Source organism: Methylobacterium sp. SD274, from assembly GCF_017355285.1.
GTDB lineage: Bacteria > Pseudomonadota > Alphaproteobacteria > Rhizobiales > Beijerinckiaceae > Methylobacterium.
This window is the reverse complement of record NZ_JADIJP010000014.1, coordinates 1-56,284: the sequence shown is the minus strand read 5'-3', so window position 1 is coordinate 56,284 and position 56,284 is coordinate 1. Positions and strand designations below refer to the sequence as shown.

Below are 56,284 nucleotides of genomic sequence, written 5' to 3'. Positions count from 1 at the left end.
CATTTGGCTTCGTGCTGTGCATGATCACTCCGACCCTGGCGGCGCCGTCATGCCTCCAGGGTGAACGGAAGGTCCAGGAAGCCGCGGCCCTTCGCTATCAGGCCCGTGAAGAAGCGCGGCTCGGTAATCGCGACCGGGTCTGCGAAACACTCGATGAAGTGGGCGATCGCTACGAGGAGGCCAAGGACGCGTTCGAGGATTGCGGTGCCGGCATCGTCGCCATCGACCTACGCAGCGAAACGCGGGCTTTGCGCGCAGCAAAATCTGTCAATCGCTGCGACTGAACTCTGCGGCCGGGATGCCGATACTTCTTTCCGGCCACGCGCTACCGAATATCAGTATCTGACAACACTTTCCCATATGCGGATATTTTCCGCACGTGCCGACCCGGTGCGGCCACGCACAGCCACGCTTTTCCGTTCACATCACAGATCAAGGAACGACGGAGGACGTGTCCGTCGGGAGGCCAAACCCATGAACGCATCCGCCCAGCATAGCGATCTCTCCCTGCTTTCGTCCCAGGCTACGCATTCCGCCGCGACCGGCCCCTCCTTCGCCGCAGCCCTGTGCGGCTTCCTCTCGACGACGGTCGCTACGACGATGGTGATGTTCCTGCTCAGCAGCCTCTGATCGAGCGCCGCGGCTACGGGGCGACGAACCAGAACCGTCGCCTGGAGAACAGCATGTCCGCGTTGCCGACGCTCTGGTCCCCCTGGGGACGAGCCGGGACCAGACTACAGGGAGGCTCGATCCGCGGCGGTGCAGCGGGGAGCAGAAGCGCCGACGAGACCGGATGAAGACCGAGCTTGGTCTGTACCTCCGGATGACGCACGGCGACGATGGTCACGATTCCGGCGATGAGACCTCCGGCGAGCGTACCGAGCAGAAAATTCATCATGTCAGTGAAGGGGCGTACCCATCGGGGCCCGACTCGGCCCGTCTCCATGATGCTCGCAAAACCTGACGGATGCGTTGCAAAAAGCCGGATCTCGGTGACTATGTGTTGCAATGCACGCCATCGGTATAGGTCGCCCCCACCGGATTGATCAGGGTCGCGGCCCCATCGATCCGTCCTCCCCCAGCTTCCCGGCATGATTGGGGCGATCCCGCCACCTTACCGTCTTTTAACCTTACCTCGACTACGGTCTGATTCGAGCGGCACGAATCGGCATGGCCGCGTCGGGAGAAGGAGCGATCATGTCCTATGGAGCCAATGCCTATGCGCGGGTCGCGCAGACCGCGTTGACGCCTCGCGGCGCCGAGGCAGCTGTCCTTATCAAGGCGGCAGGTAGGCTCCAGGCAATTCAGGCCGATTGGGACAATCAGCGCCCGGCTTTGAATGACGCCTTGAACTTCAACCAGAAAGTCTGGACCATCATCGCTGGCTCCGCGACCGAACCGGAGAATCCGTTGCCGGATTCGATCAAGACGAGCATCGCCGAACTCTCGACCTTCGTGTTCAAGCGCATGATCGACACGATGATCGAACCCACGGCTGAAAAACTGACGGCACTCATCAACATCAACCACCAGATCGCGGCCGGCCTACGGACCTGACACCTGGCTGGGCCTTTACGACCCGAAGTGAACGCCCATCACTGCCGTCGCAGCGGAACGTGCCTCGCTACGAGGTCGGCGGAGCCCGGATAAGTGCGGGCTCGAGCGGCGAGCCCGCCGCGCCTTGTGACGCACACACCGCCCGAATGCATCCATTTGGGAGACAGGGTTCGTCTCGGCCGCAGCAGATCGGCTTCGATCGTTCGCAGGCTCAGCGAGCCTGAGTTGGACGTGCTGCGCAAGTACCAAAAGACCGGAGCCTTCGCTCCAGCCTTACGTGTTTCCTATCGATGAATGGGGCGATGCGTCGGCCCTGATCAGGCGGTCCGATCCACGGGCTGCTCGTCTTCCGTCGCCCGGAAGGCGGTGGCCCGATTCGCCGTCGCCTCCGCATAGGCGCGCGCTCTCAGGAGAGTGGCCTCGGGCAGTTGCACGACCACGTCGCCGGAATCGGGGTCCACCACCTGATACACGATGCTCTTGGTATCCTGATCCACGGTGACCCGACGCTCATCCGCGGTGGGCAGTCCAATATCCGACTTGGACGCCGGTTCATCGGCGGCGGGTGTTTCGTCCCGGCGAACATCGAACTTCACAGGCGGGTCCAGAGGCGTGGCGACGCGCGTCACGGGCGCAGCCTTGCGCACCGGCGTCGGTGAATTCACGGATGGATTATTTGGAGCGACGGGAGCCGTCGACACCGAAGAAATACTCAGGATCGTCATTGCACGCCCTTTCGAAGGTGGTCGTGTCATGCAACCAAAAACGATGGCGAGGATGAATCGCTTCTTAAGATGGTCCGGTTACTCACGGCTGTTCACCAGAACGGTAAAGAAGTCGTTCAGAGAAAGCATGAAATTTTAACGATCCTACCAGCCCGCCATCAGATCTCCACCGGCGCGGGCCCGGCCGTCCCCACCCCATGGGGATCGAAAGCGATGCTTTTCACCACGGCATAGACGGCGCGGCCGGGCGCAAGGGCGAGATCGCGCACCGAGGCGCGGGTCAGGCGGGCGGCGAGCAGCACGCCGTGGCAATCGATCTGAACCATGGCGGCCGCTTCCCCGAAGGCATGGATCGAGACGACATGCCCTTCCAGAATATTGCGCGCGCTCAATCCGACAGGGGCTTGCGTCGCGAGGAGAACGTCCCGCGCCGGCACGCGGATGCGGACGGCTGTACCGATGCTTCGTAGCAAGCGGGGAACCCACAGGCGACCGACGCGTCCGCTCAGACGGGTCAGGCCGGTCTCGGAATCCGTCTCCTCCACGATCATGTCGAGGATCGCACCGGCTTCGGCCTCCTGCGTAGCGAGAAGATCGGCCCGCCGAAGGACGGTATCGGCCGCTCCCACGGCAGCGACGCGACCCGCTTCGAGCACGACGACGGTGCGCGCCAGTCGCGCCACCTCCGAGACCGCGTGGCTGACATAGACGATGGGCAAGCCGGCCTCGTCGCGCAGGCGCTCGATATAGGGAAGGATCTCCGCCTTGCGGCCCTCATCGAGGGCAGCGAGGGGCTCGTCCATGAGCAGGAGCCGGGGCCGGCTGAGCAGGGCCCGGCCGATCGCTACTCTTTGCGCTTCACCACCCGAGAGACCCGCCGGTCGCCGTTCGAGCAGATGGCCAAGCCCCAGCAGGTCGACGACGCCCTCGAAGGCGATGCCGTCGCTGCGGCTGCGGGCGAAGGCTCGGCCATAGCCGAGGTTCCGGCGTACCGAGAGATGCGGCATCAGTCGCGCCTGCTGGAACACCACGCCGATACGCCGGCGATGAACCGGCACGGCGATCCCGCGCTCCGTGTCGAGCAACGTCTCACCGGTCACCGCGATGCGACCCCGATCCGGTCGCGCCAGGCCGGCGATAAGATCGATCACCGTGGTTTTGCCCGAGCCCGAGCGACCGAACAGGGCGGTCAGGCCAGGGCCGGCGGCAAAGGCGACTTCGAGGCTGAAGGCGCCCCGGTTCAGCGAGACGTCGATATCGAGCGTCGCGGACATAGGGGGCCTCACCCGGTTCCAAGGCGGCGGGCGAGGCGGCGGGCCAGCAGCTCGGACACGAGAAGAGCCGTCATCGACAGCGCCACCGAGATCAGGGTGAGGCGCAGAGCACCCGCCTCCCCGCCCGGCACCTGTGTCAGACTGTAGATCGCGGATGGCAGTGTCTGGGTCTCGCCGGGGATGTTCGAGACGAAGGTGATGGTGGCACCGAACTCGCCCATCGCCTTGGCGAAAGCCAGCACCGCCCCGGCGAGAATCCCCGGCATGGCCAGCGGAAGGGTGACGGTGAGGAAAACCGCGCTCGGCCGTGCTCCGAGCGTGGCGGCCGCCTGTTCGAGGCGTCGGTCCACCGCCTCGATGGACAAGCGCATGGCCCGGACCATGAGGGGGAACCCCATGATCGCGCAGGCCAGGGCTGCTCCGGTCCAGCGGAACGAGAACACGATCCCGACCTCGGCGAGCGCCGCACCGAAGGTGCCGCGCCGCCCGAACGACAGGAGCAAAAGATATCCCGTCACCACAGGCGGCAGGATCAGGGGAAGGTGGACGAGGCCATCGAGCAGGGCGCGGCCGGGAAAACGCCCACGCGCCAGAAGCATGGCGACGAAGAGACCGGGGATCAAACTCGCCAGCGTGGCCACGGCAGCGACCCGTAGGCTGAGGCCGATGGCTGTCCATTCGTCGGGTGTCAGAGCGATCACCGGCGACGGATCAGCGCTGGCTCTCGGGGGACCGGGTGCCTCTGCACTGGATCATGACGACGCGCGCTCCCTCATCCGCCGGAGGCGTCGATAGCATGGAATCCTGTCTAGGATCAGGGCTTCGAGACGTCGTCCTCACTCGCTGCCTGACGCTCGGCGCGATGCAGCCGGCTGAGAAGCACCAGCATCGAGCCCGGGACAGGCTCGAAATTCGGCTCGGAATCCAGGAGGCCCGACGTTCCGTTGCGACGGAGACGCCTGGCGGTCCTCTTGCCGACGATGGCCACGGGGGCCCGGGTCATGTTTTTCTTCTGGTTCGTACTCAACACCGCACCCTCGAACGCCACGGGGACGACAGGAGAAGCGCAGGAAAACGCCGATCGCGGCGCACGGTTCCGTGACGGTGGCGGGGAATCCTCACGGATGCTAGAGCCCCTTTCATGCTCGAAGGCCTTCACCCCAACCGTCCGACCCACGTGCTGCGCCTCCTCACCGACGAGAGGTCGGCGCGGGCCATGACCGATATCCTGGGCGAGATGTTCGACCCGACGGAGACGGCCGTCGCCGCTTTCGAGGCGGAGGATGGCAAGACCTGGCGGCTGGAGGCCTATTTCGCCGATGCACCGGACGAGGAGATGGTCCGCGACCTGATTCGCCCCCTCGTGGGCGAACAGGCGGACGCCGCCATCTTCGAGACGATCGACCAGCAGGATTGGGTTCGAGCTTCCCTGGAGGGGCTGAATCCGGTCCGCGCCGGGCGGTTTCTCGTCCATGGCTCGCATGACCGCCACACGATACGTCCGAACGACCTCGCCATAGAGATCGAGGCGGCTCTCGCGTTCGGCACCGGGCATCACGGCACGACGCTGGGCTGCCTCAAGGCCCTGGTCGATGTCATGAAGAAAGGCCGACCGGCGCATGTGCTCGATGTGGGCACGGGCACCGGCATCCTCGCCTTCGCGGCGGCCAAGGCCCTGCACCAGCCGGTCCATGCCGGCGACCTCGACCCCGAGGCGGTCTCCACCGCCAAGGGCAATGCCCGTTTGAACGGACTCGGTGGCCTCGTCCGGCTCTATGTCGGACCCGGCGTGCGCCATGCGAGCGCGAACCGGAGCCGGCGCTTCGACGTGGTCTTCGCCAACATCCTCGCCCGGCCCCTGAAGCGCCTCGCACCGACCCTCACCGCGACGGTGGCGGATCACGGCGTGCTCATCCTTTCCGGACTGATCGAGCGCGACGTCCCCGGCGTTCTCTCGACCTATCGCCATCGCGGCTTCCATCTCGCCCGGCATGGCCTGATCGAAGGCTGGGCGACGCTCGTGCTCAAGCGCGGCGGAGCGGCACCGCGCCCGCTCTGAGGGCGGTTGCCGCCTCGTCCGGCGGCGCGTAACTCTCGGTGCCATGAGCCGCGCCCGCTTCCAGACCTTCGACGATCCGAGCCACCGAGAAGGCGCGACGCGCATCGCCGCCCTGAGAGAGGCGATGCGGCGGGCGGGGATCGACGGGTTCGTGGTGCCCCGCGCCGACGAGCATCAGTCGGAATACGTGCCCGCGAATGCCGAACGCCTCGCCTGGCTCACGGGCTTCACCGGCTCGGCCGGCACTGCCGTGATCCTTGCCGACGAAGCGGCCCTGGTGGTGGACGGGCGCTACACGCTGCAGGCCCCCGCCCAGGTGGACACCACGATCCTCACCCCGGTTCAGCTCGCCGAAACCAGTGTCGAAGCCTGGATCGGCCGGCATCTGAGGCAGGGTTCCGTACTCGGCTACGATCCATGGCTTCACACCGCCGAGGGCGTCGCCAAATTGGAGAAGGCGGCGACCAAGGCTGGGGCCCGCATCACGCCGGTCCCTGAGAACCTCGTCGATGCGGTGTGGACCGGCAGGCCGGCCTCTCCCGCAGGCGCGGTGGTGGCGCATCCCCTCGAACTCGCCGGGGAATCCGTCGAGGCCAAGCTGAGCCGCATCCGCGAGGCATTGGGACGCGGCGGCTGCGACGCCCTGGTGATCTCCGATCCGCACAATCTCGCCTGGGCCTTCAACCTGCGCGGCGGCGACGTGGCGCATACGCCCCTGGCGCTGGGCTATGCCGTCGTCCCCCGGACGGGACGCGCCGCCCTCTACCTGACCTCGTCCGCCATCGATCCCGCCTTGCGGGACGCGCTCTCGTCCGCCGCGGACATCGCCGGGCGGGCGGATTTCGACGCCGCCTTCGCCGCTCTCGCTGCCGGAGGGTCCAGGATCAGGCTCGATTCCGCCACCGGCGCGTCGGCGCTGGCGACACTGGTGGAACAGGCCGGGGGCCGGGTCGATCCCGGCCCGGATCCGATCACGCTGATGAAGGCGGTGAAGAATGCGGGCGAGATCGCCGGATCGCGCGCGGCCCATCATCGCGACGGGATCGCGGTGACCCGCTTTCTCGCCTGGCTCTCGCGGCAGGTGCCGGGCGGCCGCCTGACCGAGGTCGCCGCCGTGGAGGCTCTGGAGGATTTTCGCGGCGAGACCGGCCTGTTGCGGGACATCTCCTTCCCGACCATCTCGGGCAGCGGCCCGAACGGCGCCATCGTGCATTACCGCGTGACCCGCGACACAGACCGTACGGTCGGCGAGGGCGAACTGTTCCTCGTCGATTCGGGCGCGCAATACGCCGACGGCACCACCGACATCACCCGCACCGTTGCGATCGGCACGCCGACGGACGAGATGCGTGACCGCTTCACGCGCGTGCTCAAGGGCCATGTCGCCATCGCGCGGGCAATGTTTCCGAAGGGCACCACGGGTGCGCAGATCGATTCCTTCGCCCGCGCGCCGCTCTGGGAGGCGGGGCTCGATTTCGATCACGGCACCGGCCACGGCGTCGGTGCATTCCTCTCCGTCCATGAAGGCCCGCAGCGCATCGCCAAGACAGGCACCACCGCCCTCTCGCCCGGCATGATCCTTTCCAACGAGCCGGGTTATTACCGGGCCGGCGCCTACGGCATCCGCATCGAGAACCTCGTTCTCGTGGAGGAGCGCGCGATCCCCGGCGGGGACCGGCCGATGCTCGGCTTCGAGACTCTGACGCTCGCCCCTTACGATGCCAGCCTCATCGACCTCTCGCTGCTGGACGAGGCCGAGATCGCCTGGATCGATGCGTATCACGCGCGGGTGCGGGACGCCCTGAGCGCCGATCTCGACGACGAGACGCGGGTGTGGCTCGAAGCGGCGACGCGGCCTTTGCCGGTGGCGTGAGAACGCACCCCAACAGCGTCCCGCTTCAAATTTTTCAAGTAAGCGCTGACTTACTAATAGCAAGAAAACGAAGGCCATAAATCATGGACAGTGAGATAGAATTAGATGCCAGCATTGTGCCGGACGCTCAAACAACAGGCGAATCAGGCCCGTCTTTCGGAGCATGGCTTCAGCAGGAAATAACCAAGAAAGATATCTCGATTGCAAACCTCTCAGAGAAAACAGGCATAACCTGGGCTGGCATTTATAATATTGTTAAAGAAAACACGAAATCTCCTCGTCCTGAAACTAGAAAAAAACTGGCCGACGCCCTTCATGAGACCGTACCCGCTGACGTAGAGGCTACGATCGAAAACGATGCGGCATCTCTACAAGGGCTCACTTGGACAGACTTTACACCAAGCGACCTGGAGACTGTACCAACACAAAGCGGCGTATACGTCTTCTATGATATTACAGATCGTCCTGTTTATGTTGGACAATCAAGCAAAAATGTCCGCGTAAGAGTCAAGGATCACCAGACAAGATTTTGGTTCAAACACCCACTGGTAGTTCGCGGAGCATTCCTTGCAGTCCCAGACCCCATATTATGCTTACAGATAGAGGCAATATTGATCAAATTTCTCGGCAAACACGCACTGTTAAATGTTAGAGGCACAACCAAGGACTTGAACGATTAGGTATGCATTACTACCTCGCACCGCATACTGCAGCCGTTCATTCCAAGAATTTTCGTTAATCCAAATCAGTGAATACAAGAACTGACCATGCCGAAGAACGGGGTGATGCCTAACCAGGAACACGCGACATGACCGCCCAGACTGACCTCCACGTGGTCGTCATCGGCTCCGGCGCGGTCGGGACGGTGAGCGCCATCGAATGCCTGCGGGCGGGCCACCGGGTCACCGTAGTCGATCCCTGCTCGCCTGGCGGCGAGCAGGCGACGAGCTATGGCAATGCCGGCTGGCTCTCGTCGCATTCGGTCATCCCACCGGCCGAGCCCGGCATGTGGAAGCGGGTGCCGTCCTTCCTCCTCGATCCGCTCGGGCCACTCTCGATCCGGTGGGCCTACCTGCCGAAGGTGATGCCCTGGCTCACGCGGTTTCTGCTCGCCGCCTCCACCACGCCCCGGATCGAGCGGACCGCACGCGCCCTGCGGACACTCCTCGTCGATGCGCCGAAGCTCCACGCGACGCTCGCCGAGGAGGCGGGGGTCCCGCAGCTCGTCGAGCGGCGCGGCGTGCTGCATGTCTATCCCGACCGGGCGGCCTTCGAGCGCGAGGCGCGGTCCTGGGAGATCAGGCGCAGGGTCGGCATCGCGTGGCTCGAGCTCTCGGCCGATGAGTTGCGACAGAGGGAGCCGAGCTTGCATCGGCGCTACACGTTCGGCCTCGCGGTCGAGGAGGCCGGCCATTGCCGCGATCCCGGCGGATACGTCGCCGCCCTGTCCGATCTGGCACAGGCGCGCGGCGCCACCCGGATCGCCACCCGCGCGACGGGATTCCGGCTTGAACGCGGGCGCCTCGCCGCCGTCACGACGGAAAAGGGCGAGATACCCTGCGACCGCGCCGTCGTCGCGGCGGGCGCCCGGTCGAAGCCTCTCGCCGCCTCCCTCGGCGACACGCTCCCCCTGGAGAGCGAGCGCGGCTACCACGTCATGGTGACCGGTGCCGAGGCGGGGCCGCGCACGCCCGTCATGGCATCGGATGCCAAGATGATCGTGAACTTCATGAATGGCGGCCTGCGCGCGGCTGGTCAGGTGGAGTTCGCCGGGCTGGCGGCGGCCCCCAACTGGAAGCGCGCGGAGATCCTGCGCGACCACCTGATCTCGATGTTTCCCGAATTGCCGAACCCGATACCGGCCGACCGCCTGAAGGTCTGGCTCGGCCACCGCCCGAGCATGCCGGATGGGCGGCCCTGTATCGGCACGGCGCGCAAGACCACGGATGTCGTCTACGCCTTCGGCCATGGCCATGTGGGTCTCGTCGGTTCGGCGCGGACCGGACGCCTCGTCGCCCAGCTCGTCGGCGGCGCGACACCGGAAATCCCCCTCGCGCCCTTCGACCCCCGACGCTTCCTGTGAACCTCGCCGACTCACGTGAAGCGCCCCATTGCGGCGATTCCGTCGCGGGCAATCGCGTGCCGCTGGTTTTACCCCGGCACCAAACGGCCATATCTAGGCGTCAGAGTGCCATGTTCGGTGCCCCCTCCGCCTCAAGGTTTCGATGATCCGGCCCCTCGCCCTCCTGCTCCTCGCGCTGATCGGTGCCACGGGCGCCTCGGCGCAGGGGCTCAAGCCGCCGGCCGACCTCGTCAAGGCGAATCTCGTGGCCGAGCCGGGGGCGATCCGGGCCGGTGAGCCCTTCACCATCGGCATCCGCATGGTGATGCGCCCGCACTGGCACGTCTACTGGCGCAATCCGGGCGATTCCGGTCTTTCGCCGGAAGTCGCCTGGTCGCTGCCGCAGGGCTTCACGGCGGGCGCGATCCAGTGGCCGACGCCGAGCCGCATCCCGGTGGCTCACCTGGTGAATTTCGGTTTCGAGGGTGAGACGGTGCTGCTGGCCGAGGTGACCCCGCCGGCGGTGCTGCCGCCCGGCAAGGCCGTGACACTGACGGCCAAGCTCACCTACCTCGTCTGCGAGCGCGAATGCATTCCGGGATCTGCCGACCTCAAGCTGAGCGTACCGGTGGCCGCTCCAGGAACCAGCACCGGCAGTTCGGCCACCAACATCCTGCTGTTCGAGGATGCCCGCGCGGCCCTCCCCATTCCGGCCCCCTGGCCGGTGAAACTGACGAGCGAGGGCGAAAGGCTGCTTCTCACCGCCGCCGCGCCCGACCTGAAACCCGACGCGATCCGCGACCCCGCCTTCTTCCCCTATTCCGAGACGGCGATCGAGAACGCCGCTCCCCAGACCCTGACTATCGACGACAAGGGGTTCAGCCTCAGTCTCGCGCGAGCGACACCCGGCGAGCCCGCCCCGGCGGAGCTTCCCGGCGTCCTCACCTTCGACGAGCAAACCGCCGATGGCACGGTCCAGCGCTCCTATGCCATCGGCGACGCGCCGGCGGCGTCTCCCAGTGGGGCAATTCCGGGGGAGACAGCGCCCACGGCGCGACAGGCGTCGCCGGAGGAGAGCCTGACCCTGTGGAGTGCGGCCGGCCTCGCCTTCCTCGGCGGGCTCCTCCTCAACCTGATGCCCTGCGTCTTTCCCGTGCTGTCGATCAAGGTGCTGAGCCTCGTCAAGCATTCGGGCGAGCCGGCCTCCCGCGTGCGCCTGCACGGTCTCGCCTATACCGCCGGCGTCCTCGCCGCCTTTCTCTCCCTGGCGGGGCTGCTCATCGCCCTCAAGGGCGCGGGCGCCGGGATCGGCTGGGGCTTCCAGCTGCAATCACCCCTCGTGGTGGCGGGCCTCGCCTACCTGCTCTTCGCGATGGGCCTCAGCCTCTCCGGTGTGGTCCATCTGGGCGGCGGAATCGCCGGGCTCGGCGATGGGCTGACCCGGCGGGCGGGGCTCGAAGGTTCGTTCTTCACCGGCATCCTGGCAACGGTGGTGGCCACCCCCTGCACCGCCCCCTTCATGGGCTCTGCGGTGGGATTCGCTTTGACGCAGGCACCGCTGGTGAGCCTCACGGTGTTTGCGAGCCTCGGCCTCGGCCTCGCTTTGCCCTTCCTCGTCCTCACCACATGGCCGGCGACTGTACGGCGCCTTCCACGTCCGGGCGCCTGGATGGAGACGCTGAAAGGGGCGCTCGCCTTCCCGATCTACGCCACCGTGGCCTGGCTCGTCTGGGTGCTGTCGCAGCAGGTCGGCTCGGCCGGGCTCCTCGCTGCGCTAATAGGCCTCGTCCTCGTGGGCCTCGCCGCCTGGGCCTGGGAGCGGGCCCGCCACGCGGGCGGGATCGGCGCCGGGCTCGCCCGCCTGACCTCCGTCGCGGCCCTGGCAGCGACGCTCGCGCTGACCTTCGGCCTCGACCAGGATCGGGCCTCGACGGATATGAGGAAGACGACGGCCGAGGGCATCACCCCGTTCACCCAGGCCCGCCTCGATTCCCTCGTGGCCGAGGGCAAGCCGGTCTTCGTCAACATGACGGCGGCCTGGTGCATCACCTGTCAGGTCAACGAACGCACGGCGCTCCGCACGCAGAGCGTGGAGGCCGCGTTCAAGGCGCGTGACGTGACCTATCTCAAGGGCGACTGGACCAACCAGAACCCAGAGATCACCGCCCTCTTGGAGAAGCATGGCCGCAGCGGCGTGCCGCTCTACCTGCTTTACACCGGCACGGGCGAGCCCATCGTGCTGCCGCAGATCCTGACATCGGGAATCGTCCTCGACGAACTCTCCAAGATCCCTGAGAATACCGTCAACCAGCGCGCCGCCCTGGAAACCACGAAAAGGTGAGAGCCATGGCCCTGCCCCGCCGGATGTTTCTCGGAGCCGCCATCGCCGCCGCGCTGGCCGGTCCACTGTGCATGCACGCAGCGATGGCGGCAGGCCCACAGGTGGGTAAACCCGCTCCCCTCTTCACCGGCACGGATGCCGATGGCCGGACCGTCCGGCTCGAGGATTACAAGGGCAAGACCGTCGTCCTCGAATGGACCAACCACGATTGCCCCTTCGTGATGAAGCATTACGGTGGCCAGGCGATGCAGGCCCTGCAGAAGAAGTGGACCGAGGCCGGGATCGTCTGGCTGTCGGTCATCTCGTCTGCTCCCGGCGAGCAGGGCGCGGTGGACGGGCAGGCAGCGAACCGTCTGACACAGACCCGGGGCGCCTCCCCCACCGCTGTCATCCTCGACCCATCCGGCACGATCGGTCGGGCTTACGCTGCCCGGACGACGCCGCACATGTTCATCGTCTCGGGAGACGGCACCCTGCTCTTCCAAGGCGGCATCGACGACAAGCCCTCCGCCAATCTCGACGATCTCAAGACCGCGAAGAACTACGTGGACCTTGCCCTCACCGAGATCGCCGCCGGCAAGCCGGTGAGCGTTAGGACTGCAAAGCCCTATGGCTGCACGGTGAAATACGCCTCGTAGGGACGCCGCCCCGTCACGAGAAATCTTCGGTGACGATCCGCGCCCAGGTCTCGCCGGCGATACCGCCGAGAAACACGTTACCTCCGCGAAGTGTCGCCGCCACCTCCGGATCGCGCGTCCAGGCGATCGTTCCCATGACGTGGTGATAAAGAAGGCCCTTCTGGCGGAAGAGCCCCTTCATCAGGTCGGGTGAGGTCGCCCCGCGTACGGCCACGGCCCCGAATTCAGCCGCATCGACGAACATCTGGCCGACGACGAGTTCCTCGCGGTTGGGCAGTGCCAAGATCTGGAGCGCATAGGCGACGCCGTCGCGGCGGGCGTAGAGGAGATACAACCCGATCCGGCGGCCGATCCGATCCACCACCTCGCGGATTTGGAGGGGGCCATACTTGGTCTGGAGACCGGCCTGTTCGACGAACCAGCCGAGTTCGGCCGGGTCCGGCTTGAGATCGTAGTGAGCCAGGAAGGGACGGGCAGCCTCTGCGAAATCGGCGGCGGTGATGGGGCGCGAGACGATACCGTCGGGGCGCGGGGAGCCGAAGGGCAGGAATCGCCGGAGCACGCTATCCGCCACGCGGGCGATCGGGATGATCCAGAGCGCGAGCCGGGGCAGGCGCTTACCCAGGAAATACGCCGCCGTCCCCACGGGCCGATGGATCTTCACCCATTCGAGGCTCTGCGCCGGCAGGATCACGAAGCGGGTGGCACGGGCGATATCGAGGGACGTGCGGTTGGCCGTGTCGGTGAAGAGGAGGTCGAAATCGCGGGCGGTGACGCCCCGGATGAGGCTGACGCCGATGCCGGGGTTGTTGTCGGGATCGGCGGCCATGTAGGCGCTGAGGATGCCGGCGCGCAGGGTCCGCTCCCCGACGACCATGGTCATGGAGATGACGCCCATGAAGCCGTTCACGGCCCCGTTTCCGTCCAGATGGACGATGGAGCCGGTGCCCTCGGTATAGCCGGGCGAATCGAAATAGGTCGCTTCCAGGCAGGCCGCGAGCTTGGCCGCCTGATAAGTCTTGCCGAGGCGGAACGTCTGCGAAAACAGGTGACAGACCTGCGGAATATCGCTCCTCTGGAACGCACGGATCGAGCCGCGTGAAGACGAAGCCACGATATTTTGAACGTCAGCCGGAAGCTGAGCTTGGCCTTCCGGGTTCAGCCCAAGGCTAGTTTGGTTCATGCTGGCACAACCCGATGACGCTCCGTCCCGACCAGCAATTATTCGGCCGATAGATTAGCAATTCGACAAGGCCGCACTTCGCATGCGGCATAGCTGCGGCATCACTGTCGCACCCTCGGCGTTGTAGAGACGATGCGGTGCGGCTCTCCCTTCACGCCCTTGGCCCATCGCTCATGACAGCATCCGCCGCGCCCCGCTGGTCAGTCTTCCGCAACGGCGATTTCCGACTGTACGGAGCCGCACGGTTCCTCACCGGCCTCGCCTACCAGATGCAGGCCGTGGCGGTCGGATGGTTCGTCTACGACCTGACCCGCTCGGCTCTCGCCCTCGGCCTCGTGGGGCTCGCGAGCTTCCTTCCGGCGATGCTCTCCGCCCTGATCACCGGGCACGTGGCCGATACCTACGACCGGCGTCTGGTGACGGCGGTCGCCTATGCGACCCTGGCCGCGGCCGATCTCGGCCTCGTTGCCATCGCCCTGTCCGGCACCGGTTCGATCTGGCCCATCTATGCCCTCGTCGTCGTCATCGGCACGTCGCGCGCCTTCGCCAACCCGGCGCTCCAGGCACTTCTTCCGACCTTGGTTCCGCGTCCCCTGTTCGGATCGGCCATCGCCTGGAACGCCTCGCTCTGGCAGAGCGCGTCGATCCTCGGCCCGGCCGCCGGTGGGTTCCTCTACATGCTCGGCCCTGCGGCGGTGTTCGGGGCAGCGGCGGCGAGCTTCGCCCTGGCGAGCGCCCTCGTCGTCGCGATCCGCTTTCGCCCCGCTGCCGTGACGGAGCGTCAACCCGTGACCTGGGCGACTCTCTCGGCCGGCCTGTCCTACATCCGCTCGCAGCCGGTGGTGCTCGGCGCGATCAGCCTCGATCTCGTGGCCGTGCTGCTGGGCGGCGCCACCGCTCTGCTGCCGATCTTCGCCGCCGAGATCCTTCATGTCGGCCCCCTTGGGCTCGGGGCGTTGCGAAGCATGCCGGCGGCCGGTGCGGTGGTCACCGCCATCCTCCTCGCCTATCGCCCCCTCGAACGCCATGCCGGTAAGCGGATGCTGCAGGCCGTGGCCGTCTTCGGCGTCGCCATCACGGCGTTCGGCCTGTCCACATCCCTGCCGCTCTCGATGGCCTGCCTGTTCGTCACGGGGGCGGCCGACATGATCAGCGTCTACGTGCGGCAGACCTTCGTTCAGGGCGAGACGCCCGATGCCATGCGCGGACGGGTCTCGGCGGTGAACACGGTGTTCATCGGCGCCTCCAACGAACTCGGCGAGTTCGAATCCGGCATGCTCGCCGCACTGGTCGGCGCGGTACCCGCGGTCGTGGCGGGCGGGCTCGCGACGATCCTCGTGGCGGTGCTGTGGGGCCGCTTGTTCCCGGCGCTCAAGGCGCGGGACCGATTGCTGCCGGCGGAGTGATCGGGACGCCGGAGCCCCGGGGTACGCATCCCCACCACGTCCTGTGGTGGCATTATCCCTTTCCCGTCACGCAAGGGCTCGGCAAGGGATAGTGCCTTTCGACGGAAGCACTTGGCTTGGGGGAATGCCGGCGACAACGCCGCCAGCCGCTCCCCCTATTTCCCCGCGAGCAGCGGCGACCAGGTCGGGTCGGAGGCGTAGGACGGCGTCGGGACGGGCTGCTCCACCTTGCCGGTGATGTCGACCATGTAGAGCTTTCCGCCACCCTGGCCGCCCGGATCGCGGAAAAACAGCACGTACTGGCCGTTCGGCGCGAAGGTCGGCCCTTCGTTGTGGAAGCCTTCGGTGAGCACACGCTCGCCGGAACCGTCCGGCTTCATCACGCAAATGGCGAAGCCACCCTTGCGCTGGCGGGTGAAGGCGATGAGGTCTCCCTTGGGCGACCAGGCCGGTTGCGAGGCCGAGCCCTCGCCGAAGGAGATACGGGTCGGGTTCGACCCGTCGGCGCCCATCACGTAGATCTGCTGCGAGCCTCCGCGATCCGATTCGAAGACGATCTGCCGCCCATCCGGCGAATAGGTCGGCGAGGTGTCGATGGCGTTGCCGTTGGTGATCGGCGTCTGCGCCTTCGAGCCGAGATCCATCTTGACGATGTCGGCGTTGCCGCCCTGCTGTACGCTCATGACGAGGTGGTGACCGTCCGGCGCGAAGCGCGGGCTGGTGCTCATCGAATCCATCCGGCCGATGGCCTGGCGCGCGCCGGTCTCGAGGTTGATCACCTGGACACGCGGCTGCTGGCCGGTGGACTGGGTCATGAACGCGATGTCCTGCGTCGAGGGCGAGTAGCGCGGCGCCACCACGGCGGATTCGCCGTTGGTGAGGGCGCGAACATTGGCGCCGTCCTGGTCCATCACCATCAGGCGCTTGCGGCGGTTCTCCTTCGATCCGGATTCGTCGACGAAGGCGATGCGGCTGTCGAACCAGCCGCCGAGTCCGGTGATCTTGGTATAGACCACGTCGGAGATGAGGTGGCCGGTGCGGCGCGCATTGGCGACATCCGCGCCGTATTGCTGGCCGGTGAGCTGCTGGCCCGAGGTCACGTCCCAGAGCCGGAATTCGACCTTGAGCTTGCCCGAAGGATCACGCCCGACCCGGCCGGTGATGAGGGCCTGGGCTCCGGCGGCACGCCACTTGTCGAAACCCGGCACTGCATCGAAGCCGGGGTTCTCAGGGAACTTCCCCTTCTCCAGGGGCACGAAATAGCCGGACCGCCTCAGATTGTTCGTGACCACGCTCGATACCAGCAGGCCGAGGCTCGGATCGCCGGAGAAATCGGCCACCGCGATGGGCATCGGCTGGAACGAGCCGCCGCCGATCCGCAGGTTCAGCTGCGCCTGGGCGGGCACGGCGAAGGCGAGCACGAGGGCCAGCACCGCGAGGAGCGACGCCAGGGGCGAGGCGAGCCGCCGATGGAGAATGTCGGTCATGAAGAGATTCCGAAAACCTTGAACAGGGATTCTGGGAGCGTCGGTTCTTCCTATCCTCGACCTCACCCTGAGGTGTCCGCGTCAGCGGGCCTCGAAGGAGATTTCCAGACAGCACGAGGGCCCTGGAAGCCTCCTTCGAGGCCTTCGCTCACGCTTCGGCACCTCAGGTCGAGGGAGAGGGATTGGACGAATCCGAAGGAAGGATCACCGACCTGTATCACACCCGCGAGAACTCGAATTCCGCGTTGATCGCCTTCCAGTCGTCATAGTACGGCGCGAACTGGGGCGGGATCTTGTAGGGCGCACAGCGCTTCACGGCACGAAGCGCAGCCTCGGCGAGGGAGCGGTCCACGGCGTTGGCGCCACCGCGCATGATCCGCGGCTCGGTGCTCAGCGAACCGTTGGCCGAGAGGCGGATATCGAGCATCGGCAGCACCACGCCCTGCGACGCGCCGGGGGGCGCCGAGTAGCAGCGCTCGATCTGCTGGGTCAGCATTCCGATCAGCGAATCGCGCATGGAGGGCGAGAGGCGCTGCGAGGTGCCGCTGGCGGCTCCCAGCGAGGCCGTGCGCTGGACCTCGTGGCCGGTAGCGCCGGTGGATTGCGAGGGCGCCCGCGAGGCGAGCAGCTGCTTGATGTCGCCGGAATTGAACTTGTCGGCGAGCTCGGCCTGCTTCTTCGCCTTGGCCTCCGCATCGGCCTTGGCGCGCGCATCCGCCATGGCTTTCGCCTTGGCCTTGGCGGCGGCATCTGCCCTGGCCTTCGCTTCGGCCTGGGCCTTGGCATCCGCAGCGGCTTTGGCCTCCGCGACGGCCTGCTGACGTTCGGCCTCGGCCTTCGCCTTCGCTTCGGCCTTGGCTTCCGCCTCGGCTTCGGCCTTCTCCGCCTTGGCGAGCGCTTCGGCCTTGGCCTTCGCATCGGCCCGCGCCTTCGCTTCGGCCAGAGCTTTGGCTTCGGCCTGGGCCTTGGCTTCCGCCAGGGCCTTGGCTTTCTCGGCCTTGGCGGCTTCCGCCTTGGCGATGGCCTCGGCCTCCTGGCGCTCGATGAGCTCGGCGAGTTTCTCGCGCTTCTCGGCCTCGACCTTGGCGGCCTTCACTGCCTCGGCCTTGGCTTCAGCCTTGGCCGCTTCCGCCTTGGCAGCCTCGGCCTTGGCGGCGGCCTTAGCCTCAGCCTTAGCTTCCGCCGCAGCCTTGGCTTCCGCCGCTTTCGCGGCATCGGCTTTGGCGGCTTCCTTGGCGAGCTTCGCCGCTTCGGCCTTGGCGGCGGCCTCTGCCGCCTCCTTCTCGGATTCGTGGTCGGGCATGCGCAGGGGCATCTCGTCTGCGCTGGCGACCTTCATGTCGGCCGGGCGTTTCGGGGGCGCGGGCGCATCGACCTTGGCATTCTCGGGCTCGCGCTCCTCGACCTTCTCCGCGACCTTGTCGGCGCGGGGCTTGGCGTCGGGCATCGGCTTGTCGGCGTTCTTCTCGCCCTTGGTCAGTTCCGAGAATTGCTGCTCGGTCATCACTTCCACCGGCACACCCTCCTGGGCGTCGGGCAGGGCGGGAGCGGCGACGGACATCAGCGCCACGGTGAGCACGGCGACATGGACGCCGCTCGACACCCAGACGCCCGGTTCCCGGAATTTGGAGGGAAGCTTCACGATCCGTCGCGCCCGTTACTTCTGGTCCGGCTCGGTGACGAGGGCGACCTTCTTGAAGCCGCCTCCGGTCACGATCGCCATCACCTGGGCCACGCGGCCATAATCCACCCGCTTGTCGCCGCGCACGAAGACCCGCTCCTCGAAGCCGGATTTTGAGGTCTCTACCAGCTTCGGCACGATGGTGTCGTCGGTGAGTTCGGCCTCGCCCATGAAGACCTGGCCGGTCTGGCGGATCGACAGGGTCACCGGCGTCGAATCAGAGTTGAGAGGGCTCGCCTTGGATTGCGGCAGGTCGAGGGGAACGCCCACCGTCATCATCGGCGCGGCCACCATGAAGACGATCAACAGCACGAGCACGACGTCGATGAACGGCGTCATGTTGATCTCGTTGATGGCGCCGCCGCGGCGCGCACGACGCCGCCTGCTGCCACCCTGCGCCGCTCCGTGGGCCATGCCCATGATCGTGCCTCGCTCTGTTGTCGGTCTGGATCAGGCGGCGAGCGACAGGCGCTCGTCGATCTGACGCGAGAGGATGGCGGAGAACTCGTCGGCGAAGCCCTCGAGCCGCGACTGGGCCTTGGACACGTTCGACTGCAGCTTGTTGTAGGCGAGCACCGCAGGAATGGCCGCGAACAGGCCGATGGCGGTGGCGAACAGGGCCTCGGCGATACCGGGTGCGACCACGGCCAGAGACGTGTTCTTCGAAGCCGCGATGGCCGTGAAGGAGGTCATGATACCCCAGACCGTGCCGAACAGGCCGACATAGGGACCGGCCGAACCGATGGAGGCGAGGAAGAGCAGGCGTGACTCGAGACGCTCGACCTCGCGCTGGATGGTGACGTCGAGCACCTTGTCGATGCGCTGGGACAGGCTCTGGATCTGCCGGCCGGAGCCCTCGAACGAGCGCTTCCATTCGCGCATGGCGGCCACGAACAGGGCGCCGAGATTGGTGGCGGGCCGGTCGTTGAACGAGCGGTAGAGTTCCTCCAGCGAACGGCCGGACCAGAACGCCTCCTCGAACGCGTCCATCTCGGTCTTGGTGCGGCGGAACAGCAGGGTCTTGTCGACGATGATGGCCCAGCACCAGACGGAGCAGCCGAGCAGGCCCACCATCACCAGCTTCACCACGAGATGGGCGTGCCAGAACAGGTTGAACAGGCTCATGTCCGGCGGCGGCAGCGCCTGCATGGCATCGGCGGGATTCATGCGTTCGTCCTCGTCCCGGGTCGACCGGGCGGTCGACTCCCGCGCTCCACCTAACCCGGGCGGTATGTTCCCCAGATCGCTGGTGAATCTGTCGAAAGTATGGGGTGCATCGCAAAATGCACGCCGCACCTTCCTCGTCCGTCAAGGTTAATGAACCATGAGGAAGTGTCGGATTCTCTCTTGCCGGACCTCTCGCTGTCCTGGGCACATCGCTTAACCGACGGAAAGCCAGGCCGGCCAGCGACAGCCTAAAGCGACGGGCTCTCGAAACGCTGGGACATGGCCCGGCGGAGGCTGTCCGGAAGTCGAACGGCGCGGCCATCCCGCACCGCCGCCACGGTGACCTCGGCCTTCAGCAGGACCTCGTCGCCGCGCCGCACTTCCTGGATCATCGGCATCGAAGCGCCGCGCAGCTCGACAACGGTGGTCATGATGGCGAGCATGTCGTCCATCCGCGCCGGCTTCAGGAAGTTGAGCACCATGCGCCGAACGACGAAGATCAACCCGGCATCGCGCTGCAGATCGACCTGCTCCATGGCGAGGGCGCGAAGCAGCTCGGTGCGGCCGCGCTCCATGTAGCGCAGGTAATTGGCGTGATAGACGAAACCGGAAAAATCGGTGTCCTCGTAATAGACGCGGATGTCGATGCGATGAGAGGTCATGCGATGGCTTCCGAGGATAGGTCGACCACGACGATCTCGGGGGGAACGCCGAAGCGAACCGGCGCGATGCTGTTGCCGAGGCCGCCGGAGACGACGAGATCCGCCTGCTCGCGGACATGGCCGTAGGCGTAACGGTTGGCGTAGCGCGACGGAACCACGGGAGAATAGCCGAACAACCGCACCTGCCCGCCATGGGTATGGCCGGACAGGGTCAGCGCCACATGAGCCGGCACTTGCGGGAAGATGTCCGGCTCATGCGCCAGCAGGATCGTCGGTGCGCCCTGCGGCACGGCGGCGAGCGTCCTGTCGAGATCGTCGACACCGATACGGGCATGGCCGTGGCGCTTGGCGCCCGGAAGGAGGGCGAGCTGGTCGCCCAAACCCGCGAGCCAGAACCCGCGCCCGTCCTTTTCCAAGCGGATCGCCTCGTTGTCGAGGACGCGGATGCCCGTGCGCGTCAGGGCCTCACCGGCGATGGTCGGGCCGGCGCCACGTGCCTGTGCCGTACGATCCTCCCACCAATCGTGATTGCCGAGGATGGCGAAGGTGCCCAGCGGCGCCCTGAGGCGGCCGAGTTCGGGCGCCCATTCGGCGGCCTCGACGGTGCGAGTGACGAAGTTCTGCCCGGTGACGTAGTCGCCGAGGAGCACCGTCAGGTCGCCGCCGAGCGCATTGGCGGTCTCGACGATCCCGGCGATGCGGGCAGCACTCATCCACGGCTCGCAGGCATGGATGTCGGCCAGCGCCACGATGCGGAGCTTCAGCCCGGCGGGCCAGTGGCCCTTCGGCGTGATGGCGTAGCGCGTCACCGACAGGCGCATGGGCTCGATGCAGACGCCGTAGGCCGCCGTCGCACTTCCCGCGAGGGCCATGCCGCCAAGGCCAGCGAGAACCGTCCGGCGCGTGATCCTCACCGCTTGTGTCTTGGAGGGCAGAGCCTCTTCGCCGATCCGATCGTCAACCGGGTTCATGCCATGGGCTCCGAGGACAGGTCGACCACCACGATCTCTGGCGGAACCCCGAAGCGCACCGGCAGGCCGCTCATGCCTAGGCCACCGGAAACCACGAGGTCGGTCTGCTCGCGCACATGGCCATAGGCATAGCGACGCCCATAGCGGGAGGGGACGACGGGGGCGTAGCCAAGGAACCGGACCTGTCCGCCATGGGTATGGCCCGAGAGGGTGAGGGCCACATGGGCGGGCACCTGCGGAAAGATGTCCGGCTCATGGGCGAGGAGGATGGAGGGCGCGCCATCGGGGATGGCGGCGAGGGTGGCCGGCAGGTCGTCGCTTCCCTTCCGGGGGATACCGAAACGCCACCATGTGCGCTCGAAGCTCAGTTGATCGCCGAGCCCGGCGAGCCAGACTTCGTGTCCCCTCACCCGAAGCGGCAGCGCCTCGTTCTCGAGAACGCGGATGCCGGCGCGGGTCAGGGCCTCCCCGGCGAAGGTCGGGCCGTGCCCTCGCTCGCAGGCGGCGCGATCGGCCCACCAGTCGTGATTGCCCAGGATGGCAAAGGTGCCGAGGGGCGCCTTCAACGCCCCGAGGACGGGCGCCCAATCGGCGGAGTCCACGATGCCGGCGAGCCGGTCCATGCCACTCACGTAGTCGCCGAGCAGCACGATCACGTCACCGCCGATGCCGTTGGCCGCCTCGACGATCCGCCGAATATGCGCGGGGGTCATGAACGGATCGCAGGCATGGACGTCGGAGACGGCGACGATCCGCAGGGACAGTCCCGCCGGCCACGGCGCCATCGGGGTGATCCGGTAGTGCGTGATGGCGAGACGCATCGGCTCGATACCGATCCCGTAGGCCGCCGTGCCGCTGCCCGCCAGCGCCATTGCCCCGAGGCCGAGCACGACGGTGCGGCGGGTGATCCGGACCGGGGAGGATGCGGGGTCGGAACTCATGGGGTGGAAGTCGCCTTTCGGCCGGTTCTATCGCGGAGGACTTGCTGTTCGGGCCGACGTTAGCCCCCCTCTTCCCGCCCACGGGGAGAGGGGATGTACACACATCGTCTCACTTCAAACACGCTGCCCATCCGTCATCGCACTGTCTTTGCAGGGAGCAGAACGCAGAGGCCATCGGCTGCCTCAGCCATCGGGATCCTCCGACCCGAACAGCCCGAACTGCGAGGCCGGATCGCGCCGGGGCACGGCAAAACCCATATGCTTGTAGGCGTGCGGGGTCAGCATGCGCCCACGCGGGGTGCGCTGGACGAAGCCCTTCTGGATGAGGAAGGGTTCGATGATGTCTTCGATGGCGTCGCGCGGCTCGGAAAGCGCCGCCGCGATGGTCTCGATCCCCACCGGGCCGCCGCCGAAGGAGGTGGCGATCATGGTCAGGTATTTGCGGTCCATCACGTCGAGGCCGGCCGGGTCCACGTCGAGAAGCTGGAGCGCCCGGTCGGCGATGGCCCGCGTGACGGTGGGAGCGTCGGCCACGATGGCGAAGTCGCGCACCCGGCGCAGGAGGCGCCCGGCGATGCGCGGCGTGCCCCGCGCCCGTTTGGCGATCTCGTTCGCGCCCTCCGCCGACATGCCGATGCCGAGCACCCGCGCGCCGCGCGAGACGATGAGCTCGAGTTCGTCGACATCGTAGAATTCGAGGCGGATCGGGATGCCGAACCGGTCGCGAAGCGGCGTGGTGAGCAGGCCGGCGCGGGTAGTGGCGCCCACCAGCGTGAATTTCGGGAGTTCGATCTTCACCGAGCGGGCGGCCGGCCCCTCGCCGATGATGAGGTCGAGCTGGTAATCCTCCATCGCCGGATAGAGGATTTCCTCCACCGCCGGATTGAGACGGTGGATTTCGTCGATGAACAGGACGTCGCGTTCCTCGAGATTGGTGAGCTGCGCCGCGAGGTCTCCCGCCTTGGCGATGACCGGGCCGGAGGTGGAGCGGAAATTCACCCCGAGTTCGCGGGCCACGATCTGCGCCAGGGTGGTCTTGCCCAGGCCCGGCGGCCCCACGAACAGGACGTGATCGAGGGCCGAGCCGGTCTTTTTCGCGGATTCGATAAAGATCTGCATGTTTGCCCGCGCCGCGCGCTGCCCGATGAATTCGGGAAGGCTCAGCGGACGGATCGACTGTTCCACATCGTCCGGCCGCCGCTCCGGCGTCAGGAGCGATTCCGGCAGCGGATGAAGGGTGGGCGATTTCGGCGATCTGGGGAGCTTGCTCACACGGGCTCTCGGTCGGGGCCCGGCACAGGGCCTGCTCCGGTGGATGGGCGTTTCGCCCGATGTCGCACAACGCCGCCGCGCGCGCTACTTCGCCGGCCGGCGACAGGCGCCCGCCGCCACGAAGGCGGATGCGTGGCACGAGGGTCTCACGGTGACCCTGCGCACCTGAATGCGTGACGGATCGGCACCCTCTCGCCTTCTTCCCGCAAGAACAAAGCAGAGTGGCCTCGGTCCAGCACGACCTCGCTCCAAGCGTCACGGATCAGCAACGCCTATGACGGCCCCGAACCGCGGGAGCGACTATCTTATGTAAACGCAGCGCATGATCTAGGTTAACGCCGATTTTTGCTATGTCTTATGCCTGACACAACGACAATTTTCTGGAACTCTACGCTTCAGAGAGATTTATCAAGCCAGAACGATGGATGATTGCGGCAAGACAACCTGGTCTTGTCTACAACAACCATGGCAGTTCTGGAGATCGTGGCCGCTGCGGCGATATCTCCGACACATCTGCTCGCGACTTGATGACCGGAGACCGTTGGCGCTCCGGGCAGCGTCGCGGCTGGCGGATTCACCTCTGGGCCAGGGCCGGCCGAACGACTTTACGGCCGCTTATAGGACTAATTTCTTAAATTGGCGATCCGTCGGCGGTCAATCCGCCGATAGCCGCATCATCTCACTCGAAAGGGCCGACCAGCATGTTCTATCTCGACAAGCGCCTGCAATATCCCGTTCGGGTCGAGTCTCCCGATCCGGTCTATGCGCGGATGTTGCAGCAGGCCATCGGCGGGATCGAGGGTGAGATCCGCGTCTGTATGCAGTACTTCTTCCAAGGCTGGGGTGCGCGCGGCCCGACGACCAAGTATCGCGATATGCTCCTCAACACCGCGACGGAGGAGATCGGGCATATCGAGATGCTTGCCACCGCCGTCGCCCTCAACTTGGAGACAGCTCCGACCAAGCTGCAGGAAGCGGGCGTGAAGGATGCCGTGGTCGGCGCCGTGATGAACGGTGAGAACCCGCGTCACGTGGTGGAAGGCATGCTCCACCGCCACATCCTCTCCACCGGCATGGCCGCCTTCCCGGCCAATTGCGACGGCGTTCCCTTCGACATGTCCCACATCTACGCCAGCGGAAACCTCGCGGCGGACATGTATTGCAACGTCGCCGCCGAGACCACGGGACGAACCCTCGCCGTGCGCCTCATGACCGCGACAAACGATCCGGGCATGCGCGACATGTGGAGCTTCCTCATCGCGCGCGACACGATGCACCAGCAGCAATGGCTCGCCGTCATCGAGGATATGGGCGGCATGGAAGCGAACCTTCCGATCCCCAACAGCTTCCCGCAGAGCGAGGAGAGCCAGAAGCACAGCTACAGCTTCTTCGTCTCCACCGCCGACGATTCGCCTCTCCCCGAAGGACGCTGGACCAGCGGCCCGTCTCTCGACGGAAAGGGTACGTTCAACGTGGTCAAGAATGCCCCCATGGGCGAAGAGCCGGTTCTTGGTCCGGCACGCCCGGATAGCGGCGCCCAGACGCAGCAGATGTCTTGAATGCAAAAAAGGCCCGCCCCATTCCGGGGCGGGCCTTTCCTTCATCGTCCGACGAAACCCCTCGGAATGCCGCCTGCATTCCGGGGTGTTGATGTGATGTCAGTCCTTTTCGGGAGCGATCGCCTCAAGGCCGCCGATATGCTTCTGGGCGTAGAGCGGCAGGCCGATCTGAGCGATCAGGGTCTGCTGGGTCTCGAGGAAATCGATATGGCCCTCCTCGTCGGCGGCCAACTCCTCGAACAGGATCTTCGACACGCGGTCGTTGATCGAATCGCAATACTGCGCGGCTTCAAGATAGAGCGCGCGGGCCTCGGTCTCGGCCGCGAGATCGGAGGCAATGATCTCTTCGATATTCTGGCCGATCCGCAGCGGATCGAGCTCTTGCAGGTTCGGAAACCCGTCGAGGAACAGGATCCGGTCGATGAACCGGTCGGCATGGTTCATCTCTTCGATTGATTCCTTACGCCAGAACTTGGCGAGGTCGATGTAGCCCCAGTCGTTCAGCATCCGGAAATGGAGCCAGTACTGGCTCACGGCCGTCAGCTCGCTGCGGAGACCTCGATTGAGGTACTCGACGACCTTCACATCACCCTTCATAACACTCACTCCCGTTCAGCTTCTCAAGCATGAAGGGGAGCGTGGAGCCTCGCACAGGCCCTCAGGCGGCGATCCCCTCCTCCGCAGTTTGGAATTGAACCAAACTACAAGCGCTGGCGCAACCCGTTCCGCACGCATGGCCGGCTTCCGCCACGGCGTCTTGCAGAGCACCCTGCAGGGCCGCCTGCATGATCGAGCGGATCGTCCGGGCGCAGCGACCGCATTTCGGGCTGCAACCGAGACAGGCCTGGACCTGTGCCGGGGTGCGCGGACAATCAGGCCCATCCTTGAGGCAGGCGCGGACGGCGCCGTCGGACAACACGTTACAGGAACAGACGATCATGACAGCTCGCTGGACGGGATGAGAGGCTTCGATCGACCACGAAAGAATCGTGCGCGAGGCAGATTCCCCGTTTCGTGCATCGACTTGAGCGCCTCTTTAGAACTCTTAAAATCTAATGCATTCTCAATAACTTAACTGGCATGGGATTTTTGCGCAAGGCGCGCGGACCTGCCTGCGACGACAGGAGCCAGCCCCATGGGCGTGCAACACCGTCTCTGGGGCGCAGTCTCTCGGGTCGAAGTCGGGCCGGTCACACAGCCGTGGCCATCGGTACCGCGACCGTCCTCGCGGCAGCGAATATTCTGGCGGGGACGAACCCGCTCAGAAGACGTGGAACGCGACGCCAGCGAGGAAGCTCTTCTCTTCCGTACCCTTCAGGGTCGCCGTTTCGAGATTGCCGAACTTGTTCAGCCAGTACTGGAAGCCGATGAACACATCGACGCGGTTGGGCTGGTCGTAGACGAGCTTGCCGAGGTCGAGCACCAGATTGGTGCGGGAGACGAATTCGAGCCCCGTCTCTCGATTGAAGGCGAAGATCGCTGGGTTACGGACACCGCGCCCCTTGGGCAGGACAATGTTGTTGATGCCGGTGACGCTGAGCGGCAGGCCGGTGAAGGCCAGCGGGAAGCTATAGGCGATCTCGATCTCGGGGACGGTGTCGTAGCTGATGTCCCGGTTCGGATAGGGATTGAAGCCGTTGCGGTTCCACTCCTTGTAGGCATGGACCGAGGCGTTGAGAAAACCGGCCGGCACGTCGAAGGAAAGGTTAAGACCGCCGACGACGTTGCGCTTGCGGGGGCCGAAGGCGGTATCCTTCGTGTTGGCGTCGAACCCGTAGGACAGGGAGATGTCCTTGACGAGGCCGGGCACCACGAACGCCTTGGTCCCGGTGAGCGCGTTGAGGCTGAGTGTGCCGCGGTAGAGGCCGTAGACTTCCGTCGCACCCTCATCGCGAAGCAGGAACCCGCCAGGCGCGTTGGTGGTACCGGCTCGCTCCTGCGTTCCGGATTTCAGGATGTCGAGCGAGAACAGATTGGTGCCGTAGGCCCAGGCATTGGCATGCGCGACATTGAAGATCTGTTTGGGGATACCGCGCGAGCGGAACGACCCGTCGGCGTCCCGCACCCGTATACCCGGCTCGGCGGCGGGGAACTGGTAGTGGTAGCTCACCTGGGTATCGGTAAAGAGAAAGAACGTCGAAGGCGCATCCGGAACGGGTGGCTGCGCGCCGGCCGGATCGGCGGCCAGCGCCGGTGCCACTGCCGCGCAGGAGACCAGCGCGGTCGCCAGGAATGTCCAGAAGCCCGTCATATTCAATCCCGGAGCGCGGTCCGCCCGGTCGGGGCTCCGGTCGATAGCGGATTAGACAGTTTACCGGAAGGACGAAAGCTGGTTCTCCCGTGGGACGATGGGCAACTATGTAGCATAAACCGTTAAAACAGGCGTCGAGCCGGACGCGGATTTGCACCTTGGACCATCCGATTCACCGGGCGAGTTCGCGCAGGCCAAGGCGGATAAGGGTCTTGGCTTCGGCGCCCTCACCGGCTCCCTTCATCGCGGCGGCGATGGCGGCGGAGGCCTGGACCGGGGCGTAACCGAGATTGACCAGGGCCGAGATGGCATCGGCGGCGGGCTGAGGCGCGGTTCGATCCTCCACCGCTCCGGAGAGGGCCAGGACGGCGGGGTCGATCGGCGCGAAGGCGGGGGCCTTGTCCTTCAATTCGGCGGTGAGCCGGGCGGCGAGGCGTGGCCCGACCCCAGGGGCGCGGGCGATGGCGGTCTTGTCACCCATGGCGATGGCGGTGGCGAGGGCCTCCGGCTCCAGCACGGAGAGCAAGCCTAGCGCCACCTTTGAGCCGACCCCCTGCACGGTCTGAAGCAGGCGAAACCATTCGCGCTCGGCATCGGAGCGGAAACCATAGAGCCGGATCATGTCCTCGCGGACATGGGTCTCGATGGCGAGAGAGGCGGCCTCGCCCGCGCCCGGCATCCGCTGCAAGGTCCGGGCGGAACAATGCACCACGTAGCCGACCCCCTGCACGTCGAGGATCACGAAATCCTCTCCGTAGGAATCCACCACACCCTTCAGCTTGCCGATCATGCATCATCTCGTCATCAGAGACAGGGTCTTATCAGGGACCGGCCCTCCTGTCCGACCAGCCATAGAGAAAGTGACCGCATGATGCGCACGCGCCTCCTCGCCCTCCTGCTTCTGGCCTCGCCCTGCGCCTACGCGCAGGAGACGCCACCTGATGCCGGTCCGTCGCGCGACCCGACCCAGGTCAAGCCCGGCACCTACGTGCTCGATCCGGCACACGGCAAGATCACCTGGTCGGTGATTCATCTCGGCTACTCGACCTATTATGGGCAGATCACCGATGTGGCGGCCAAGGCCGTTCTCGATCCGAAGGAGCCGGCAAAGAGCCAGCTCAGCGTCACCATCGGCATGGCCAGCATCAACGGCCTCAACGATGCCTTGAACAAGCATCTCCAGGCCCCCGAGTTCTTCGACACGGCCAAGTTCCCCACCGCCACCTACACGGCGACCCTGGTGGAGCCCACCAGCCCGACCACGGCGCGGATCACCGGCACCCTTACCCTGAAAGGTGTGACGAAACCCGTCTCCTTCGACGCCACGTTCAACCAAGCCGGCACCAACCCCGTCGACAAGCGCTACACCGTGGGCTTCGATGGCTGGGCCGTGATCAAGCGTTCGGATTTCGGTGTCTCGGCCTTCGTGCCGGCAGTGAGCGACGAAGTGAGCCTGCGCCTGGAGGGCGAGTTCAAGGCCCAGTAAACCCGCCCAGGACGTAAAGCCCCCTCTCCCCGCGCCCAGCGCCGGGAGAGGACATGCTCACCTCTTCGCCAGAGCCGCCGCGATCCGGGCGGCGGCAAGCCCGCTCACCCCGGCGACGGGAGCGTGGAGCTTCTTCAGCGCATGCGCACCGCGATGATTGGCATGGGTGACGGCGATGGCGAGGGCATCGGCGGCATCCGCCGTCTTGAACTCGGCCTTGGGCATCAGAAACTTCACCATCGCCTGGATCTGCACCTTCTCGGCATGGCCCGAGCCGCAGACGGTCTTCTTCACCAGGTTGGCGGCGTATTCGGAGACCGGCAGACCCGCCAGAGCCGGCACCAGCAGGGCGATAGCGCGGGCATGGCCGAGCTTCAGCGTCGCCTGCGCGTCCTTGTTGACGAAGGTCTCCTCCACGGCGACCTCGTCGGGCGAGAAACCCGACACGACGCGGGTGATGCCCTCGTGCAATTCCCGCAGGCGCAGGGCGAGAGGTAGGTCCCCATCCGACGTCACCACGCCGCAATCGACATAGGTCAGCTTCGTCCCGACGACGGAGATGAGACCCCAGCCGGTCCGGCGCAGGCCGGGATCGATGCCGAGGATGCGGACGGAGCCGGTCATGCGCTCAAAACCAGAGGTGACAAAATCATGGGTTGGACAGGTCCGGGCGCGAGCGCCGCGCCGATCTGAGCGTTAAGGACATATCGTGAACGAAGTCTTGTGCCAAGGCATGGGCGATGGCATGGGCAAGACATTGCCGCCCTCGTCGCCTGAGCTGGCGGGAAACGATCCTATCCATGGGGGGACGGACCCACAGCGTCGTGGTCACCGCCGTCCCACCGGATCTCGTCGCCCGTCTCTACGTCTCCAGCGCGTAGCTCGTCGCGGATACCGGCGACGCGCGCGTAAGCTCCCGTTCCATAAGCCCGACGTATCCGAAAAATCAGAATTCCAATGCGGATATCGAGACTTGCCGGCGGAGCTCCGACTGATTCCTGAGCATCTGCCTCTGGCTAATCCTGCCGATCGCCGGGCCCGGAGCTCAGTTCAGCGGGAACGTTCCGACAGGGCCGATCCTGGCGGCAACCGTTCTGGCGGGACTCGGAACGCTGACGCGCCGGCGTTGGTCAACCGCTTCCTCGACATCGTAAAAGCAGCCTGATCCTGGCTCCGCTCGAACGAAGCGGATGCCGGATCAGCCGAGCACGCGCGGCACCAGAGTGAATCCCGGATCCGCCATCACGAGGGGGACTATCGGATCTGGAATGATCGCTTGTGGCTCCGGGCCGCTCACCCTTCGAGCTTGGCGACCAGAGCGTCGGAGAGAGCGAAATTGACGTAGACGTTCTGCACGTCGTCCTGATCTTCGATGACCTCCACGAGGCGGATCAGCTTCTCGCCGGTCTCGTCGTCGACCTCGATCGTGTTCTGGGCCTTCCAGATCAGGGCCGTGCGGCGCGGTTCGCCGAATCGGGCCTCCAGGGCCTTGGAGACCTCGCCGTAGGAATCCTGGGCGCAGGTGATCTCGTGGCCATCCTCGGAGGAACGCACATCGTCGGCGCCCGCCTCGATGGCAGCCTCGAGCATCGTGTCGGCATCCGCCACCTTGGCGTCGAACTCCACCACGCCGACATGGTCGAACATGAAAGAAACGGCGCCCGTCTCGGCCAAACTGCCGCCGGATTTGGTGAAGGCCGAGCGCACGTCGGAGGCGGTACGGTTGCGGTTGTCGGTCTGCGCCTCGACGATGAGGGCAGCGCCCCCCGGGCCGTAACCCTCGTAGCGGATCTCGTCGTAGCTTTCGGCGTCGGCGCCCGAGGCCTTCTTGATCGCGCGCTCGATATTGTCCTTGGGCACGTTCTCGGCCCGTGCCGCGATGATGGCGGCGCGCAGGCGCGCATTCATCGCCGGGTCGGGCATGCCGAGCTTGGCCGCAACCGTGATCTCGCGGGCGAGCTTGCCGAAGATCTTGGAACGGACCGCATCGACGCGGCCCTTGCGGTGCATGATGTTCTTGAACTGGGAATGGCCGGCCATAGCGTGACCTTGGGTCGTGTCAGAGGTGGAGCGGAAGTGCGCGCGCGCGTCACCGCAGCGGGGTTGGGCCGGGTTATAGGCCGGGTCCGCTCATCGAGGCAACGCGGTGAGGGCCCCGGCGTTGATGCGGCAGGGGAGTTTCTCTCCTCGCAACGGGGACAGAAGCGATGGCAGACGAAGGAAACGGCGGCGCGGTGCGGCCCTGGTGGCGCCTCGCCTTTACCGCCTGCCTCGGCATCGTCGCGGGCTCGACTTTGTTTCCGCGGCCCGCGAAAGGGGTCACCCCGCGTGCCGGGCGTGCCAGTCCTTCAACGCCGCGAGAGTGACGACGTCGCCGGGCCATGCCGATCCGGCGAGATGGCTATGCGGCGCCTCCCTCTCGCCGAGATCGGAGACGGCCGAGAACGCGCCCTCCAGGCTGTGGCCACCGGTATAGAGGCTGCGCGTGGCGATGACCGGCAGGCCGGCATCCAGGGCAGAGCGGATGCCAGGGGCGGAATCCTCGAAGGCAATGGCCTCGCCCGGCTCGACTCCGAGGCGCTTCAGGGCGAGCACGAACACGTCTGGATGGGGTTTCTTGCGCTCGGCCTCGTCGCCGCAGGCGATGGCGTCGAACGGATTGCCCTCGGGGAAATTCACGGCGATCAAGGTATCGATATTGGGCCTGCTCGTGGTGCTGGCCACCGCGAGACGTAGGCCCGCGCGTTTCGCCTCCTCGACCAGGCGCGCAATGCCAGGGCGCAGGGCGAGCGCCCCCTGCGTGACGAGATCGCCATAGATCCTGGTCTTGCGGTCGTGGATCTCGCTCATCTGGACGCGACGCTGCGCATCCGGCTCGCCATGCTCGGTCCGCACGTAATGCGCGAGCCTCTCCTTCCCGCCCATGACGGTGAGAAGGTCGGCATAGGCCTCCGGCGACCAGTTCCAGTCGAGCCCCAGTTCGGCGAAGGCCCGGTTGAATGCCTGTCGGTGCAGGTCCTCGGTCTCGGCGAGTGTCCCGTCGACGTCGAAGATCAGCGCCTTCAGCATGCGACGGTGCCGCTGGCGCCCGCCCGGATGGCGGCGATGCGCCCGGCATAGCCGGCGGGCCCGCCCTTGAATACGGCACTGCCGGCCACGAACGCGTTGGCTCCGGCGGCAGCGGCGAGGCCCACATTCTCGGGCGTGATGCCGCCATCCACCTCGATATCGATGTCGCGTCCGGCGCTCATCGCCTTGATCCGGGCGATGGTCTCGAGCGTCGAAGGGATGAAACTCTGCCCTCCGAACCCTGGATTCACCGTCATCACCAGGACGAGGTCGACCATGTCGATCAAGGGTTCGATGGCGCTCGCAGGGGTGCCCGGATTCAGCGCGATTCCGGCGCGCTTTCCGAGGTTCAGAATAGTCTGGAGCGAGCGGTGAATGTGCGGGCCGGCCTCCACATGGACCGAAATCGCATCCGCTCCCGCCTCGGCGAACGCCGCGAGATACGGGTCGGCCGGCGCGATCATCAGATGAACGTCGAACACCTTGTCGCTGTGGGGCCGGAGCGCTTTCACCACATCGGGCCCGAAGGTGATGTTGGGCACGAAATGCCCGTCCATCACGTCGAGATGAATCCAGTCCGCCCCCGCCTCGGACACCGCGCGAACCTCCTTGCCAAGGGCGGCGAAGTCAGCCGAGAGGATTGACGGGGAGATGATGGGGCCGGTCATGCGGGTCGTCATTCGGACTATCTCGTTCACTCTGTCGGTCCGGCAAGAGCATGAGCCCGGACGTTCGGCGGTCTCAGGCAAGCCGGCGCTTGCGCTCAACCAATTGCATGATGATCGGCGTGAGGATGAGTTGCATGGCGATATCGAGCTTGCCGCCCGGGATCACAATGGAATTGGCGCGGCTCATGAAGGAGCCCTGGATCATCGAGATCAGGTAGGAAAAATCGATGCCCTTCGGGTCCTTGAAGCGGATGACCACCATCGATTCGTCGGCGGTGGGAATCCAGCGGGCGATGAACGGGTTCGACGTGTCGACCGTGGGTACGCGCTGGAAGTTGATGTCCGTCCAGGTGAATTGCGGGCAGATCGTCTGCACGTAATCCGGCATGCGCCGCAGGATGACGTCGGTGACCGCCTCGGTGGAATAACCGCGGAACGAGCGGTCCCGGTGCAGCTTCTGAATCCATTCGAGGTTGATCACCGGTACTACGCCGATCTTGAGATCGGCGTAGCGGGCCATGTCGACATTGTCGTCGACCACGCAACCGTGGAGTCCCTCGTAGAACAGCAGATCCGAACCCGGCTGGAAATCCTCCCAGGGGGTGAACGTGCCGGGCTCTGCCCCATACGCCTGAGCGTCGGCGGCGTCGTGGACGTAATGACGCGTCCGCCCGATGCCTGATTCGCCATAGGTGCGGAACACCTCCTCCAGTTCGGGGAGAAGATTGGCGCGTGGCGCGAAATGGCTGAGCGTCGGCTCCTCCGCCATCGCCTTGCGCATGGCATTGCGATCGAGGGCGTGGAACGCGTCGCCCTCGATATAGACAGCACTGACATCCTCGCGGCGGAAGATCTGCTCGAACGTGTTGCGTACGGACGTCGTGCCGGCCCCGGACGAGCCGGTCACCGAGATGATGGGGTGACGCGCCGACATGAACGATGCCCGACCGGTTCTAGTCTCCGCCCTGTCAGCCGCGCATCAGGCCGCGCTGGCCGAACAGGGGTGAACGGCCGGCAGCGGGATTGCGGCCGCCGTAGTACTTCGCGACGCAGGCGACTTCCTCGGTCGATCCGAAGACCAAGGGAACGCGCTCGTGAATGCCGGTGGCACTGATGTCGAGGATGCGGTTGGCACCGTCCGTGGCGGCGGCTCCGGCCTGTTCCATCAGCATCGCGATGGGAGCTGCCTCATAGAGGAGGCGCAGACGACCCTGGGCATAGCCCTTCCGGTTGTCGCCTGGATACAGGAACACTCCGCCGCGGATGAGAACCCTCTGGGCGTCCGCCACCAGCGAGCCGAGCCAGCGCATGTTGAAGTTCTTGTCGAGGGGGCCGTCAGCGCCGGCCAGACAATCCTCGATATACGCCTTGACCGGCGTGTCCCAATGACGGGCATTCGAGGCGTTGATTGCGTATTCCTTGGCTGTCGCCACGACTTCGATCCGCGGGCTGGTAAGGCGGAATACGCGCTCGGCCCGATCGAGGGTGTAGATTTGCGTGCCGAAGCCCAGGGTAACGACAAGGGACGTCGCCGGGCCGTAGGTGACGAAGCCGGCGGCGAGCTGTGCCGTACCGGGTGTCGTGAAGGAACCGGCCGGATTATCCGGAGTGGCGGCGACCGGACGGATGCCGAAGATCGACCCCACCGCCATGTTGACGCCGATGTTGGAAGAGCCGTCCAGGGGATCGATCGCGACGGCAAGGGGGGCGCCCGCGTTCAGGAGCATGATCCCCTCCGCCTCTTCCGAGGCAACCTCCGCCACCGGCGCACCGCGCAGAGCCTCGGTGAAACGCTCGTGGGCTAGGACGTCGAGGGCCTTCTGAACGTCGCCGTCGCTATTCTGCTCGCCTTGCGCAGCGAGATCGCCACCGCCCAGGGCGCCGCGACCGATGACCTCGCTCACATCCACGGCCGCTTCGGCGCAGGCCGCGATCACGGCCGCCACATCGGTCAGGGCCGGATTGGCCGCAACGGCCTGAGCGAGGCATGCATCGAGACGAGACCCGATCTCCAGAGACCCCAACGACATCGGCTCACGTCCTCTTCATCGACCTGCCGGGAGAACCCGGCCATTCAGCGCCCAACCCGGCATCAAGCTTCCACGGCCTGATAGCGCCCTTTGCACGATAGCGCTGCCATCAACCAGAGCGCCAGACGGGCAATCCCCGTGCAAAGAAGGAATTATGAAAAAACTTGCGGGCAGTTCCAAAAAAACTAAAAACGGCGAATGCGCAACCTCTCGCTCAAGCAACTCCAAGCCGTCGCAGCGGTCGCCCGCCTCGGAACGATGACCCGCGCGGCCCAGGAACTCAACGTCACCTCGGCGGCGCTTTACGCGCGCATCCGCCAGCTCGAGGAGGAGGCGGGGCTGCTCCTGTTCGACCGTACGCCGACGGGCCTGAAACCCACCGATGCCGGGCGCGAAATGCTCTGGGCAATCGACAGCATCAACACCGTGCTCGAAACCTGCGCCGACAAGCTCCAGACCCTCAAGGGCGGGAGCGGCGGCCGGGTCGCCATGGGAGTGGTCTCGACGGCCAAGTACTTTACGCCTCAGATCATCGCCGGCTTCGTCGCGCGCTTTCCAGCGGTGGAGATCAACCTCGTAGTCGGCAATCGCGGCGCCATGGTCGAGGCCCTGCGCAACTACGAGATCGACTTCGCGATCATGGGCCGGCCGCCCCGCGATTTCGCTATCGAGGCCGAGATGTTCGGCGCACATCCGCTCGTCATCATCGCCGCGCCAAACCATCGCTTCAGCACGCGCACCAATCTTACGCGGGCGGATCTGGCCGAGGAATCCTTCCTGGTTCGCGAGGAAGGGTCCGGCACCCGCACGGTGTTCGAGGAGTTCATGTCGGGCATTATGATTCAGCGCGCGAAGCTCGGAATCGATTCGGGATCGAACGAGACGATCAAGCAGGCGGTGATGGCCGGACTCGGTATCGCACTCATCTCCGCCCACACGGTAGCGGCCGAGGTTGAAAGCGGTCGCATGATCCTGCTCGACGTGCAGGGATTGCCGATCCGTCGCGACTGGTACGTGGTCCGCCGCGCCGACAAGGTGCTGGGTCCGGCGGCGGCGGCATTCTGGGATTTCACGGTGAAGGAAGGCGGGCGGAAACTGCCGCGTCTGGCGCTGTCGCCAGCCGTCAGCCCGGTGACCGCGGAGTTCGAGGCGTGAACGAGGGCGGGATCGTCATCATCGGTGCCGGTCAGGCCGGCTTGCAGGCGGCAGCCTCCCTTCGGGAGTCGGGCTTCGACGGACCGGTGACGATGATCGGCGACGAGCCGATCCCTCCCTATCAGCGACCGCCGCTCTCGAAAGCCTATCTCGCTGGCAAGGTGGACGCCGCCGGCCTGTTCCTGCGCGCACCCGGCTTCTATGTGGAGCACCGCATCGGCTGCGAAACCTCGTCCATGGCCGTCTCGATCGACCGTGGCGGGCGCCGAATCCGCCTCGGCGACGGACGCGAGATTGCCTACGATCATCTCGTCCTCGCCACAGGTTCTCGGAACCGGCCTCTTCCCGTATCGGGAGCCGAACTTGCGGGCGTCTACCAGTTGCGCTCGATCACGGATGCAGATCGGATCCAGGAGGCCATCGGCGAGGCGCGCAACATTGCCATCGTCGGTGCGGGGTTCATCGGGCTCGAATTCGCCAGTATCTGCGCCGCCCGTGGTCTTTGCGTCACCGTCATCGAAGCCGCCGACCGACCCATGGCGCGGGCCGTGTCCGAACCCATCGCCGCTTTCTTCCGAGAGACTCACGAGAAAGCCGGTATCCGCTTCTTGTTTGGCAGCGGCGTCCAGGCCATCGAGGGCCGCACCGGTCGGGTCGAGGCCCTCCGCCTGTCCGACGGCACCGCGTGCCCGGCGGATCTGGTCCTGATCGGCATCGGTGTGCTTCCGAACCAGGAGCTCGCAGCCGAGGCGGGGCTCCGTGTAGAAGACGGCATCGTCGTCGATCCTGTCCTCGTCACCGACGATCCGTCGATCTCGGCTATCGGCGATTGCGCCAGGTTTCCAACACGTTTCGCCGCGCATGGCGTGGCGCGCGTAGAATCCGTCCAAAACGCGATCGACCAGGCACGTTGTGTCGCCGCCCGCATCGCCGGACGCCCGGCGCCCTACGATGCCGTCCCGTGGTTCTGGAGCGATCAGGGCGGACACAAACTGCAAATGGTGGGGTTGCCATTGCCAGGCGATGTTTCGGTACGGCGCCCGACCGCCGGAGGCTTCGCGGTGTTCCGCTATCGCGATGCATACCTGACAGGAATCGAGACGGTGGATTCGGCGACCGAGCACATGGCCGCCCGTCGGATCATCGCGCGCGGCCTTTCACCAACGCCAGACGAGGCCGCCGATCCCGCGTTCGATTTGAAAGCTCTCGCCATGGGACGAGGCGGCGCGTAACGCATTCACTCAGTACCGATTCCCGGAGCCCCGAAGGTTTCCTTTGTGGACTTCAGTGATCGTTTTCGGTGGTCAGCGAGGAGAGCCGCGTACCTTCGTCTCCGCCCTTAGCGCGTAGGCTCACACCGTTCTCGCGCCCCTCGTGAAAGACGATGCCGGCGCTCATCAGAGCACTTCTCAGCGCCTCGATCTGCCCCGAGGCAGGATCGTTGGCTCCGCTCTCGAAATCCTTCACATCCTGCTCTGCGAGTCCGACCCTGCCAGCGAGATCCGCTTCCGACCAGCCCAGCATTCCGCGGGCGGCCCGCGATTGCGCAGGGCTCATCGTATTCAGCCCTGATCCACCACGCCCGCTCTCGTCCAGTCCCGACACGGAAACTCTCCCCTTCCTCGGCGGCGCTCCACCTGCCGCAGCCTCTAAGCTGGCTTAACGAGACTGGCATCGGGATAGTTCACGTACAGCAAGCATGGAACGTCGTTTAGGAGGGGATGATCATGAAATCTCGCCGCCCGCAGTCTTGACCATATTTGTGCTGGAATCTTATCCGAAGGGCGGTTGCACCCTGTCCACGCGACGCATCGGCCGACGCCGACCCTGGTGTGTGGCGCACGGTCCAAATGATCACGCCTCGAAACCGGGGTGAGGCGCGCGACGACGCGAGTTCGATTGATGATGACGAAGGAGGGCCTGACGATGAGAGCGATGCTGTTCGCCGTGATGGCTTTTGCCGCGACGGCAGGGATGCCGATGACGGAGGCAATGGCGCAGGGATCCAACGTCACGGGTTTCGGCAAGGACAATCGCGAGAAGCCAGAGAAGAAACAGTATGTTCCGGCCGCCAAGGCTCAGGAAAAGATGTTTCCCCTCGACGCGACTTGGACTGCCGTGAGCCTGAACGGCAAGCCGTTCAACGGCACCGACCGGCCGAGCTTCATCATCGACAAGCAGTATCGCGCACGCGGCTATGGCGGGTGCAACACCTTCGCCGCCACGGCCTTCCCCCTGCGCGAGCAGCATCTTGCGGTCGGCCCCCTCGCCTTGACGAAGAAGCCTTGCGACAAGGGTACCGGAGCGAGCGAGCAGGATTTCTTCATCGCCCTGCGAACCGCTGCCCAATGGGACCTCGTAGGCTCGCAGCTGGTGATCAAGAGCCAGAAGGGCGAACTGAAGTTCGACCGCGCGCTCTAAATCTCTGCGCTTGACCGGCAATTGCCGACCATACCGTCCCTCGTGAAAACGCGGGGCGGCAAGACACCCACTTTTTACGGCTCGTCTAACGGGCCGTAGAGCGGACCATGAGAGATTTCCCCGGGGCTGGCAGTGTCGTTACAGTCTGCGACCTGCTTCAGCGACTACTGCTGATGCCGGCTGCCCCGCACAGCCGAGCCATGAGCCCTGCGACCACCGGCGGTGCAACTGGATCGCCCGGACGAAGCGCCTCCCATGCTTTCGGGAATCGGCATGCAGACAGGCACGGGCCCGGGCGCGCGGGTCGTTTGGCATCTCGGCTAAACCTCCGAAGTCTTCGGGTCTGGTAGAGCCGTCGCAGAGAACGAGACCGGGCCGGGCCGGGGCCAGTACCGACTCCGTCGCAATCGTCAGCCTCTCTTTAAGATCGCATTGACGACGATCCAAGGTCGCGGCTTCAGCTTTACCCCTCGTTGAATGCCCCTGTCGCTTTCTGCCCATCACGGCTGAGCGCAGGGGACGCGAAATGGTGAAGCGGCTTGAATGGGCGACCGGCAGTATCGTCCGGCATGGCGTCTCCGAAGAGATGATCTACACTTGCTCGCCGAGCCTGCATCCGGCCGCATTCCGGATCGCATTGTCGGCACCGCTTTGTGCGACTTTTCTCGTGCTCTCCGCGATGATCCTGTTTTCGTAGGCGCCGCCTCTTCGCCGCTTTGGCTGGGGCGCGACCGAGCAGATACTTCACGGGACGGGATAGAAGGCGGCGCCGGAGAACAATGTCCCACAGACAACGCATCAAGCAAATGAAAATGTCTACTGGCAACACTCGCACTTGACGACAGAGAAGATTTGTCTTTGCGTTAAGTCTATGAGCGATTGCTTCGCCTAGGACGACGCGATATCCCGGCGCGCACCGTGTGCAAGGTCGATCGATGCCTGCACAACGCATAAACGCCGCTCAGGAGATTTCGTCATGGCCGACACTAGCCCCTCGCAGTCCCGCAAACCCGGCCACGGCCATATCTACGGCTCGATCACGGAGACGATCGGCAACACGCCCCTCGTCCGGCTCAACCGAATCACCAAGGAGCGCGGCGTCGATGCCGAAATCCTGCTGAAGCTCGAGTTCTTCAACCCGATCGCGAGCGTTAAGGATCGTATCGGCGTCAACATGATCGACGCCCTCGAAGCCTCCGGCCAGCTGAAGCCCGGCGGCACGCTGGTGGAGCCTACCTCTGGAAATACCGGAATCGCCCTGGCCTTCGTGGCGGCGGCGCGCGGCTACCGCCTGATTCTCGTCATGCCCGAGACCATGTCCCTGGAGCGCCGCAAGATGCTGGCCTTCCTCGGCGCGGAACTGGCCCTCACGCCCGGTCCGCAGGGCATGAAGGGAGCGATCAGCAAGGCCGAGGAGCTTCTCAACGAGATCCCTGGCTCGATCATGCCGCAGCAATTCTCGAACCCGGCGAATCCCGAGATCCATCGCAAGACGACAGCCGAGGAGATCTGGAACGATACGCAGGGCCAACTCGACGCCTTTGTCGCCGGTGTCGGCACGGGCGGAACGATCACGGGCGTCGGCTCCGTGCTGAAGCCTCGCCTGCCGAACCTCAAGGTCATCGCCGTCGAGCCGACGGATTCCCCGGTGATCTCCGGCGGTCAGCCTGGCCCGCACAAGATCCAGGGAATTGGCGCCGGCTTCATCCCGGGTAATCTCGACCGTGAGGTCATCGATGAGGTCATCACCGTATCGAACCAGGAAGCTTTCGACACGGCGCGGCTCCTCGCCAAGCTGGAAGGTATTCCCGGCGGCATCTCCACAGGCGGCAACGTCGCTGCAGCGCTAAAGCTGGCGGCACGTCCGGAATTCCAGGGCAAGCGCATTGTTACCGTCGCGTGCTCCTTCGCCGAACGTTACATCTCGTCCGCACTCTTCGAAGGGATCTAACCTCTTCTCGGACCCATCCCGATCATCGGCGCTCCCTCACGGGAGCGCCTTTTTTCTGCGCGTCGTCCCCCGAAGGGAGTGAGCTCTCCAAGCGTCAGGCAACCTCACGAGCCTTCGACAGGTTGAACCTCCAACATTGGAGGAAACCATGAGCAACGAGCAGCGCGAGCGCCCCTCGCTGAAGGATTTCGACGCTTACAGCGATCGCAATGGACAGGGTCTCGGCCAGGACGATGCCCGCGACATCGGTACTCCCGCCCGGACCCAGCACGACCTGAAGAGTGATCCGTCAGGCCAAGCCGAAGCTGCGCGCATCGCTTCCGGCACACCGCGCCAGGACGCCACCGAGGCCACCGAGGCCGAGACGCCACCAGAGAACCTGCGCCATATTGGCGATGCTTCCCAGACGAGCACCGTGTCGGAGGCTCTCGACCGCGCGACCGCACCGGTCGGCAAAGATTCGGAGGACGGCGCGTGAGCGAGAAGGATAATCCCACCGATGCAGCGACGCGCAAGCCCGACGACGATGTCGGCTCGCAGGGTGCACCCGCCGTCGGGGGCGGCCGACAAACGCCCGAACAGGAGGCAGCGCGCGATCAGGGGGTCGGTGGCGTCACAGATGCCGAGCGTAATCAGAACTGGAACGAGGCCGGCGGTCAGAAGGGTCGAAACCCGGCGCCGGTAGGCGGCTCGTCTAACGGGCAATCCGATCGCCGGCAGGATTGAAGATCACTCGAGAAGGTGGGCAGCCATGAGCGAGACCGAGAGTAACACCGCAAAGAATACGGGTAAGCCAGCCAATTCGGCCCCCGACGCCGTCATGGATCCCAATGAAAAGACCGACGGCAAGCCGGGTGAAGGGCCCACGCCCGGCAAAGGTTCAAAGGGCGGCACGACACCCGACGACGAGACTGATCCGGGCGGGGGTTGAGAGTTGGTGTCTTCCTTCCGCTTTTCAAAGCATAGCACGAGCGATCTATAGGTTTCGTTCGGTGTGGCGATCCAATTCGGCTCGCCGTATCGAACGGTCGATTGTCGGATGTCGATCTCCTGATACGATGCGCGACAGGGAGATACATCCATGGCGACCACTACAGCCTCACAGGTTGAGCTTTCGATCTATGATCGGGACCTCGACCGGAATCCGGCGAACTATCAGCCGCTGACGCCGCTGAACTACCTGGACCGTTCGGCGCGTGTCTTTCCCGAACATATCGCCGTCATTCATGGCCCTCTGCGCCGAACCTATGCCGAACTGTATGCACGGAGCAGACGACTTGCTGCCGCACTGACGGCGCACGGTATCGGACGCGGGGACACGGTCGCCGTCATGCTCGCCAACACGCCCGAAATGATCGAGTGTCATTACGGGATACCGATGAATGGCGCCGTGCTCAACACCTTGAACACCCGCCTCGATCCTGCAGGTCTCGCCTTCTGTCTCGACCACGGCGAAGCCAAGGTATTGATTGCGGATCGTGAGTTCAGTCGCGTCGTTAGTGCCGCCCTGGAACGGGCGGGAGTGAGCCCACTGGTCATTGATGTCGACGATCCGGTCTATACCGGGGACGGCACGATCCTCGGGCAGATTGGCTACGAGGCGTTTCTTGAAAAAGGGGATCCGGCACAGGACTGGGCCATGCCGGCGGACGAGTGGGATGCGATCTCGCTGAACTACACCTCCGGCACGACGGGCGACCCTAAAGGCGTGGTCTATCACCACCGCGGTGCGGCCCTTCTCTCGCTCGGCAACGTCATAACCGGTCAGCTCGGGCAGCACCCTGTCTATCTCTGGACGCTGCCCATGTTCCACTGCAATGGCTGGTGCTTCCCGTGGACGTTGTCCGTCGTCGCTGGCACCCATGTCTGCCTCCGGCAGGTCAGGGCGGGCACACTCTACGCGGCACTGGCGGAGCACGGTGTCACCCATCTGTGCGGGGCGCCAGTCGTGATGCAGCTTCTTCTGAATGCGTCCGAGGACGAGCGTCGCCCCCTCCCCCGCCGGGTCGCCTTCCTCACGGCGGCTGCGCCCCCGCCACAGGCGGTGCTCGCTGCCATGGGCAAGGCTGGCTTCGACGTCACGCACCTCTATGGCCTTACCGAGACGTACGGCCCCGCAGTCGTGAATGCTTGGCATCGCGACTGGGACGCTCTTGATGACGAGGCGAAAGCGGCCAGGATGGCGCGACAAGGCGTGCGGTACCCTGTGCTCGAAGGCTTCGACATCCGAGACCCGGAGACCTGCGAATCCGTACCCTCCGATGGTGAAACCATGGGCGAGGCGATGTTTCGCGGCAATGTGGTGATGCGTGGCTACCTCAAGAACCCCTCCGCCACTCAGGCTGCCTTCGCCGGTGGCTGGTTCCGCTCTGGCGACCTCGGAGTGAAGCATCCTGACGGCTACATCCAGCTCAAGGACCGATCGAAGGACATCATCATCTCAGGCGGCGAGAACATTTCCTCCATTGAGGTCGAGGATGCTCTGTTCCGCCACCCCGCCGTCTCGGCCGCCGCTGTAGTGGCGCGACCCGACGAAAAATGGGGCGAGACCCCGATGGCCTTCGTGGAACTCAAAGCCGGCGCGACCGTGGAAGCCGATGCGCTGATTGCCTGGTGTCGCGAACGACTCGCTGGCTACAAGCTGCCCCGCAAGATCGTTTTTGGCGAGCTCCCCAAGACCTCGACCGGCAAGGTGCAAAAGTACCTCTTGCGAGAGCGGGCGAAGGAAGAGTGAGGCCTCTATCCACTCCAGCCTCTCATGTTGAAGCCCACGTCCGATCCCACCTCACGATCGGGGAAGGCGAAACGGCATCGAGGCGAGCCTTGTTGGCAGTATGAACGGAAAAGGCCGGGCGATGCCCGGCCTTTTCGTTTCTCTTCGAATGAGTAGCGTTTTACGCGACGCCGCCCGAACGCTCGAAGCGCTTGCGCTCGTTGGGATCGAGGTAGGTCTTGCGCAGGCGGATCGACTTCGGCGTGACTTCCATCAGCTCGTCGTCCTGGATCCAGGCCAGCGAGCGCTCGAGGGTCATGCGGATCGGAGGGGTGAGGCGCACGGCCTCGTCCTTCGAAGTGGTACGGATGTTGGTGAGCTTCTTGCCCTTGAGCACGTTCACCTCGAGGTCGTTCTCGCGGTTGTGCTCGCCGATGATCATGCCCTGATAGACCTTGGCGCCGGGCTCGATCATCATCGGGCCGCGATCCTCCAGGTTCCACATGGCGTAGGCCACGGCCTCGCCCTTGTCGTTCGAGATCAGCACGCCGTTGCGGCGGCCGGGCATCTCGCCCTTGTAGGGCTCGTAGGCCTTGAACAAGCGGTTCATGATCGCGGTGCCGCGCGTGTCTGTCATGAGCTCGCCCTGGTAGCCGATGAGGCCACGGGTCGGCGCATGGAAGACGAGGCGCAGGCGGCTACCGCCCGAGGGCCGCATCTCGATCATCTCGGCCTTACGCTCGGACATCTTCTGCACGACGACGCCCGAGTATTCCTCGTCCACGTCGACCACGACCTCCTCGACCGGCTCGAGGACATTGTCGTTCTCGTCCTTGGAGAGCACCACGCGAGGACGCGACACGGCGATCTCGAAGCCTTCGCGGCGCATGGTCTCGATCAGGATGGCAAGCTGCAACTCGCCGCGGCCGGAGACGAAGAACGAATCCTTGTCGGCCGCTTCCTCGATCTTGAGCGTCACATTGCCCTCGGCCTCCTTGAACAGGCGGTCGCGGATCATGCGGCTCGTGACCTTGTCGCCTTCGGTGCCTGCCAGGGGCGAATCGTTGACGATGAAGGACATGGTGACGGTGGGCGGATCAATCGGCTGGGCCTGGATCGGGGTCTCGACCTGCGGGTCGCAGAAGGTGTCGGCCACGGTGCCCTTCACAAGACCGGCGATGGAGACGATGTCGCCCGCCTCGCCGATGTCGATGGGTGCGCGCTCCAGGCCGCGGAAGGCCAGGATCTTCGAGACGCGGCCGGTTTCAACCAGCTTGCCCGTGCGATCCATGACCTTGATGGCCTGGTTCGGCTTCACAGTGCCGGACGCGATGCGGCCGGTGATGATGCGACCCAGGAAGGGATTGGCTTCGAGCAGGGTGCCGAGCATCCGGAACGGACCCTCTTCGACCTTGGCCTGAGGTACATGCGTGAGCACGAGGTCGAAGAGCGGCGCCAGACCGTCTTCCTGAGAACCATCGGGGGACGTCGCCATCCAGCCTGCGCGGCCCGAACCGTAGAGGATCGGGAAATCGAGCTGGTCGTCGGTTGCATCGAGAGCGGCGAAGAGGTCGAACACCTCGTTGACGACTTCCGTGATGCGAGCGTCCGGGCGGTCGACCTTGTTGATCGCCACGATCGGCTTCAAGCCAATCTTGAGCGCCTTACCGACCACGAACTTGGTCTGGGGCATCGGACCCTCGGCGGCATCGACGAGCACGATCACGCCGTCCACCATCGAGAGGATACGTTCCACCTCGCCGCCGAAATCGGCGTGGCCGGGGGTGTCGACGACGTTGACGCGGGTATCCTTCCAGACGACCGAAGTCGCCTTGGCCAGGATCGTGATGCCACGCTCCTTCTCGAGGTCGTTCGAGTCCATCGCGCGCTCTTCGACGCGCTGATTGTCTCGGAACGATCCCGACTGGGACAGCAGCTTGTCGACGAGTGTCGTCTTGCCGTGGTCGACGTGGGCGATGATGGCGATGTTGCGAAGCTTCATAAGGTATCCGGAAGCGAGTAGAGCCCGTCACGCGACGGGCCGCAGGAATGCGGCCGGCAGCGCCGGGTCACGGGATCGAGCTATCGCGTCGCAATATAAGGTGTAGAGCGTTCCGGCAAGGGGTGTGACTGCGTGTCTGCCTGTCATCTCGCGCCGCTGCCTCGCAAGATCGCCCGGAACCCGTCGAACGGCACTTATCCCACCGGATACTTATCCGGATGGGAATAGGATGAATCCGGGTCGGCGCACGATCGCGCGGATTGGCGTCTCGCATCGGAATGAGACGGCGGTCGAAGGAACGTTCCGTCATGGATCATCGAGGCGAAGCTAGCATTCTGACTGGCGCCTACGCATCTGCCCCATGGGCGCCGGGCTCTCCACCCGACGCATAAGCGACCATGATCGCGGCGAGTAAGCCAGGGAAACGTGCGTTCACCTCCGCGCAGCGCGAATGGTTTCGCATCTCGACGCCGTGACGCTCGCACCGGATCAAGCCGGCTTCGCGCAGTACCTTGAAATGGCTGGACAACGACGATTTCGGAATCGTCCGTTCCCCGACGCCCGACAGCGCCGAGCAGGCCTCAACGCAGCCTGCCGTTGCGATTGCGGCGAAGATCGCTGCCCGGCGGGGATCCGACAAGGCGTGCAGGATTGCCTGGGGCTGGACGTCCTCGATCGCCGGGTGAAACAGCGGCCTCATATTTCATCCATTTGGGGCTTGACCTTCGCTCCATTAGTTCCGAATTTCCGAACTATGGAACTGAGGCGAACCAGTCCGAACCAGTTCCCGTCGAAGGATAGCACATATGTCGAAGCTTGACGGAAAGGTCGCCGTAGTGACCGGCGCATCGAAGGGCATCGGTGCCGCGATCGCCAAAAATCTCGCACAGCACGGTGCCGCGATCGTGGTCAATTACGCCTCGAGTAGGGCGGGTGCCGACGCCGTCGTCGAGGCCATTACGTCAGCTGGAGGCAAAGCTATCGCGGTGAAGGCCGATGTCTCCAAAGCGGAAGAGGCACAGGTGCTGATCGAGGCGGCGGTAAATCAGTTCGGCCGCCTCGACGTGCTGGTCAATAATTCCGGCATCTACGAATTCGCGACGATCGAGGACGTGACCGAAGAGCATTATCGCCGTCTCTTTGACGTGAATGTGCTCGGCGTATTGCTCACGACCCAAGCGGCAGTGAAGCATCTTGGAGAGAACGGAAGCATCGTCAATATTTCTTCGGCCATCACCCATGTCCATACACCGGCCGCAGGGGTTTATGCCGGAACCAAGGGGGCATTGAACGCTATCTCGGGCGTACTGGCCAACGAGCTCGCGCCACGCAAGATCCGGGTCAATGTGGTCAGCCCCGGCTTCGTAGTGACCGAAGGCACCCATACGGCCGGAGTCGTCGGTTCCGACATGGAGGCCGGCTTCATCGCGCAGACGCCGCTAGGCAGGGCGGGCCAACCGGACGACATCGCCGGGGTGGTCGCGTTCCTCGCCTCAGACGATGCCCGCTGGCTGACCGGCGAGGTGATCACCGCCAGCGGCGGCATTCGGTAAGCACGACATAACGCCCGCGCGCTTACAATCGGGTACGCGCGGGATCGATGAGCGCGATGTCGACGCCTACCTCACATGCTCGAGCGGTTCGGTCCCGCACCACTCGGCCACGAACAACGCAATGGCTTTGGTGATGCGCTTCACCGAGGCGAGGCTCACGCGCTCGTCGGAACCGTGGATGTTCTCGCTGATCGGCCCATAGCAGAGGGCCGGAATCCGGTCGTAGAGGGCGTGGACGCGGGTATCGAGATAGCTCGGTGACATGAAGCTCTGAAGATCGACGCCCACGGCCCGCTTGTGAGCGGCGGCGAGTACGGCCTCGGCATCCGAGCCTTCGTCCAACTCGTAGCCTTCCGCGAAGAAACCATTGAAAGCCACCACCGGTGGCGACTTTGCCAGGAACGGATCGGATCGGGCGAAAGTCGCCACCGCAGATTCAATCTCTTCCGCCGCGTCCGCCGCCTTCACACCGGGATAAATGGCGATACGGCAATCGATCCGGCACCAGGCTGGGACGGAAGACGCCCAGTCTCCGCCCTCGATCCGGCCGACATTGAGGTTGATCGGATGGGCCTCGCCTTCGAAATGGCGGCGGCCTGCCTTGCGGCCATTCCACTTCTCTTCGAGTTCGCGCAAGGCACCGATCACCCGATAGGTGGCATCGATGGCGTTGGCGCCAGCACCCATCTCGCGAACATGGACCGGCGTGCCCTGCACCTCGACCGTGAACCACAGCACGCCGGTATTGGCCCGCACGAGCTTCTCGTCCTCCGGCTCGGGGATCAGCACGGCATCGGCGCGGTAACCGTGCAGATGTGCCATGAGAGCTCCATTGCCGGTGGATTCCTCCTCGACCACGGACTGGATCGTGACCGTCGCCGCCGGCTGAAGGCCGATCCGCCTGAGCGCATCGAGCGCGAACAGGTTGGCCGCGTGCCCGGCCTTCATGTCGGCGGCACCTCGGCCGTACATCCAGTCGCCCCGTATCACCGGATCGAAGGGCGGCTGGCTCCAGAGGTCGAGTGGGCCCGGTGGCACCACGTCCACATGTGCCTGCAGAATCAGGGAGCGTCCCGTCTCGTGACGAGGCCGGTGGATGCCGACAACGATAGGCGCATCCGAATGTCCCGGTGTAATCCTGCCTCCGCCAGGATGCGCGGCGATGGCCGTAGAATCCATGCGGATTCGCTCCATCGCATAGCCGCGTTGCTCCAGGCACCGGAAGACATGGTCCTGAATCGCGTGCTCGGCGCCGCGCACCGACCCGAACCGAACGAGGTCCTGGATATGGGCGACCTGATCGGCAAATCCCTGTTCGACCGAGGCGGAGATGCGATCCGCGAGAGCGGGGTCGAGCGCCATGGATACTCCTCGTGAAAGCCTGTCGGGCAACCCTTCACATAGGCCTATCCGGACGCTCGGAAAATCGGCCCCGGTTCAGACGAAGAACGCGGTGGCCATGGCGAGGGGAAGAGCGGCGATGGCTGCCGGACGGATCCAGGCCGGACGATAAGACATCAGCGCCACGACGATGAGCGCGGCCCCGGTGAGCGAGCCGAGCCATTGCACCGGACCGAAATTCCAGTTCGCCGTGACGACGGCGGCCGCGAAAGCCAGGGCGATGAAAAGCCAGCCCGCCACACGGAACGCTGTGTCGCGCCGCCGGGAGGGGCGCCCGTGGAACAAGGTCCGGCCATGCCGGTCCATGCTCAGGCAGAGGCAGGCGAGGCCGGAGAAGCTCAAGAGGGAGGTGAGGGAGACGGCAAGTGGCGTCATACGCGGGCGAAATCTCCGGTGGTACGGGCCGCTCTCTGCGATCCCTCATGGCACCCGAGCTTTCGCGCGCCGAAGAGGAAAATCAGTGCGAGCGCCACCATGGCGGCGTTGAAGCCCAGGAACTCTGTGCGCCATCCCGTCTGTGCCCAATCGACCAGAGGAACGGCCAGGAACAGCAGCGCGGCGGCATAGCTCATCTCGCCCCATGCCTGGCGATGTGGGCGAGCGTGGGAGACCAGGGCGGCGAGGAACCAGGCTGCGAAAAACACGCCACCCTCCCAGGATTCACGAGCGGCCCATCCTGCAGGAATCAGACGGTTGGCGAGGAAGAGCGCCGCCATGCCGATGGGAAGGCCGAGAATCGTACCGATATTGAGGGAATGGACGATGCGCCAACCGAGAGTGGGCCGCACGACCGCCTTCGGCGCCCGCGCCACGGTCCACAGGACGAGGCCAGTGGCGATGGCGGCACAGCCCATTAGGCCCGACAGGAAGAACAGGATGCGCAGGGCCGGCCCGGCGAAATGCGCCTCGTGCAGGCCGACGAAGCTCGTATAGGCATGCGCCGCCGGCTTCAGCGGCCCGGTCCGTTCGACCACCTCTCCGGTCACCGCGTGGAAGGCGATCTGCGGATGGCGATGGGCGAGCCCATGGGGCTCCTCGAACACCGCCACCACGGTGGCATTGGCATCACCGGGATTGTTGATCGAGACCATCTCGAGCGGCTCGCTCACCTCGGCCTGGGCGCGGCGGATGAGAGGACCGAGCGGCGCCGGCTCGGCCGGCTTGCCCTCGGCGGCTCGCCAGGCCGGCATCTGACCGGACTCGACGTAGAAGCGTAGCTCGTCGCCCTTGTAGGCGCTCACCATTCCCCACGGCATGTACATGAGCGCGAGCGAGACGATGCCCGTATAGGTGATCATCAGGTGGAACGGCAGCGCCAGAACACCGGTGACGTTGTGCGCGTCGAGCCAGCCGCGCTGGGCGGATTTCGAACGCCGGAAGGTGAAGAAATCGGCGAAGATCCGGCGATGGGTGACGATGCCGCTGATGAGGGCGACGAGCAGGACCATCGCGCAGATGCCGACGATCCAGCGGCCGATTGCTGGGAGCATCTGCAATTCGAAATGGAAGCGGTAGAAGAAGTCACCGCCCTGTGTCGCCCGGGCCTCTGTCGGCGCGCCGGTATCCGGATCGAGGAGAGCCTTTCCAAACTCGCCGTCCGGCGTGACCATCCAATAGGCGCCGATATACGGCTTGTCGGGCTGCGGCACGCCCACATACCAAGCCATCGCCTTTGGGGCATGGACCTTGAGATACGCGACTCCGAGTTCGGTCGCGCGAACCACGTCGTATTCCGCCTGCGCGCGTAATTCGGGCCGCATCCAGAGAGAGATGTCGGACTTGTAGTAGGTGGCAGTGCCGGTGACGAAGACGGCGAACATCACCCAGCCGGTCACGAGCCCCGCCCAGGTGTGCAGCCATGCCATCGATTGGCGAAAACTCTGCTTCATGCAGGCTGCACCGCGTTGCCGAGGGCGAGCCAGAGACCGGCGCCCAGGCACAAAGCCGGAAGCGCCAGCCCTATCGCCGCACGGGCGAGGGTGCGGGCGGAGAAGACCCAGATCACCGCACCCGCCATGATCGCGAAGCTCGCCAGGGTGGCGGCGGCAACGGCCTCCGAACGGTCGAGGGGCAAGGTCAGGGACAAGAAGGCCGTGGCAACGGCCGCCAGGGCATAACCGCCGAAGATCGCAAGGAGGGTCCGGCCGGCCACTATCAGGCGGTAGCGACCCTGCGATGGCGGTATACTCGGCTTGGTCATATCCGTCATCGGCGGTCGGCCCCGGTTTGCGAGGAAGCGGGCGCTCCCGGTCGAGGAGCGAATGACAAATGGGCTCAGCAACGCAGCGCCAGCAGAACCGATGGCCTCGGCGTCACGACAGTCGGCATCTTTGCTGAAACGCCGAACACCGAACGCTATACAAAGCCTCGTCTTCCGCGGGCAATCGCTATGTTGTGGAATGATTCCAAGTACGATGCCTGGACGAGCCTGCAGACACGCGAGCGACGGGCAGGCGGCGCTTGCGAGCACGCGCGGCGCGCTTGTAGAACGCTGGCGGTGACGGAGAACCGGGCGCGATGACCGATACGCTCGAGGCTTCCGATAGGGTCCGCACGCGTTGTGCTCTCGCCTGCACGGTGGTCGATCATGCCAGCGTCGCCTTTTGGCAGAATGGGGTTCCACTCATCCGGGACATCACTCTGACCAATGGCGGTGATACCGATCTCGCCGATGTCACCCTCCATATCAGCGCGACGCCGCCGCTGTTCCGACCTACCACCCTGACGATCCAGCGGATAACCGCAGGGGGCGTGCAGCGCATCGATGCACCGGGTCTGCGGATCGATGGAGCGATCCTGGCCGGACTACTGGAAAGCCGGTCCTGTACGGTGACGCTGACACTAATGAGCTCGGGCGAGGAGAGCGAGTTAGCCCGAGAGGAGTTCGACCTGCGGCTCCTGCCGCCCTCGCATTGGGGAGGCGCGGATGCGGCGCCCGAACTGCTCGCGGCCTTCGTCAGGCCCAACGACCCGGCCGTGGACGGCATCCTGCGCTCCGCTGCGGCGATCCTGGAGCGGGCAAGGCGGAGCACCGCCTTCGACGGCTATCGCAGCGGAAGGAAGGCCAGGGCCTGGGAGATGGCGGAGGCGATCCACGCGGCGATGGCGGCCCTGCGGATTACCTACATCCTACCGCCCGCGAGCTTCGAACGCTCGGGACAGAAGGTCCGCGAGCCCGGAGCCATCGTCGAGCGACGGCTCGCCACCTGCCTCGACCTCACCCTGCTCTGGGCCGCCTGCTGTGAACAGGCCGGGCTCCATCCGCTCCTGGTTCTCACCCGCGATCACGCGCTGCTCGGGCTGTGGCTCGTGGACGAGACCCTGCCGGAAAGGGTCGGCGACGACGCCCAGGCCCTGCGGAAACGCCGTGACCTGCAGGAACTGATCCTGATCGAGACCACCGTACTCACCGCCGATCCGCCAGGGAGTTTCGCGGATGCGGTGGCGGCCGGCGCGCGCTTGATCGATGCGGATGCCGAGTCCCCCATGGAGATGGTCCTCGATCTGCGGCGAGCCCGTCTATCCGGCATCTCTCCCCTCGACACAGGCGAGCCCGGCGCACAGGCGCCGGCTCCGGAGATGGCGGCTGCGCTCGTCCAGGCGCTCGGCGCGCCCCCATCCTTCGTCGAGGATATCCCCGCTCCCCGCCTCGATCTGCCCCGTCGCGAGCCCCGCGACCGGCTGGAAGCCTGGAAGCTGCGGCTCCTCGATCTGACCCTGCGCAACAAGCTCCTCAACTTCAAACCGGGCAAGGGCTCGCTGACCCTCGATTGTCCCGAGCCGGGCGCTTTCGAGGATGCCCTCACGACGGGCCGTGCCTTCCGCCTCGTCGCTCGGCCCGCCCCCGAGGCGCCAATCGACGGGTCGGGGCAGGAACGCGGCGAGATCACCGTCGATGTCGGATCGGAGGAAGTGGAGGCGCGCCTCACCGACCTGTTCCGGCTCGCCCGCGGCAGTTTCGAAGAGGGCGGGGCCAACGTGCTCTTCCTCGCCTTCGGCTTCCTCACCTGGACCCGTGGCAACGGCATGCCGCCTGCCCGGGCACCGCTGCTGCTGGTACCGGCGGCCCTGACCCGCGCGAGCGTCCGCGCCGGCTTCCGTCTCGTCCGGCACGACGAGGAGGCGCGCCTCAACCCGACGCTACTGGAGATGCTGCGCCAGGATTTCGACCTCGACATGCCGGATTTCGCCGAGGGCTTGCCGGGCGATGAATCCGGCATCGATGTCGAGGCCGTCTGGCGCATCGTGCGCACCCATATCCGCAACCTGAAGGGGTTCGAGGTCACGACCGAGGTGGTGCTCTCGGTCTTCTCTTTCACCAAATTTCTGATGTGGAAGGATCTGAGCGAGCGGACGGACCTCCTGAAGCGCAGCCCGGTGGTGCGCCACCTCCTCGATACGCCGAAACAGTCTTACGGCGACGGCATGGGCTTTCCCGTGCCGGAACGTCTCGACGCGGAGCATCCGCCTTCCGGCATCTTTACGCCGCTGCTCGCCGATTCCTCTCAGCTCTCGGCGATCCTCGCGGCGGCCTCGGGCAAGGATTTCGTGCTCTTCGGCCCCCCTGGCACCGGCAAGAGCCAGACCATCGCCAACATGATCGCGCAGTGCCTGGCGCTCGGGCGCACGGTGCTGTTCGTCTCGCAGAAGAGCGCCGCCCTGGAGGTGGTGCGCCGGCGCCTCGACGCGGTGGGGCTGGGCGCCTGCTGCCTCGAAGTCCATGCGGCCAAGGCCCAGAAGACGCACGTCATCGCGCAGCTACGCGAGGCCTGGACCGCGAGGGGCGGCGAGAACGTCCCCTGGGAGGACGCGGCCACCGATCTTCAGCGCCGCCGAGAGGGCCTGAACGGCGTGGTTGAGAGCTTGCACACCACACGGGCGAACGGCCTCAGCGCCCATACGGCCATGGCGCGGGTCATCGCCGACCGGCAGGCCGACCGGGAGGTTCTCAGCCTCGTCTGGCCGAAGGACGCGATTTCAGCGCCCGGCCACCGGGATAGCCTGCGCGCCCAGTGCGGTGAGCTTGCCGCCCTTCGCCCCATCGTCGGGGACATCGCGAACCATCCCCTCCGGGGCATCGGCGCCATCGCATGGTCGCCCCTGTGGCGGGCCGAGATGGAGCAGGCTGTTCCCGAACTCGCCCGCACCCTGCCGGACTTTGCGACATCCGGCCAGCGTCTCGCCGAGGCGATGGGCCTGACGCCCCTCGGCCAGACCTATGACGGCCTGCGCGCGCTGTCCTCCCTCGCCATTGCCCTGTTCCGGCCGGAGGCGCGGATGGGCCTGCGCTTCCTCGGCCCCGGAGGCGCGGCTTTGCGTCAGGCCGTCGAGGCGCGTCGCATCCGACAGGACGAGCTCGCCCGGCTGAACGCCCGGCTCTTCGTCCCCTACGCCTCCTCTGTGTTCGGCAACGACCTCGACCGCCTGCTGGCCGACTGGCGCGAAGCGAAAGCCTCGAACTTCTTCCTGCGGGGGCGGCGCCTCGGCCGGGTTCGCGACCTCCTCGCCCCCTTCGCGCAAGGGTGCGCACCGGAGGATATCGGGCCAGACCTCGTCACCCTCGCCGAGATCAAGGCCCTGCAGGCGACAAGACCCGCTCCGACGGAAGTTCTGGAGAGCGCCACCGTGGAACTCGGGCATCCCTGGTCGGATCCAGCGGCCCCCGCCGACCTGTTCACCGCTCCGATGGCCTGGGCGACGCGGCTCGCACCGGTCATCACCTCCATGGCGCCGCTCGTCGGAGGCCCGGACATCGTCCGCGCGAGGCTCGCCGCGTTCCTCGACACAGAGGATCGCAGGCTCGAACCTGGCGGCAGCCTGGCCTTGGCAAAAGAGGATTTCACGACGCGGAGAAGCGCCGCCGTGAAGGCGATCGAGACGCTCGGGCGTCTGGCCGGCAGGGCCAAGCCCGACCGCCCGGTGGAGACGGAGGGCGATTGGGTGGCCGGCACCCTCGCGGTTGCGGAACGCTGGCAGAAGGCGCTGCCCAAGGCGCAGGCCTGGGCGAGCTGGCAGAGGGCGGTGAGCGAGGCGACGAGGGCCGGGCTCGGCCCGCTCGTCGCCGCGATCGAGGTGGGAACGCTGCAGGACGACGCCATCCTCCCGGCCTTCGAGGGCGCCTATGCGCGCTGGTGGATCGACCACGCGGCGACCGATGACATCCGCCTGCGCGACTTCATGGGCCAGCGCCACGAAGAGGCGATCCGGGGCTTCGGCGAGGCCGATTCCCGGCTCTCCGGCCTCGCCGGGGCGGCGGTGCGTGCCCGTATCGGTGGCGGCGTGCCGCTCGCCGACGCCTTTGGCACCGATCCCGAATGGGGCACCCTGGCGCGGGAAATCACCAAGCGCGCCCGGCACATACCCCTGCGCCAGCTCTTCGCGCGCATGCCGAACGCGCTGACCCGCCTGACGCCCTGCCTGATGATGAGCCCGCTCTCCATCGCCCAATATTGGCCGGCCGAGGCGAAGCCGTTCGACATCGTCATCTTCGACGAGGCCTCGCAGATCGCGCCGTGGGATGCCATCGGTGCCATCGCGCGGGGCAGGCAGGTGGTGATCGTCGGCGATCCCGAACAATTGCCGCCCACCAATGTGGGCGATCGCGGCGTCGACGAGATCTCGGACGGCCTCGACGTCGCCGACCAGGAGAGCATCCTCGACGAGTGTCTGGCCGCGCACCTGCCGCAGAGGCGCCTCGCCTGGCACTACAGAAGCCGGCACGAAAGCCTCATCGCCTTCTCGAACCGCCACTATTATCGCGGCGGGCTCGTCACCTTCCCCTCCCCCGTCACCGAGGACCGGGCGGTGCGGCTCCAGTACGTGGCCGATGGGCTCTACGAGCGCGGCGGGGCGCGGGTGAACCGGCCGGAAGCGCGCGCCCTGGTGGCAGAGGTGGTCGCCCGCCTTTCGGACCCCGCCTTCGCGGCGGAGGAGCGCTCGCTCGGCATCGTCACCTTCAACGGCGAGCAGCAGCGCCTGATCGAGAACCTGCTCGATGCCGAGAGGCGGGGAAGGCTGGAGCTAGAGCGGTTCTTCGACGGGCGGATCTGGAAAGAGCCGGTCTTCGTGAAGAACCTCGAGACCGTGCAGGGCGACGAGCGCGACGTGATCCTGTTCTCGGTGGCGGCAGGGCCGGATGCCACGGGCCGGATCACCGGACAGATCAGTTCGCTCAACCGCGAGGGCGGTCACCGACGCCTCAACGTGGCGATCACCCGGGCCCGGCGGGAGCTCGTTGTCTTCGCGTCGATGCGGGCCGACCAGGTGGATCTCGGCCGTGGCAGCGCCCGTGGAGTGCGCGATTTCAAGCACTTCCTCGCCTTCGCCGAACACGGTGCCGGCGCTCTCGAAACGGCGGCTGCTCCCACGGGGAGAGACATCGAATCGCCGTTCGAGGGCGCGGTGATGGCGGCTTTGGCCGCACGAGGCTGGACAATCGTACCTCAGGTCGGGGTTTCCGCCTTTCGAATCGACCTCGGCATCGTCCATCCCGACGCTCCGGGGCGCTACCTCGCGGGCGTCGAATGCGACGGGGCGACCTATCACCGGGCGGCGACGGCGCGGGACAGGGACCGTCTGCGCGAATGGGTGCTCACCGATCTCGGATGGCGCATCCACCGGGTCTGGAGCACCGATTGGTGGAACGATCCGCAAGGCGCCCTCGACCGGCTCGACACGGCGTTGCGGGCCGATCTCGACGCCGACAGGGCGAAGCCGGAGCCGGTCGCGACCGAGCCGGACACTCCCGATATCCCGCAGGTGGAGCCCCCCGGCCTCTATGAACCCGCCGACCTGTCGGGCTTCTCTCCCAATGCCGCGCGGTTCCACGAGGTGGGTTACGAGGCCACGCTGGCGGCGATGGCGAGCGAGGTGGTCCTGCGCGAAGGTCCTGTTTTCGCTGACATTCTCGCCGAGCGCTTGCTGCGCGCCCACGGGTTTGCCCGGATCACGGCCCGCCTGCGCCAGCGCGCTTTAGGGGCCGTCGATCCCCACTGCCCCCATACGAGCGAGGGTGAGCGCATCGTTCTCTGGCCGGGGGTGGCACCCGCCGGGCCGGTGAGGTTCCGGCCGGCTCAAGGGGATGGGCGAGCGCCCGCCGACATCCCGCTCCAGGAACTCGCCGGCCTCGCCCGCGACCTCGATCCGGCACCCGGCGTCGAGGGGCGGATGGCCGCGCAGCTGGGCCTCGGCCGGATGAGCGAGGCGGTCCGCGCCCGGTTCGCCGAGGCCGCCTCGCTGGCGCGGGAGAGCGGAGCGCCGGCCCAGAAACCCGTCGGATGAGACGGGCGGATCGACCGCCACGCGGCCCCCGTTTCGACCGCCATGGGACAGGGGTTTATGGCGGTACGCGACGTGAAAAAGCCCCGCCTGGTAAGGCGGGGCCGATGGCGGTGGCGTTGAAGCTGCGAGACGTCGATTAGGCTGCGAGCTTCAGGGCTTCGGGAGCGTTGTCGTTGACGAGAACGAGCTCGCCCGCCGTGATGGTGGAGGGGCTGTTCGTGGGGGTCAGGCGATCGGCGACGAAGGCCACCAGGGAGATGTTGGCGGCAGCGGCGACAGCGACGGCGGTGAGAATGAGAGCGGTCATATCGGTGTTCCTCGAAGCGATGCGTTTGCGTTGCAGCATGTATGACAGCCCGCCCGCCGAGCTGGTATACCAAACGCCAAATACCACTCATGCAGTCCGCGCATGGAATGCACGATATCCTGCGAAGCCCTGCATTTAA

55 protein-coding genes are annotated in these 56,284 nt (G+C 65.6%); 23 read left to right on the top strand and 32 right to left on the bottom strand.

The features are described 5' to 3' along the window. Positions 1-20: 20 nt before the first annotated feature. Positions 21-284: a hypothetical protein gene (locus IPV08_RS13605; RefSeq protein WP_246747951.1), complete on the top strand. Its 264-nt coding sequence runs from the start codon at positions 21-23 to the stop codon at positions 282-284. Positions 285-474: 190 nt separating this feature from the next. Beyond that, positions 475-630, top strand: a complete 156-nt coding sequence (locus IPV08_RS13600; protein ID WP_207412292.1) for a hypothetical protein — start codon at positions 475-477, stop codon at positions 628-630. Between the two features lie 13 nt (positions 631-643). Here IPV08_RS13600 and IPV08_RS13595 read toward each other — a convergent pair whose 3' ends face one another. Then, complete coding sequence (locus tag IPV08_RS13595) at positions 644-898, bottom strand: hypothetical protein (RefSeq protein WP_207412247.1); 255 nt, start codon at positions 896-898, stop codon at positions 644-646. 299 nt (positions 899-1,197) lie between these two features. On the opposite strand from IPV08_RS13595, the gene flaF reads away from it, so the two are divergent. Then, entirely contained in the window at positions 1,198-1,557 is a 360-nt protein-coding gene (gene flaF, locus IPV08_RS13590) for a flagellar biosynthesis regulator FlaF (RefSeq protein ID WP_207412246.1), read from the top strand. Between the two features lie 317 nt (positions 1,558-1,874). On the opposite strand, the gene IPV08_RS13585 is transcribed toward flaF, so the two are convergent. The 4 genes from IPV08_RS13585 to IPV08_RS13570 form a co-directional block, all read right to left on the bottom strand. Next, positions 1,875-2,222: a hypothetical protein gene (locus IPV08_RS13585; RefSeq protein ID WP_207412245.1), complete on the bottom strand. Its 348-nt coding sequence runs from the start codon at positions 2,220-2,222 to the stop codon at positions 1,875-1,877. A 218-nt stretch (positions 2,223-2,440) separates the two neighbouring features. Continuing rightward, positions 2,441-3,556: a molybdenum ABC transporter ATP-binding protein gene (gene modC, locus IPV08_RS13580; protein ID WP_207412244.1), complete on the bottom strand. Its 1,116-nt coding sequence runs from the start codon at positions 3,554-3,556 to the stop codon at positions 2,441-2,443. Positions 3,557-3,564: 8 nt separating this feature from the next. Next, positions 3,565-4,257, bottom strand: a complete 693-nt coding sequence (gene modB / locus IPV08_RS13575) for a molybdate ABC transporter permease subunit (protein WP_207412243.1) — start codon at positions 4,255-4,257, stop codon at positions 3,565-3,567. A gap of 113 nt (positions 4,258-4,370) precedes the next feature. After that, on the bottom strand, positions 4,371-4,559 hold the full coding sequence (locus IPV08_RS13570) for a hypothetical protein (RefSeq protein ID WP_056434417.1): 189 nt from the start codon (positions 4,557-4,559) through the stop codon (positions 4,371-4,373). A 138-nt stretch (positions 4,560-4,697) separates the two neighbouring features. On the opposite strand from IPV08_RS13570, the gene IPV08_RS13565 reads away from it, so the two are divergent. The 6 genes from IPV08_RS13565 (at position 4,698) to IPV08_RS13540 (ending at position 12,529) form a co-directional block, all read left to right on the top strand. After that, on the top strand, positions 4,698-5,615 hold the full coding sequence (locus IPV08_RS13565; protein ID WP_056434419.1) for a 50S ribosomal protein L11 methyltransferase: 918 nt from the start codon (positions 4,698-4,700) through the stop codon (positions 5,613-5,615). Positions 5,616-5,658: 43 nt separating this feature from the next. Beyond that, entirely contained in the window at positions 5,659-7,488 is a 1,830-nt protein-coding gene (locus tag IPV08_RS13560) for an aminopeptidase P family protein (RefSeq protein WP_207412242.1), read from the top strand. A gap of 83 nt (positions 7,489-7,571) precedes the next feature. After that, positions 7,572-8,168, top strand: coding sequence for a helix-turn-helix domain-containing protein (locus tag IPV08_RS13555; protein WP_207412241.1), 597 nt, complete (start codon positions 7,572-7,574; stop codon positions 8,166-8,168). A gap of 128 nt (positions 8,169-8,296) precedes the next feature. After that, on the top strand, positions 8,297-9,571 hold the full coding sequence (locus tag IPV08_RS13550; RefSeq protein WP_207412240.1) for an FAD-dependent oxidoreductase: 1,275 nt from the start codon (positions 8,297-8,299) through the stop codon (positions 9,569-9,571). 142 nt (positions 9,572-9,713) lie between these two features. After that, on the top strand, positions 9,714-11,891 hold the full coding sequence (locus IPV08_RS13545) for a protein-disulfide reductase DsbD domain-containing protein (RefSeq protein WP_207412239.1): 2,178 nt from the start codon (positions 9,714-9,716) through the stop codon (positions 11,889-11,891). A 5-nt stretch (positions 11,892-11,896) separates the two neighbouring features. Continuing rightward, entirely contained in the window at positions 11,897-12,529 is a 633-nt protein-coding gene (locus IPV08_RS13540; RefSeq protein WP_056434427.1) for a redoxin domain-containing protein, read from the top strand. Between the two features lie 13 nt (positions 12,530-12,542). Here IPV08_RS13540 and IPV08_RS13535 read toward each other — a convergent pair whose 3' ends face one another. Continuing rightward, positions 12,543-13,643 (bottom strand): hypothetical protein, encoded by a 1,101-nt coding sequence (locus IPV08_RS13535; RefSeq protein ID WP_207412238.1) that lies wholly within the window; start codon positions 13,641-13,643, stop codon positions 12,543-12,545. A 242-nt stretch (positions 13,644-13,885) separates the two neighbouring features. Between IPV08_RS13535 and IPV08_RS13530 the strand changes: the two genes are divergently transcribed. Next, positions 13,886-15,118: an MFS transporter gene (locus tag IPV08_RS13530; RefSeq protein WP_207412237.1), complete on the top strand. Its 1,233-nt coding sequence runs from the start codon at positions 13,886-13,888 to the stop codon at positions 15,116-15,118. 155 nt (positions 15,119-15,273) lie between these two features. Here IPV08_RS13530 and tolB read toward each other — a convergent pair whose 3' ends face one another. The 8 genes from tolB to ruvB all read right to left on the bottom strand — a co-directional run bounded on the left by tolB (position 15,274) and on the right by ruvB (position 23,299). Continuing rightward, positions 15,274-16,605: a Tol-Pal system beta propeller repeat protein TolB gene (gene tolB, locus IPV08_RS13525; RefSeq protein ID WP_056434433.1), complete on the bottom strand. Its 1,332-nt coding sequence runs from the start codon at positions 16,603-16,605 to the stop codon at positions 15,274-15,276. Positions 16,606-16,822: 217 nt separating this feature from the next. After that, on the bottom strand, positions 16,823-18,247 hold the full coding sequence (gene tolA, locus IPV08_RS13520; protein ID WP_207412236.1) for a cell envelope integrity protein TolA: 1,425 nt from the start codon (positions 18,245-18,247) through the stop codon (positions 16,823-16,825). Between the two features lie 15 nt (positions 18,248-18,262). Further along, complete coding sequence (locus IPV08_RS13515; protein WP_056434437.1) at positions 18,263-18,706, bottom strand: biopolymer transporter ExbD; 444 nt, start codon at positions 18,704-18,706, stop codon at positions 18,263-18,265. A 30-nt stretch (positions 18,707-18,736) separates the two neighbouring features. Beyond that, positions 18,737-19,453: a protein TolQ gene (gene tolQ / locus IPV08_RS13510; protein ID WP_207412235.1), complete on the bottom strand. Its 717-nt coding sequence runs from the start codon at positions 19,451-19,453 to the stop codon at positions 18,737-18,739. Between the two features lie 248 nt (positions 19,454-19,701). Continuing rightward, positions 19,702-20,115, bottom strand: coding sequence for a tol-pal system-associated acyl-CoA thioesterase (gene ybgC / locus IPV08_RS13505; protein ID WP_207412234.1), 414 nt, complete (start codon positions 20,113-20,115; stop codon positions 19,702-19,704). Further along, entirely contained in the window at positions 20,112-21,086 is a 975-nt protein-coding gene (locus tag IPV08_RS13500) for a metallophosphoesterase (protein WP_207412233.1), read from the bottom strand. The genes ybgC and IPV08_RS13500 overlap by 4 nt, the downstream gene beginning before the upstream one ends. Next, positions 21,083-22,027 carry a metallophosphoesterase gene (locus tag IPV08_RS13495; protein ID WP_207412232.1) on the bottom strand — a complete coding sequence of 315 codons (945 nt, stop codon included), beginning with the start codon at positions 22,025-22,027 and terminating at the stop codon, positions 21,083-21,085. The genes IPV08_RS13500 and IPV08_RS13495 overlap by 4 nt, the downstream gene beginning before the upstream one ends. Positions 22,028-22,210: 183 nt before the next feature. Then, entirely contained in the window at positions 22,211-23,299 is a 1,089-nt protein-coding gene (ruvB, locus tag IPV08_RS13490; RefSeq protein WP_018041980.1) for a Holliday junction branch migration DNA helicase RuvB, read from the bottom strand. Positions 23,300-23,342: 43 nt separating this feature from the next. On the opposite strand from ruvB, the gene IPV08_RS24945 reads away from it, so the two are divergent. Both IPV08_RS24945 and IPV08_RS13485 read left to right on the top strand, forming a co-directional pair. Further along, positions 23,343-23,468 carry a hypothetical protein gene (locus IPV08_RS24945; protein WP_281435343.1) on the top strand — a complete coding sequence of 42 codons (126 nt, stop codon included), beginning with the start codon at positions 23,343-23,345 and terminating at the stop codon, positions 23,466-23,468. A gap of 532 nt (positions 23,469-24,000) precedes the next feature. After that, positions 24,001-24,858 (top strand): manganese catalase family protein, encoded by an 858-nt coding sequence (locus tag IPV08_RS13485; RefSeq protein ID WP_056434450.1) that lies wholly within the window; start codon positions 24,001-24,003, stop codon positions 24,856-24,858. A gap of 99 nt (positions 24,859-24,957) precedes the next feature. Here IPV08_RS13485 and bfr read toward each other — a convergent pair whose 3' ends face one another. The 4 genes from bfr to ruvA all read right to left on the bottom strand — a co-directional run bounded on the left by bfr (position 24,958) and on the right by ruvA (position 27,899). Then, positions 24,958-25,455, bottom strand: coding sequence for a bacterioferritin (bfr, locus tag IPV08_RS13480; RefSeq protein WP_056434452.1), 498 nt, complete (start codon positions 25,453-25,455; stop codon positions 24,958-24,960). Between the two features lie 61 nt (positions 25,456-25,516). Further along, positions 25,517-25,798 (bottom strand): (2Fe-2S)-binding protein, encoded by a 282-nt coding sequence (locus tag IPV08_RS24620; RefSeq protein ID WP_056434454.1) that lies wholly within the window; start codon positions 25,796-25,798, stop codon positions 25,517-25,519. A 321-nt stretch (positions 25,799-26,119) separates the two neighbouring features. Beyond that, the gene (locus IPV08_RS13475) at positions 26,120-27,109 is read right to left on the bottom strand and encodes a hypothetical protein (RefSeq protein WP_246747944.1); all 990 of its coding nucleotides are present in this window, start codon (positions 27,107-27,109) and stop codon (positions 26,120-26,122) included. Between the two features lie 172 nt (positions 27,110-27,281). Continuing rightward, complete coding sequence (gene ruvA, locus IPV08_RS13470; RefSeq protein WP_056434458.1) at positions 27,282-27,899, bottom strand: Holliday junction branch migration protein RuvA; 618 nt, start codon at positions 27,897-27,899, stop codon at positions 27,282-27,284. Between the two features lie 78 nt (positions 27,900-27,977). Between ruvA and IPV08_RS13465 the strand changes: the two genes are divergently transcribed. After that, complete coding sequence (locus IPV08_RS13465; RefSeq protein WP_207412231.1) at positions 27,978-28,595, top strand: YceI family protein; 618 nt, start codon at positions 27,978-27,980, stop codon at positions 28,593-28,595. Between the two features lie 57 nt (positions 28,596-28,652). On the opposite strand, the gene ruvC is transcribed toward IPV08_RS13465, so the two are convergent. The 6 genes from ruvC to IPV08_RS13435 form a co-directional block, all read right to left on the bottom strand. Next, the gene (gene ruvC, locus IPV08_RS13460) at positions 28,653-29,219 is read right to left on the bottom strand and encodes a crossover junction endodeoxyribonuclease RuvC (RefSeq protein WP_056434462.1); all 567 of its coding nucleotides are present in this window, start codon (positions 29,217-29,219) and stop codon (positions 28,653-28,655) included. Positions 29,220-29,888: 669 nt separating this feature from the next. Then, positions 29,889-30,635 carry a YebC/PmpR family DNA-binding transcriptional regulator gene (locus tag IPV08_RS13455; RefSeq protein ID WP_207412230.1) on the bottom strand — a complete coding sequence of 249 codons (747 nt, stop codon included), beginning with the start codon at positions 30,633-30,635 and terminating at the stop codon, positions 29,889-29,891. A gap of 279 nt (positions 30,636-30,914) precedes the next feature. Further along, positions 30,915-31,664, bottom strand: coding sequence for an HAD-IA family hydrolase (locus tag IPV08_RS13450; RefSeq protein ID WP_207412229.1), 750 nt, complete (start codon positions 31,662-31,664; stop codon positions 30,915-30,917). Further along, positions 31,658-32,332: a ribulose-phosphate 3-epimerase gene (rpe, locus tag IPV08_RS13445; RefSeq protein WP_207412288.1), complete on the bottom strand. Its 675-nt coding sequence runs from the start codon at positions 32,330-32,332 to the stop codon at positions 31,658-31,660. The genes IPV08_RS13450 and rpe overlap by 7 nt, the downstream gene beginning before the upstream one ends. Before the next feature lie 73 nt (positions 32,333-32,405). Then, positions 32,406-33,266, bottom strand: coding sequence for a phosphoribulokinase (locus IPV08_RS13440; protein WP_056434471.1), 861 nt, complete (start codon positions 33,264-33,266; stop codon positions 32,406-32,408). 34 nt (positions 33,267-33,300) lie between these two features. Then, positions 33,301-34,362 (bottom strand): class 1 fructose-bisphosphatase, encoded by a 1,062-nt coding sequence (locus tag IPV08_RS13435; RefSeq protein WP_207412228.1) that lies wholly within the window; start codon positions 34,360-34,362, stop codon positions 33,301-33,303. A 198-nt stretch (positions 34,363-34,560) separates the two neighbouring features. Here IPV08_RS13435 and IPV08_RS13430 point away from each other — a divergent pair, with 198 nt between their 5' ends. Next, positions 34,561-35,517, top strand: coding sequence for a LysR family transcriptional regulator (locus tag IPV08_RS13430; protein WP_056434475.1), 957 nt, complete (start codon positions 34,561-34,563; stop codon positions 35,515-35,517). Further along, positions 35,514-36,749, top strand: a complete 1,236-nt coding sequence (locus IPV08_RS13425; RefSeq protein WP_207412227.1) for an FAD-dependent oxidoreductase — start codon at positions 35,514-35,516, stop codon at positions 36,747-36,749. Before IPV08_RS13430 ends, IPV08_RS13425 begins: the two co-directional genes overlap by 4 nt. Before the next feature lie 52 nt (positions 36,750-36,801). Here IPV08_RS13425 and IPV08_RS13420 read toward each other — a convergent pair whose 3' ends face one another. Next, positions 36,802-37,122, bottom strand: a complete 321-nt coding sequence (locus IPV08_RS13420; RefSeq protein WP_244478154.1) for an XRE family transcriptional regulator — start codon at positions 37,120-37,122, stop codon at positions 36,802-36,804. Positions 37,123-37,443: 321 nt separating this feature from the next. On the opposite strand from IPV08_RS13420, the gene IPV08_RS13415 reads away from it, so the two are divergent. From IPV08_RS13415 to IPV08_RS13390, 6 genes are all read left to right on the top strand, one after another. After that, positions 37,444-37,938 carry an META domain-containing protein gene (locus IPV08_RS13415; protein ID WP_056434721.1) on the top strand — a complete coding sequence of 165 codons (495 nt, stop codon included), beginning with the start codon at positions 37,444-37,446 and terminating at the stop codon, positions 37,936-37,938. 976 nt (positions 37,939-38,914) lie between these two features. Then, positions 38,915-39,889, top strand: coding sequence for a cysteine synthase A (gene cysK / locus IPV08_RS13410; protein ID WP_207412226.1), 975 nt, complete (start codon positions 38,915-38,917; stop codon positions 39,887-39,889). A 148-nt stretch (positions 39,890-40,037) separates the two neighbouring features. Continuing rightward, positions 40,038-40,367, top strand: coding sequence for a hypothetical protein (locus IPV08_RS13405; RefSeq protein WP_056434480.1), 330 nt, complete (start codon positions 40,038-40,040; stop codon positions 40,365-40,367). Continuing rightward, the gene (locus tag IPV08_RS13400) at positions 40,364-40,615 is read left to right on the top strand and encodes a hypothetical protein (RefSeq protein ID WP_056434482.1); all 252 of its coding nucleotides are present in this window, start codon (positions 40,364-40,366) and stop codon (positions 40,613-40,615) included. Before IPV08_RS13405 ends, IPV08_RS13400 begins: the two co-directional genes overlap by 4 nt. A 25-nt stretch (positions 40,616-40,640) precedes the next feature. Next, on the top strand, positions 40,641-40,820 hold the full coding sequence (locus IPV08_RS13395) for a hypothetical protein (RefSeq protein WP_056434484.1): 180 nt from the start codon (positions 40,641-40,643) through the stop codon (positions 40,818-40,820). A gap of 150 nt (positions 40,821-40,970) precedes the next feature. Beyond that, entirely contained in the window at positions 40,971-42,623 is a 1,653-nt protein-coding gene (locus tag IPV08_RS13390) for an acyl-CoA synthetase (protein WP_056434485.1), read from the top strand. Positions 42,624-42,783: 160 nt separating this feature from the next. Here the strand turns inward: IPV08_RS13390 and typA are convergent, their stop codons facing one another. Together typA and IPV08_RS13380 are read right to left on the bottom strand one after the other, a co-directional pair. Continuing rightward, the gene (gene typA / locus IPV08_RS13385) at positions 42,784-44,604 is read right to left on the bottom strand and encodes a translational GTPase TypA (protein WP_056434487.1); all 1,821 of its coding nucleotides are present in this window, start codon (positions 44,602-44,604) and stop codon (positions 42,784-42,786) included. Between the two features lie 346 nt (positions 44,605-44,950). Continuing rightward, a complete protein-coding gene (locus IPV08_RS13380; RefSeq protein ID WP_056434489.1) occupies positions 44,951-45,304 on the bottom strand; it encodes a helix-turn-helix domain-containing protein in 354 nt (117 codons plus the stop codon). 106 nt (positions 45,305-45,410) lie between these two features. Between IPV08_RS13380 and IPV08_RS13375 the strand changes: the two genes are divergently transcribed. Beyond that, positions 45,411-46,157, top strand: coding sequence for a glucose 1-dehydrogenase (locus IPV08_RS13375; protein ID WP_056434492.1), 747 nt, complete (start codon positions 45,411-45,413; stop codon positions 46,155-46,157). Positions 46,158-46,223: 66 nt separating this feature from the next. Here the strand turns inward: IPV08_RS13375 and IPV08_RS13370 are convergent, their stop codons facing one another. From IPV08_RS13370 to IPV08_RS13355, 4 genes are all read right to left on the bottom strand, one after another. Beyond that, positions 46,224-47,519 (bottom strand): ArgE/DapE family deacylase, encoded by a 1,296-nt coding sequence (locus tag IPV08_RS13370; protein WP_056434494.1) that lies wholly within the window; start codon positions 47,517-47,519, stop codon positions 46,224-46,226. 75 nt (positions 47,520-47,594) lie between these two features. Next, positions 47,595-47,933 (bottom strand): DUF3325 domain-containing protein, encoded by a 339-nt coding sequence (locus IPV08_RS13365; RefSeq protein WP_056434496.1) that lies wholly within the window; start codon positions 47,931-47,933, stop codon positions 47,595-47,597. Further along, the gene (locus tag IPV08_RS13360; protein WP_056434498.1) at positions 47,930-49,447 is read right to left on the bottom strand and encodes a PepSY-associated TM helix domain-containing protein; all 1,518 of its coding nucleotides are present in this window, start codon (positions 49,445-49,447) and stop codon (positions 47,930-47,932) included. The genes IPV08_RS13365 and IPV08_RS13360 overlap by 4 nt, the downstream gene beginning before the upstream one ends. Next, positions 49,444-49,767, bottom strand: a complete 324-nt coding sequence (locus tag IPV08_RS13355) for a hypothetical protein (protein ID WP_056434500.1) — start codon at positions 49,765-49,767, stop codon at positions 49,444-49,446. Before IPV08_RS13355 ends, IPV08_RS13360 begins: the two co-directional genes overlap by 4 nt. A 308-nt stretch (positions 49,768-50,075) precedes the next feature. On the opposite strand from IPV08_RS13355, the gene IPV08_RS13350 reads away from it, so the two are divergent. Beyond that, positions 50,076-55,838 carry a DUF3320 domain-containing protein gene (locus IPV08_RS13350; protein ID WP_207412225.1) on the top strand — a complete coding sequence of 1,921 codons (5,763 nt, stop codon included), beginning with the start codon at positions 50,076-50,078 and terminating at the stop codon, positions 55,836-55,838. Between the two features lie 136 nt (positions 55,839-55,974). Here IPV08_RS13350 and IPV08_RS13345 read toward each other — a convergent pair whose 3' ends face one another. Next, positions 55,975-56,145: a hypothetical protein gene (locus tag IPV08_RS13345; protein WP_200919244.1), complete on the bottom strand. Its 171-nt coding sequence runs from the start codon at positions 56,143-56,145 to the stop codon at positions 55,975-55,977. Between the last annotated feature and the right edge of the window lie 139 nt (positions 56,146-56,284).

Bases quoted from the DNA above. Each gene is read 5' to 3' on its own strand.
- IPV08_RS13345 (WP_200919244.1), bottom strand. From the start codon at position 56,145: ATGACCGCTCTCATTCTCACCGCCGTCGCTGTCGCCGCTGCCGCCAAC.
- IPV08_RS13485 (WP_056434450.1), top strand. From the start codon at position 24,001: ATGTTCTATCTCGACAAGCGCCTGCAATATCCCGTTCGGGTCGAGTCT.
- IPV08_RS24620 (WP_056434454.1), bottom strand. From the start codon at position 25,798: ATGATCGTCTGTTCCTGTAACGTGTTGTCCGACGGCGCCGTCCGCGCC.
- tolQ (WP_207412235.1), bottom strand. From the start codon at position 19,453: ATGAATCCCGCCGATGCCATGCAGGCGCTGCCGCCGCCGGACATGAGC.
- IPV08_RS13600 (WP_207412292.1), top strand. From the start codon at position 475: ATGAACGCATCCGCCCAGCATAGCGATCTCTCCCTGCTTTCGTCCCAG.
- IPV08_RS13565 (WP_056434419.1), top strand. From the start codon at position 4,698: ATGCTCGAAGGCCTTCACCCCAACCGTCCGACCCACGTGCTGCGCCTC.
- IPV08_RS13405 (WP_056434480.1), top strand. From the start codon at position 40,038: ATGAGCAACGAGCAGCGCGAGCGCCCCTCGCTGAAGGATTTCGACGCT.
- IPV08_RS13540 (WP_056434427.1), top strand. From the start codon at position 11,897: ATGGCCCTGCCCCGCCGGATGTTTCTCGGAGCCGCCATCGCCGCCGCG.
- IPV08_RS13605 (WP_246747951.1), top strand. From the start codon at position 21: ATGATCACTCCGACCCTGGCGGCGCCGTCATGCCTCCAGGGTGAACGG.
- IPV08_RS24945 (WP_281435343.1), top strand. From the start codon at position 23,343: ATGGGCGTTTCGCCCGATGTCGCACAACGCCGCCGCGCGCGCTACTTC.
- tolB (WP_056434433.1), bottom strand. From the start codon at position 16,605: ATGACCGACATTCTCCATCGGCGGCTCGCCTCGCCCCTGGCGTCGCTC.
- IPV08_RS13530 (WP_207412237.1), top strand. From the start codon at position 13,886: ATGACAGCATCCGCCGCGCCCCGCTGGTCAGTCTTCCGCAACGGCGAT.
- IPV08_RS13390 (WP_056434485.1), top strand. From the start codon at position 40,971: ATGGCGACCACTACAGCCTCACAGGTTGAGCTTTCGATCTATGATCGG.
- IPV08_RS13560 (WP_207412242.1), top strand. From the start codon at position 5,659: ATGAGCCGCGCCCGCTTCCAGACCTTCGACGATCCGAGCCACCGAGAA.
- IPV08_RS13440 (WP_056434471.1), bottom strand. From the start codon at position 33,266: ATGTCGGCGCGTCACCCCATCATCTCGGTGACCGGCTCGTCCGGGGCC.
- IPV08_RS13415 (WP_056434721.1), top strand. From the start codon at position 37,444: ATGAGAGCGATGCTGTTCGCCGTGATGGCTTTTGCCGCGACGGCAGGG.
- IPV08_RS13465 (WP_207412231.1), top strand. From the start codon at position 27,978: ATGATGCGCACGCGCCTCCTCGCCCTCCTGCTTCTGGCCTCGCCCTGC.
- IPV08_RS13380 (WP_056434489.1), bottom strand. From the start codon at position 45,304: ATGAGGCCGCTGTTTCACCCGGCGATCGAGGACGTCCAGCCCCAGGCA.
- IPV08_RS13455 (WP_207412230.1), bottom strand. From the start codon at position 30,635: ATGGCCGGCCATTCCCAGTTCAAGAACATCATGCACCGCAAGGGCCGC.
- IPV08_RS13475 (WP_246747944.1), bottom strand. From the start codon at position 27,109: ATGACGGGCTTCTGGACATTCCTGGCGACCGCGCTGGTCTCCTGCGCG.
- IPV08_RS13430 (WP_056434475.1), top strand. From the start codon at position 34,561: ATGCGCAACCTCTCGCTCAAGCAACTCCAAGCCGTCGCAGCGGTCGCC.
- IPV08_RS13375 (WP_056434492.1), top strand. From the start codon at position 45,411: ATGTCGAAGCTTGACGGAAAGGTCGCCGTAGTGACCGGCGCATCGAAG.
- IPV08_RS13435 (WP_207412228.1), bottom strand. From the start codon at position 34,362: ATGTCGTTGGGGTCTCTGGAGATCGGGTCTCGTCTCGATGCATGCCTC.
- rpe (WP_207412288.1), bottom strand. From the start codon at position 32,332: ATGACCGGCCCCATCATCTCCCCGTCAATCCTCTCGGCTGACTTCGCC.
- IPV08_RS13350 (WP_207412225.1), top strand. From the start codon at position 50,076: ATGACCGATACGCTCGAGGCTTCCGATAGGGTCCGCACGCGTTGTGCT.
- IPV08_RS13395 (WP_056434484.1), top strand. From the start codon at position 40,641: ATGAGCGAGACCGAGAGTAACACCGCAAAGAATACGGGTAAGCCAGCC.
- IPV08_RS13355 (WP_056434500.1), bottom strand. From the start codon at position 49,767: ATGACGGATATGACCAAGCCGAGTATACCGCCATCGCAGGGTCGCTAC.
- IPV08_RS13500 (WP_207412233.1), bottom strand. From the start codon at position 21,086: ATGAACCCGGTTGACGATCGGATCGGCGAAGAGGCTCTGCCCTCCAAG.
- IPV08_RS13365 (WP_056434496.1), bottom strand. From the start codon at position 47,933: ATGACGCCACTTGCCGTCTCCCTCACCTCCCTCTTGAGCTTCTCCGGC.
- IPV08_RS13555 (WP_207412241.1), top strand. From the start codon at position 7,572: ATGGACAGTGAGATAGAATTAGATGCCAGCATTGTGCCGGACGCTCAA.
- IPV08_RS13360 (WP_056434498.1), bottom strand. From the start codon at position 49,447: ATGAAGCAGAGTTTTCGCCAATCGATGGCATGGCTGCACACCTGGGCG.
- modC (WP_207412244.1), bottom strand. From the start codon at position 3,556: ATGTCCGCGACGCTCGATATCGACGTCTCGCTGAACCGGGGCGCCTTC.
- ruvC (WP_056434462.1), bottom strand. From the start codon at position 29,219: ATGACCGGCTCCGTCCGCATCCTCGGCATCGATCCCGGCCTGCGCCGG.
- IPV08_RS13370 (WP_056434494.1), bottom strand. From the start codon at position 47,519: ATGGCGCTCGACCCCGCTCTCGCGGATCGCATCTCCGCCTCGGTCGAA.
- flaF (WP_207412246.1), top strand. From the start codon at position 1,198: ATGTCCTATGGAGCCAATGCCTATGCGCGGGTCGCGCAGACCGCGTTG.
- cysK (WP_207412226.1), top strand. From the start codon at position 38,915: ATGGCCGACACTAGCCCCTCGCAGTCCCGCAAACCCGGCCACGGCCAT.
- IPV08_RS13550 (WP_207412240.1), top strand. From the start codon at position 8,297: ATGACCGCCCAGACTGACCTCCACGTGGTCGTCATCGGCTCCGGCGCG.
- IPV08_RS13450 (WP_207412229.1), bottom strand. From the start codon at position 31,664: ATGCTGAAGGCGCTGATCTTCGACGTCGACGGGACACTCGCCGAGACC.
- ybgC (WP_207412234.1), bottom strand. From the start codon at position 20,115: ATGACCTCTCATCGCATCGACATCCGCGTCTATTACGAGGACACCGAT.
- IPV08_RS13515 (WP_056434437.1), bottom strand. From the start codon at position 18,706: ATGGGCATGGCCCACGGAGCGGCGCAGGGTGGCAGCAGGCGGCGTCGT.
- IPV08_RS13495 (WP_207412232.1), bottom strand. From the start codon at position 22,027: ATGAGTTCCGACCCCGCATCCTCCCCGGTCCGGATCACCCGCCGCACC.
- ruvA (WP_056434458.1), bottom strand. From the start codon at position 27,899: ATGATCGGCAAGCTGAAGGGTGTGGTGGATTCCTACGGAGAGGATTTC.
- IPV08_RS13595 (WP_207412247.1), bottom strand. From the start codon at position 898: ATGATGAATTTTCTGCTCGGTACGCTCGCCGGAGGTCTCATCGCCGGA.
- IPV08_RS13545 (WP_207412239.1), top strand. From the start codon at position 9,714: ATGATCCGGCCCCTCGCCCTCCTGCTCCTCGCGCTGATCGGTGCCACG.
- IPV08_RS13570 (WP_056434417.1), bottom strand. From the start codon at position 4,559: ATGACCCGGGCCCCCGTGGCCATCGTCGGCAAGAGGACCGCCAGGCGT.
- bfr (WP_056434452.1), bottom strand. From the start codon at position 25,455: ATGAAGGGTGATGTGAAGGTCGTCGAGTACCTCAATCGAGGTCTCCGC.
- typA (WP_056434487.1), bottom strand. From the start codon at position 44,604: ATGAAGCTTCGCAACATCGCCATCATCGCCCACGTCGACCACGGCAAG.